53 protein-coding genes, 1 tRNA gene, 1 pseudogene and 1 riboswitch (1 of these 56 running past the window's edge) are annotated in these 48554 nt (G+C 69.8%); of the genes and pseudogenes, 29 read left to right on the top strand and 26 right to left on the bottom strand.

Annotated features, from left to right (window positions below; translation table 11 throughout):
- Positions 1-190, bottom strand: a pseudogene (locus ACGFX9_RS37060) (dihydrofolate reductase); the annotation flags it as partial.
- 69 nt (positions 191-259) lie between these two features.
- Between ACGFX9_RS37060 and ACGFX9_RS37055 the strand changes: the two are divergent.
- A complete protein-coding gene (locus ACGFX9_RS37055; protein WP_393483857.1) occupies positions 260-856 on the top strand; it encodes a TetR/AcrR family transcriptional regulator in 597 nt (198 codons plus the stop codon).
- 130 nt (positions 857-986) lie between these two features.
- On the opposite strand, the gene ACGFX9_RS37050 is transcribed toward ACGFX9_RS37055, so the two are convergent.
- The gene (locus ACGFX9_RS37050; protein WP_393483854.1) at positions 987-1667 is read right to left on the bottom strand and encodes a hypothetical protein; all 681 of its coding nucleotides are present in this window, start codon (positions 1665-1667) and stop codon (positions 987-989) included.
- Positions 1668-1951: 284 nt separating this feature from the next.
- Between ACGFX9_RS37050 and ACGFX9_RS37045 the strand changes: the two genes are divergently transcribed.
- On the top strand, positions 1952-2713 hold the full coding sequence (locus ACGFX9_RS37045; RefSeq protein ID WP_393483851.1) for a polysaccharide deacetylase family protein: 762 nt from the start codon (positions 1952-1954) through the stop codon (positions 2711-2713).
- A 24-nt stretch (positions 2714-2737) separates the two neighbouring features.
- Here the strand turns inward: ACGFX9_RS37045 and ACGFX9_RS37040 are convergent, their stop codons facing one another.
- The 4 genes from ACGFX9_RS37040 to ACGFX9_RS37025 form a co-directional block, all read right to left on the bottom strand.
- Entirely contained in the window at positions 2738-3160 is a 423-nt protein-coding gene (locus ACGFX9_RS37040) for a PIN domain-containing protein (RefSeq protein ID WP_393483847.1), read from the bottom strand.
- The gene (locus tag ACGFX9_RS37035) at positions 3157-3381 is read right to left on the bottom strand and encodes a type II toxin-antitoxin system VapB family antitoxin (RefSeq protein ID WP_393483844.1); all 225 of its coding nucleotides are present in this window, start codon (positions 3379-3381) and stop codon (positions 3157-3159) included. Before ACGFX9_RS37035 ends, ACGFX9_RS37040 begins: the two co-directional genes overlap by 4 nt.
- An 86-nt stretch (positions 3382-3467) precedes the next feature.
- Positions 3468-3692: a hypothetical protein gene (locus ACGFX9_RS37030; RefSeq protein WP_393483841.1), complete on the bottom strand. Its 225-nt coding sequence runs from the start codon at positions 3690-3692 to the stop codon at positions 3468-3470.
- A complete protein-coding gene (locus ACGFX9_RS37025) occupies positions 3689-3901 on the bottom strand; it encodes a hypothetical protein (protein ID WP_393483838.1) in 213 nt (70 codons plus the stop codon). The genes ACGFX9_RS37030 and ACGFX9_RS37025 overlap by 4 nt, the downstream gene beginning before the upstream one ends.
- Before the next feature lie 115 nt (positions 3902-4016).
- On the opposite strand from ACGFX9_RS37025, the gene ACGFX9_RS37020 reads away from it, so the two are divergent.
- The 5 genes from ACGFX9_RS37020 (at position 4017) to ACGFX9_RS37000 (ending at position 6839) form a co-directional block, all read left to right on the top strand.
- Positions 4017-4856, top strand: coding sequence for a helix-turn-helix domain-containing protein (locus ACGFX9_RS37020; protein WP_393483835.1), 840 nt, complete (start codon positions 4017-4019; stop codon positions 4854-4856).
- Positions 4840-5124, top strand: coding sequence for a DUF397 domain-containing protein (locus tag ACGFX9_RS37015; protein WP_393483832.1), 285 nt, complete (start codon positions 4840-4842; stop codon positions 5122-5124). Before ACGFX9_RS37020 ends, ACGFX9_RS37015 begins: the two co-directional genes overlap by 17 nt.
- 281 nt (positions 5125-5405) lie before the next feature.
- On the top strand, positions 5406-6218 hold the full coding sequence (locus tag ACGFX9_RS37010) for a hypothetical protein (RefSeq protein WP_393483829.1): 813 nt from the start codon (positions 5406-5408) through the stop codon (positions 6216-6218).
- Positions 6219-6285: 67 nt separating this feature from the next.
- On the top strand, positions 6286-6573 hold the full coding sequence (locus ACGFX9_RS37005) for a type II toxin-antitoxin system Phd/YefM family antitoxin (protein WP_393483826.1): 288 nt from the start codon (positions 6286-6288) through the stop codon (positions 6571-6573).
- Complete coding sequence (locus tag ACGFX9_RS37000; protein WP_393483823.1) at positions 6570-6839, top strand: type II toxin-antitoxin system RelE/ParE family toxin; 270 nt, start codon at positions 6570-6572, stop codon at positions 6837-6839. Before ACGFX9_RS37005 ends, ACGFX9_RS37000 begins: the two co-directional genes overlap by 4 nt.
- A 119-nt stretch (positions 6840-6958) precedes the next feature.
- Here the strand turns inward: ACGFX9_RS37000 and ACGFX9_RS36995 are convergent, their stop codons facing one another.
- A complete protein-coding gene (locus tag ACGFX9_RS36995) occupies positions 6959-7159 on the bottom strand; it encodes a hypothetical protein (RefSeq protein WP_393483820.1) in 201 nt (66 codons plus the stop codon).
- A 315-nt stretch (positions 7160-7474) separates the two neighbouring features.
- On the opposite strand from ACGFX9_RS36995, the gene ACGFX9_RS36990 reads away from it, so the two are divergent.
- Positions 7475-8713, top strand: a complete 1239-nt coding sequence (locus tag ACGFX9_RS36990) for an esterase/lipase family protein (RefSeq protein WP_393483817.1) — start codon at positions 7475-7477, stop codon at positions 8711-8713.
- A gap of 119 nt (positions 8714-8832) precedes the next feature.
- Here ACGFX9_RS36990 and groL read toward each other — a convergent pair whose 3' ends face one another.
- From groL to thrC, 4 genes are all read right to left on the bottom strand, one after another.
- Positions 8833-10458, bottom strand: coding sequence for a chaperonin GroEL (gene groL / locus ACGFX9_RS36985; protein WP_160505762.1), 1626 nt, complete (start codon positions 10456-10458; stop codon positions 8833-8835).
- A 342-nt stretch (positions 10459-10800) separates the two neighbouring features.
- Complete coding sequence (locus tag ACGFX9_RS36980) at positions 10801-11004, bottom strand: cold-shock protein (protein WP_005315736.1); 204 nt, start codon at positions 11002-11004, stop codon at positions 10801-10803.
- Positions 11005-11428: 424 nt separating this feature from the next.
- A complete protein-coding gene (locus tag ACGFX9_RS36975; protein ID WP_393483814.1) occupies positions 11429-11704 on the bottom strand; it encodes a MoaD/ThiS family protein in 276 nt (91 codons plus the stop codon).
- A gap of 96 nt (positions 11705-11800) precedes the next feature.
- Entirely contained in the window at positions 11801-13111 is a 1311-nt protein-coding gene (thrC, locus tag ACGFX9_RS36970; protein WP_393483811.1) for a threonine synthase, read from the bottom strand.
- 17 nt (positions 13112-13128) lie between these two features.
- Positions 13129-13263, bottom strand: a riboswitch (SAM riboswitch).
- A gap of 163 nt (positions 13264-13426) precedes the next feature.
- Here thrC and ACGFX9_RS36965 point away from each other — a divergent pair.
- Together ACGFX9_RS36965 and ACGFX9_RS36960 are read left to right on the top strand one after the other, a co-directional pair.
- Entirely contained in the window at positions 13427-14371 is a 945-nt protein-coding gene (locus tag ACGFX9_RS36965; RefSeq protein WP_393483808.1) for a glucosyl-3-phosphoglycerate synthase, read from the top strand.
- A gap of 78 nt (positions 14372-14449) precedes the next feature.
- Positions 14450-15844: a trehalose-6-phosphate synthase gene (locus tag ACGFX9_RS36960; RefSeq protein ID WP_393483805.1), complete on the top strand. Its 1395-nt coding sequence runs from the start codon at positions 14450-14452 to the stop codon at positions 15842-15844.
- A gap of 31 nt (positions 15845-15875) precedes the next feature.
- Here ACGFX9_RS36960 and otsB read toward each other — a convergent pair whose 3' ends face one another.
- From otsB to ACGFX9_RS36945, 3 genes are read right to left on the bottom strand one after another with little or no spacing between them, the layout of a single operon-like run.
- Positions 15876-16727, bottom strand: a complete 852-nt coding sequence (gene otsB, locus ACGFX9_RS36955; protein WP_393483801.1) for a trehalose-phosphatase — start codon at positions 16725-16727, stop codon at positions 15876-15878.
- Between the two features lie 16 nt (positions 16728-16743).
- Positions 16744-17028, bottom strand: coding sequence for a DUF3263 domain-containing protein (locus tag ACGFX9_RS36950; protein WP_393483799.1), 285 nt, complete (start codon positions 17026-17028; stop codon positions 16744-16746).
- A gap of 10 nt (positions 17029-17038) precedes the next feature.
- Positions 17039-18256: an ABC transporter substrate-binding protein gene (locus ACGFX9_RS36945; RefSeq protein WP_393483883.1), complete on the bottom strand. Its 1218-nt coding sequence runs from the start codon at positions 18254-18256 to the stop codon at positions 17039-17041.
- 180 nt (positions 18257-18436) lie between these two features.
- Here ACGFX9_RS36945 and ACGFX9_RS36940 point away from each other — a divergent pair, with 180 nt between their 5' ends.
- The 6 genes from ACGFX9_RS36940 to ACGFX9_RS36915 all read left to right on the top strand — a co-directional run bounded on the left by ACGFX9_RS36940 (position 18437) and on the right by ACGFX9_RS36915 (position 23974).
- The gene (locus tag ACGFX9_RS36940) at positions 18437-19330 is read left to right on the top strand and encodes an SIS domain-containing protein (RefSeq protein WP_393483796.1); all 894 of its coding nucleotides are present in this window, start codon (positions 18437-18439) and stop codon (positions 19328-19330) included.
- A gap of 142 nt (positions 19331-19472) precedes the next feature.
- Positions 19473-20447: an ROK family protein gene (locus tag ACGFX9_RS36935; RefSeq protein ID WP_393483793.1), complete on the top strand. Its 975-nt coding sequence runs from the start codon at positions 19473-19475 to the stop codon at positions 20445-20447.
- Entirely contained in the window at positions 20447-21595 is a 1149-nt protein-coding gene (gene nagA / locus ACGFX9_RS36930) for an N-acetylglucosamine-6-phosphate deacetylase (RefSeq protein WP_393483791.1), read from the top strand. The genes ACGFX9_RS36935 and nagA overlap by 1 nt, the downstream gene beginning before the upstream one ends.
- Positions 21596-21715: 120 nt before the next feature.
- Complete coding sequence (locus ACGFX9_RS36925) at positions 21716-22648, top strand: 1-phosphofructokinase family hexose kinase (RefSeq protein WP_393483788.1); 933 nt, start codon at positions 21716-21718, stop codon at positions 22646-22648.
- Between the two features lie 65 nt (positions 22649-22713).
- Positions 22714-23562 carry a ketose-bisphosphate aldolase gene (locus tag ACGFX9_RS36920; protein ID WP_393483785.1) on the top strand — a complete coding sequence of 283 codons (849 nt, stop codon included), beginning with the start codon at positions 22714-22716 and terminating at the stop codon, positions 23560-23562.
- Between the two features lie 79 nt (positions 23563-23641).
- Positions 23642-23974, top strand: a complete 333-nt coding sequence (locus ACGFX9_RS36915) for a peptidase inhibitor family I36 protein (protein ID WP_393483782.1) — start codon at positions 23642-23644, stop codon at positions 23972-23974.
- A 178-nt stretch (positions 23975-24152) separates the two neighbouring features.
- Here ACGFX9_RS36915 and ACGFX9_RS36910 read toward each other — a convergent pair whose 3' ends face one another.
- Positions 24153-25130, bottom strand: coding sequence for a carbohydrate-binding protein (locus ACGFX9_RS36910; protein ID WP_393483779.1), 978 nt, complete (start codon positions 25128-25130; stop codon positions 24153-24155).
- Between the two features lie 75 nt (positions 25131-25205).
- Complete coding sequence (gene cdgB, locus ACGFX9_RS36905; RefSeq protein WP_393483776.1) at positions 25206-26879, bottom strand: diguanylate cyclase CdgB; 1674 nt, start codon at positions 26877-26879, stop codon at positions 25206-25208.
- 419 nt (positions 26880-27298) lie between these two features.
- Between cdgB and ACGFX9_RS36900 the strand changes: the two genes are divergently transcribed.
- The gene (locus ACGFX9_RS36900; protein WP_393483880.1) at positions 27299-27847 is read left to right on the top strand and encodes a flavin reductase family protein; all 549 of its coding nucleotides are present in this window, start codon (positions 27299-27301) and stop codon (positions 27845-27847) included.
- Between the two features lie 136 nt (positions 27848-27983).
- Here ACGFX9_RS36900 and arfB read toward each other — a convergent pair whose 3' ends face one another.
- The gene (gene arfB, locus ACGFX9_RS36895; RefSeq protein ID WP_393483877.1) at positions 27984-28421 is read right to left on the bottom strand and encodes an alternative ribosome rescue aminoacyl-tRNA hydrolase ArfB; all 438 of its coding nucleotides are present in this window, start codon (positions 28419-28421) and stop codon (positions 27984-27986) included.
- 208 nt (positions 28422-28629) lie between these two features.
- On the opposite strand from arfB, the gene ACGFX9_RS36890 reads away from it, so the two are divergent.
- Complete coding sequence (locus ACGFX9_RS36890; RefSeq protein WP_393483773.1) at positions 28630-29205, top strand: TerD family protein; 576 nt, start codon at positions 28630-28632, stop codon at positions 29203-29205.
- 111 nt (positions 29206-29316) lie between these two features.
- Here the strand turns inward: ACGFX9_RS36890 and ACGFX9_RS36885 are convergent, their stop codons facing one another.
- Positions 29317-30420 carry a hypothetical protein gene (locus tag ACGFX9_RS36885; RefSeq protein ID WP_393483770.1) on the bottom strand — a complete coding sequence of 368 codons (1104 nt, stop codon included), beginning with the start codon at positions 30418-30420 and terminating at the stop codon, positions 29317-29319.
- Positions 30417-30767, bottom strand: a complete 351-nt coding sequence (locus ACGFX9_RS36880) for a PadR family transcriptional regulator (protein ID WP_393483766.1) — start codon at positions 30765-30767, stop codon at positions 30417-30419. The genes ACGFX9_RS36885 and ACGFX9_RS36880 overlap by 4 nt, the downstream gene beginning before the upstream one ends.
- 137 nt (positions 30768-30904) lie before the next feature.
- Here ACGFX9_RS36880 and ACGFX9_RS36875 point away from each other — a divergent pair, with 137 nt between their 5' ends.
- Genes ACGFX9_RS36875 through ACGFX9_RS36865 form a run of 3 tightly spaced genes read left to right on the top strand, consistent with a single transcriptional unit; the run spans position 30905 to position 33608 of the window.
- Positions 30905-32161: a Tm-1-like ATP-binding domain-containing protein gene (locus ACGFX9_RS36875; RefSeq protein ID WP_393483761.1), complete on the top strand. Its 1257-nt coding sequence runs from the start codon at positions 30905-30907 to the stop codon at positions 32159-32161.
- A gap of 40 nt (positions 32162-32201) precedes the next feature.
- Positions 32202-33041: a phosphoenolpyruvate hydrolase family protein gene (locus ACGFX9_RS36870; protein ID WP_393483758.1), complete on the top strand. Its 840-nt coding sequence runs from the start codon at positions 32202-32204 to the stop codon at positions 33039-33041.
- Positions 33042-33092: 51 nt separating this feature from the next.
- Positions 33093-33608: a GNAT family N-acetyltransferase gene (locus ACGFX9_RS36865; RefSeq protein ID WP_393483755.1), complete on the top strand. Its 516-nt coding sequence runs from the start codon at positions 33093-33095 to the stop codon at positions 33606-33608.
- Positions 33609-33630: 22 nt separating this feature from the next.
- Here ACGFX9_RS36865 and ACGFX9_RS36860 read toward each other — a convergent pair whose 3' ends face one another.
- Both ACGFX9_RS36860 and ACGFX9_RS36855 read right to left on the bottom strand, forming a co-directional pair.
- Positions 33631-35088, bottom strand: a complete 1458-nt coding sequence (locus ACGFX9_RS36860; protein ID WP_393483752.1) for a M1 family metallopeptidase — start codon at positions 35086-35088, stop codon at positions 33631-33633.
- A 132-nt stretch (positions 35089-35220) separates the two neighbouring features.
- Positions 35221-35778: a heme-binding protein gene (locus ACGFX9_RS36855; RefSeq protein WP_393483749.1), complete on the bottom strand. Its 558-nt coding sequence runs from the start codon at positions 35776-35778 to the stop codon at positions 35221-35223.
- Positions 35779-36200: 422 nt separating this feature from the next.
- On the opposite strand from ACGFX9_RS36855, the gene ACGFX9_RS36850 reads away from it, so the two are divergent.
- From ACGFX9_RS36850 to ACGFX9_RS36840, 3 genes are all read left to right on the top strand, one after another.
- Positions 36201-37373, top strand: a complete 1173-nt coding sequence (locus tag ACGFX9_RS36850) for a sensor histidine kinase (RefSeq protein ID WP_393483873.1) — start codon at positions 36201-36203, stop codon at positions 37371-37373.
- Complete coding sequence (locus tag ACGFX9_RS36845; RefSeq protein ID WP_393483746.1) at positions 37370-38029, top strand: response regulator; 660 nt, start codon at positions 37370-37372, stop codon at positions 38027-38029. The genes ACGFX9_RS36850 and ACGFX9_RS36845 overlap by 4 nt, the downstream gene beginning before the upstream one ends.
- A gap of 83 nt (positions 38030-38112) precedes the next feature.
- Positions 38113-38610 carry a hypothetical protein gene (locus ACGFX9_RS36840; RefSeq protein WP_393483869.1) on the top strand — a complete coding sequence of 166 codons (498 nt, stop codon included), beginning with the start codon at positions 38113-38115 and terminating at the stop codon, positions 38608-38610.
- Between the two features lie 566 nt (positions 38611-39176).
- Here ACGFX9_RS36840 and ACGFX9_RS36835 read toward each other — a convergent pair.
- On the bottom strand, positions 39177-39881 hold the full coding sequence (locus tag ACGFX9_RS36835; protein ID WP_393483743.1) for a pentapeptide repeat-containing protein: 705 nt from the start codon (positions 39879-39881) through the stop codon (positions 39177-39179).
- A 118-nt stretch (positions 39882-39999) separates the two neighbouring features.
- On the opposite strand from ACGFX9_RS36835, the gene ACGFX9_RS36830 reads away from it, so the two are divergent.
- On the top strand, positions 40000-41211 hold the full coding sequence (locus tag ACGFX9_RS36830; RefSeq protein ID WP_393483740.1) for an NAD(P)-binding protein: 1212 nt from the start codon (positions 40000-40002) through the stop codon (positions 41209-41211).
- 68 nt (positions 41212-41279) lie between these two features.
- On the top strand, positions 41280-42329 hold the full coding sequence (locus ACGFX9_RS36825; RefSeq protein ID WP_393483737.1) for a zinc-binding dehydrogenase: 1050 nt from the start codon (positions 41280-41282) through the stop codon (positions 42327-42329).
- Positions 42330-42355: 26 nt separating this feature from the next.
- Here ACGFX9_RS36825 and ACGFX9_RS36820 read toward each other — a convergent pair whose 3' ends face one another.
- The 3 genes from ACGFX9_RS36820 to ACGFX9_RS36810 form a co-directional block, all read right to left on the bottom strand.
- On the bottom strand, positions 42356-42829 hold the full coding sequence (locus ACGFX9_RS36820) for a GNAT family N-acetyltransferase (protein ID WP_393483734.1): 474 nt from the start codon (positions 42827-42829) through the stop codon (positions 42356-42358).
- A gap of 62 nt (positions 42830-42891) precedes the next feature.
- A complete protein-coding gene (locus ACGFX9_RS36815) occupies positions 42892-43779 on the bottom strand; it encodes an aminoglycoside phosphotransferase family protein (RefSeq protein WP_393483732.1) in 888 nt (295 codons plus the stop codon).
- 51 nt (positions 43780-43830) lie between these two features.
- Entirely contained in the window at positions 43831-44604 is a 774-nt protein-coding gene (locus tag ACGFX9_RS36810; RefSeq protein WP_393483729.1) for a DsbA family protein, read from the bottom strand.
- Positions 44605-44762: 158 nt separating this feature from the next.
- On the opposite strand from ACGFX9_RS36810, the gene ACGFX9_RS36805 reads away from it, so the two are divergent.
- On the top strand, positions 44763-46157 hold the full coding sequence (locus ACGFX9_RS36805) for an NAD(P)/FAD-dependent oxidoreductase (RefSeq protein ID WP_393483726.1): 1395 nt from the start codon (positions 44763-44765) through the stop codon (positions 46155-46157).
- Between the two features lie 55 nt (positions 46158-46212).
- Here the strand turns inward: ACGFX9_RS36805 and ACGFX9_RS36800 are convergent.
- Positions 46213-46286, bottom strand: a tRNA-Thr gene (locus tag ACGFX9_RS36800).
- A gap of 181 nt (positions 46287-46467) precedes the next feature.
- On the opposite strand from ACGFX9_RS36800, the gene ACGFX9_RS36795 reads away from it, so the two are divergent.
- Together ACGFX9_RS36795 and ACGFX9_RS36790 are read left to right on the top strand one after the other, a co-directional pair.
- Positions 46468-47874 (top strand): RNA-guided endonuclease InsQ/TnpB family protein, encoded by a 1407-nt coding sequence (locus ACGFX9_RS36795; RefSeq protein ID WP_393483723.1) that lies wholly within the window; start codon positions 46468-46470, stop codon positions 47872-47874.
- 352 nt (positions 47875-48226) lie between these two features.
- Positions 48227-48554, top strand: partial view of an ABC transporter ATP-binding protein gene (locus ACGFX9_RS36790; protein WP_393483720.1) — the beginning only. 809 nt of this gene lie beyond the right edge of the window; 328 of the gene's 1137 nt are visible here — the first part of the coding sequence; it begins with the start codon at positions 48227-48229; its stop codon lies beyond the right edge, outside the window.

Here is a 48554-nt window from a genome sequence, read left to right as displayed (position 1 = left end):
TGGGCGCGTCGGCGACGCCGGCGGCCGCGCGATATGCGGTCGGGATGGTCTCCGGGTACAGCGCGTTCATCCAAGTCGAATAGGCGGCGGCCTGCCGCTCGTCCCCCTGCGGAAAGAAGTCGAACTCGCCGCCGGGACCGGCGATGCGGCCGTCGAGGGAGACGCCGATGTAGTACACGAGCTTCCGCAAAAGATTCCCCCACACGTAGTACTCTATTTGAAGTGGCTTGAACGTAGTACTACATATGGAGTTGTGTCAATGGTGAGACGGAATGACCGGCGGCGTGCGGACCTTGTCGACGCGGCGATCGAGGTGCTGGCCCGGGAAGGCGCACGCGGTCTGACGTTCCGGGCCGTGGATGCCGAGGCTGCCGTTCCCGCCGGTACGGCGTCCAACTACTTCTCCAGTCGCGACGACCTGTTCACTCAGGTCGGCGCCGGGGTCTACGAGCGACTCCAGCCCGACGAGGCCACGATTGCCCGCCAGCGGGCGGCCGGCCGCGACCGGGACACCTACGTAGAGCTGATGCGCGAACTCGTCGGCCGCGTCGCCTCCTTCCGCACCGGTTACCTCGCACTGCTGGAACTCCGCCTCGAAGCCACTCGCCGCCCCGAACTGCGCAAGGTCCTCACGGAGCGAGTCCGGGCCGACGTGGATGCCAACGTCGCCTATCACGAGACTTCCGGTCTCCCCGGCGACACCACGGCGGTCAAGCTGCTCATGCTGACGCTGAACTGGCTGATCGTTGAACAGCTCACCCTGCCGGACGTCTTCACGGAGACAGAGCGTGAACAACTGGTAACGGCCGCAGTGGAGCGCATCGTGGCGGCGGGGCAACTGCCCGGCCCAGGATGACTCCAGTCTGCTGCGCTGGAAGTGAGCTGGGCCGGACCGGCCTCGGCAGTCACCCGCTCTTGATTCCGTCTGCTGATCCGAACGAAACGGCCTAGCCCGCACGGTCCGTCCCACCGTCCGTCCAGCGCTGTCAGCTGGGCACGAGGTCAGGCGGTGTCAGTTGCCGGTCCGGGGCCGCGTAGTGGTCGGTGGGGCGGTAAGCGCGCTCTTGCGACCGGTCGGGGAAGCGGGCGCAGGGACTGCTGCCAAGGCCGGTGACCTCCTTGAAATCCGCGTCCCAGTGGATCGACAGCCGGTAGCCGTCTTTATCGGCGACCACGCCGAAGTTCCGCTTGTCGATGGATTCGCTCCAGTCGACGTCCCAGCCCTCTGCCGTGAGATGGCGCTCCAGACGACCGAAGGCGCCCCGCACCCCGGAGCCGTCTTTCCTGACGGCGGTCCAGCTGTGCTGGATGTTGTAGATCCCGTCGAGGGGCTCGTCCTTCATCGCTTCCAGCCCATCGGGGTAACACTCGCCCGTCGAAGCCGAGTTGGAGGAGTGGTGTTCCGCGGGGTCCTCCGGCCTTGACTGCGGCTTCAGCACGGGCCCGACATCCAGTACGCGGTAGGCGTCCTGATTGTCGGCCGCGATACGCCGCAGCATTTCCGGCGGCGCCTCTCTCTCGTACTGCTCCGGCCAGCCGTACATCACGAACCAGGCGCCGCCGAACAGCGCCACCACCGGTGTGACCAGAAGGCCGATGATCCAGTGCCGTCTGCGGCTGGACGCGGAGGCGGAGACGGACGCGGAGGCGGAATCGGGTGCGGGCATGTACGTCACCGTAGGCAGCCCCTCACCGATACGAATCCGTACGGATACTCACATCGGCCCTGAGCCCCTGGGAAGCCCTACTTGAGCGGTCAGGGGGCGCCCGCCCGCGCCCGCCCGCGTTCGCCCCGTTTCCCCCCGCGGCGAGTTGTCCGCGAACTCCCCCGGAATTGTCCTTGATCGGTAACGGACACGGTCCCGGTGCATCCTCTGACCCCTGTTCCTCGTCCTGCCAGGTGCCGCAAGCGATCGGGGCGCGGCGAGGGACGGGACGCGAAGGGGCGGACATGGCGCGGCACAGCGGCGGGCGGGGCTGGTACGGCAAGCTGATCGGGGCGGCACTCGGGGTGACGTTGCTTGCCACCGGTGCGGGGGTGTGGAGCGCACAGGCCGGCACCGCGGGCGATTCGTCACCGGCGGCGAAAAAGCCCAGCGCCGTCAAGCCGGTCGCCGCGTCCATCGCGCACGCCTCGGAGGACGGGGAGCGCGGCATCAACCTCACCATCGACGACGGCCCCGACCCCAAGTGGACCCCTCAAGTACTCGACGTACTGCGGGAGTACGACGTGAAGGCCACGTTCTGCATGGTGGGGACCCAGGCCAAGGCCCACCCGGACATGGTCAAGAAGGTGGTCGCGGCCGGACACCGCCTGTGCGACCACACGGTGTCCCACAACACCGGCATGGACAAGAACTCCCACGCCTACCAGTCCCAGCAGATACTCGACGCCGAACGCATGATCACCAAGGCGTCCGGGGGCGTACGGCCGATGTACTACCGGGCCCCCGGCGGGGCCTTCACCCCGTACAGCCGCAAGCTCGCCGCCGACCGGGGCATGCGCCCGCTGGGCTGGAACGTGGACACCAAGGACTTCGAGCGTCCGGGCACGGACGCGATCGTCGCCACGGTCCAGCGGGAGCTGCCCAACGGGCCCACGCTCCTCTTCCACGACGCGGGCGGCGACCGCACCCAGACCGTCGAGGCCCTGCGCACGCTCCTCCCCCAACTCAAGCAGCAGGGCTACACCTTCGGCTTCCCGGTCCGCTGAGGCCCGGCCCCGGCCCCGGCCGGATCAGATCCCCAAGGGGCCCTCACGCACATTGCGCTGCCGCAACTCCACGGCGAACTTCCCAGCCGTCACGAAGTCGTTGTCATCATGCAGAACGATGAGGTCATGATGGGCCGCAGTGGCGCAGACCTGGAGGTCGACGGCGGACAGTGACTTATGCGCGCCCCGCTCTGCCGCGCGCAGTTGCACGGCGCCGACCCACTTGGCCGCGCCCTTGGGGACGGGGACGTCTTCGTAGAGATCCCCCAGCAGGGCGCTGCACGTCTCGTACTCCTTGAGGGTCCTCGCTGATTTCAGGAACTCCGCACGCTGCGGGTAACACGAGCGGATCTCACCGTCCGCCGCCGCCTCCCGCCACGCGGCGGCAAGGGGGGCGTCCCGCAGAATCCGCCAGAGCGCCGAGCTGTCCACCAGATATCGGCTCACTTGCCCGATGCCTCCTTCTCGGCACGATGCGCCGCTTCAGCTCCCTCGACGTCCCAGTCCCGGCCGAGCTCGATGAACCTGTCGTAGGCAGCGGCCCGCTGAAGCCGCTTGTTGTACTCCTCCAGCGCGTGCGCCACCGCCGCCGTCTTCGTCCGGTGGCCCCCAAGACGCTTGGCGGTCTCCAGTGCCTCGTCGTCGATTTCGATGTGTGTCAGCGACATCTCGATCTCCCGCCTTGTACATAGAGAGCCCACTTCTGCCTCTCTGAGTGTACATAGCACGGCCCCGCCTTGCCTGCGTGATCCGATCACGGCAACCGCCCCTCGCTGTTGATCTCCCGCACCCGCGCCCGCAGCACGACTCCCGCCGGCGCCTCCCCGAGGGACTCCGGCGGGCATTCCCACTCCCGCCCCCCACCGAGCGGCCTGAGATGTACGAGCCCGCCCTCGCACCCCATGACCCGCCCGACGCTGCCGTCCCGGAAGTCGACGGCGTACGTCCCTGCCTCCGGCACACTCGGGTCGCCGTTCATCGCGCGCCCTCCAGCACGGCGGCCAGCCGCAGCGCCGTGTCGAGGTTGCAGCGCCCCAACTCCACCAACGGCAGCGCCCCTTCGGCCGCCGCCGTCAGCGGGTCCATCCGCAGGGACGGCAGCGTGACGCCGACCTCTTCGAGCCCCGCCCTCAACTGCCGCACAGCCTCCTCCGCCGCCCGTACCCGTTCCTCCGCCGTCAGCGCCATACCCTCCGCCTTTCACACTGGGTGTTGCCGTTTCATCACCCAGCGTGTCCGGCTCTGCGTAGCCTGAGAAGCAGCCACGTCCCAACAAACCGCCTTGTTGGATGAGGAGTTGCCCATGACACGCCGCAAGGACCTGGACCCCTCGTCGAACCCCCGCGCCCTCCTAGGCTGCGAACTCCGCCACGCGCGGGAGCGGAAGGGGGTCAGCCAGGAGGCGCTGGGTGCGCACTTGTTCGTCAGCGGCTCGTTCATCGGCCAGTTGGAGGCCGGTACGAGGCGGATGCATCTGGAGTACGCCCACCACTTCGACGAGGTCCTTGCCACGGGGGGCTTCTTCGCCCGGAATTGCAAGGCTGTGGCCAAGTCGAAGTATCCGGATCACTTCGCGGAGGCAGCGGAGGCGGAGGCGGTTGCGACAGCCATCCGGGAGTACGCACCGCAGTTGATCCCGGGGTTGTTCCAGACCCCGGAGTACGCGCGGGTGGTGTTCCGCGCATATCAGCCGACCGCCACAGAAGACACGATCGAGGACTTGGTGGCCGCCAGGCTTGAGCGAGCGCAGCTCCTGCGTGACCCAACAACCCCCTTGTTGTGGTCGATCCTTGACGAGGCCGTACTGCACCGGCGGGTGGGTAACGCAGCTGTCATGGCGGATGCGCTGCAGCACGTCGCTGACCTCGCGCGGAGCCACCGACTAATCCTGCAAGTGTTGCCCTTTAAGGCTGGGGCCCACCCGTCGATGGGCGGCGCAGTCAAGCTGATGGCCTTCGAAGGCGCGCCTCCGCTCGTCTACTTCGAGGGCCCCGGCACAGGCAGACTGGAAGACGATCCGCCCACTGTCGCCCGTCACGAACTGGCATACGATTTGCTCGGGGCCAACGCGGCGTCACCGTCAGAATCCCTGGCCTTGATCGAATCAGTGGCGGAGGATTACGCCCATGAGGACCAGCCCTGAGCATGACCTGAGTGCAGCGACCTGGCATAAGTCCACGTACAGCGATGGCAGCGGCGGCAACTGCCTAGAGGTGGCCCGCGACTTCCCCGGCGCCGCCCGCTGGCGCAAGTCCACGTACAGCGGCGGCCAAGGCGGCGACTGCCTCGAAGTGGCCGACGGGCAACCGGACATCGTCCCCGTCCGCGACTCCAAGAACCCCACCGGCCCGAAGCTCGTGTTCCGGGCCGAAAGCTGGTCCGCGTTCGTCACGGATCTCAAGGCCAACTGACCCCGGGGCTCAAGCCACCAGCGCCAAGCCCTCTTTTCAAGGAACGGGAGGCGGGCCTCAACCCACCCTCCCTCCCTTGGAGTTGGCACAGTCGATCACTTTCGGAGTTCGACTTGCCACGCAACGTGACAACGCTCTAGCGTGCCCGAATAACGAACAACCCCCGCCCGGTGCTGCGAACACCTGCGGGGGTTTAACCATCGACCGAAAGCAGAGTTCGATCCATGGCTGATGCCAAGCTTAGTGCCGACTTCCGCCCCGCGCACGCAGACCCTCACCCGATGGCCAGTCCGGGCTACGGAAAGCGTTCGGCACCCGAACAACTCCCCCGCACGAACCACGACTTCCGCCACCTCCCGCCGCGCGAGGCAGCCATCGCAGCCGTCCTCGACCGGCTCCCGGACGGCGCGGACATCTCCGTAAAGACCCTGGCCAAGCACCTCCCGTACGGCCAGTGCGCCCTCCGTACCGCCCTCAACAGGCTCCAGGCAGCAGGCCACTTGCGGCGCGGCAAGGAACACGTGCACGGATCAGGCACCGCCCGCTGGGTCACCCGAACGTGGTTCTCGCGGACGGCGCGGGACGATGCCTGGTGGGCGGCGTTCACGCGCGGTGACGTAACGGAGGACGAGCCGGACAGACCCCGGCATCCGACCCGCAGCCGCGCGTTCATCCTCCTCGCGGCCCTCGGCCGGACGGCCCCCGCGCTGTCCCTCTCGTACGCGGACTGCGTCGCCCTCGAACCACAGGTCACCCAGTGGTTCACACGCGGCGCCACCGAGCCGGACATTCTCCGCGCCCTCACCTCGGGGCTGCCCACCCCCGTACACAGCCCCGCGGCCCTGGTCCGCAGCCGTCTCACCAGCAAGCTGCCCCCTGAACCGGTCACCCGCCCCGCCCTCCGCGTACTGGAGTGCGGGAGATGCGGAGCCCCCGGCCGCCCCGAATCCCTGCCCGGCGGCACATGCGGCCCGTGCCGTGGCGAACCCGGCCCAGCGCAGCGCGCGAGGCCCCTGTCTCCCGCAGCGGTCCGCGCCCATGCGTCGGCAGCCCGCGCCGCAACCAGCAGTCCACACGAAAGGACCCACGCATGACCGCTCAAACGGCCCGCCCGCACAGCTCCGGGGCACGTGTGTACACACCGACGCGTACACTTACGTCATGAGCGAGAACGTCACCATCCGCGAAGCCCGTGCCCACCTCGCCGAGGTCGTCGACAAGGCGGAGGCCGGCGAGGTGACCGTGCTGACCCGCAAGGGGAAGCGTGTGGCTGCCCTGGTGCCCATAGAGGTCCTGGATGCGCTCGACGAAGCGGCCGACGAACTGGCGGCTCGCGAGGCCGAGAGGCACCGCGATGACCCCACCGTCAGCATGTCCGAGCTCTTGGCGGACCTCTTCGAAGGGGACGGCAAGGGCGGCAGCGGTGGGGCCAAGGGCGACGCCGCGTGAAGTACGCCTTCCGCTTCACCACGCACGCCCAGCGCCAACTCCGCTCCATCGACCGGCAACAGGCCCTGCGCATCCTCACGGCCCTGGCCTCACTCGGCGACGACCCACACCGCGACGACGCCGACACCAAGAAGCTCACCGGGCACGACGGGCTGTACCGGCTGCGCGTCGGGAGCTTCCGCGTGGTCTACGAGATCCAGAACGACGTGCTGGTCATCCTCGTCGTCCACGTCGGCAACCGCCGCGAGGTGTACCGCGGCGGTTAGTCCGGGCGGAAGCGCTACACCGGATCGAGCGGGAATTGCAGAAAAATTCCGGTGTCGCGCCGCTTTTGCGGCAAGCCACCGGAATTTTTCTGCACTAGGTCAGAAGACGCTGCAACGCCTCAGGAACCGATCGGGGGAGCGAGCTCGCCCTGGGTGATGGTCTGTAGGCCGGTTTGCTGGGCCGTGCCGAGGACACCGGTTGCCGCCGACTTCAGCTTCTGTGTCGGGTCCGGTTCCGCCGCCTGCGCCCCGGGAGCCACGGCTCCCGCCACCGCCACTGCCGCCGCGCCCGTCACCAGTGCCCGTACCGTCCTGCTCATTCTCATCTGCATGACAGGACCAACGATCAAGAGCCCGACCGGTCACCTCGGAGGCGGTCGGCCGCCGTCGTCTTCGCGACATACTTCGCCGGCTCCGGTGGGCGGGAGATGACCGAGTTGGGCGGCGGCAGGGGCCACGCTTCACCCGCGGTCGGGGATCTGCCAGGTCGGCACCGGCAAAAGCGGACAGGGCCGGGCTGTCCGAAAGGGTCGTGCTCCCCGCGTGGAAGAACGGGTCCGGCTTCACGCGGCTACCGGTGGTGCCCAAGATGACACCGAACGTCATCGAAGCGGCCCGACCCGAGGGGACTATTCATGACCGAGCCCAGCGCGACCGAGCCCGACGAACAGCAGATCTCCGAAGCCCTGGGAGCCGCCGCCCACATCACCCTGGCCCCGGGCCCGAGGGAGGTCTCCGCCGCGGCGCCCGCCCCGGACCAGGAGTGGGCGCTGCCCGGCGGCAAGGCCTGGGTGTACCTCGCCGACGCCAAGGACGGGCTCTCGCGGCCCGTGCTCCTCGCCGATGGGTTCAACACCGGGCCCAGCGAGCTCGACTACTCCTGGGAGGTTCTGGAGCGGGGTCCCTACCCGTTCATCAGCGAGCTGCGGCGGCGCGGGCACGACGTCGTCCTGCTCGGCTTCGACGAGCGCAGCGCCTCGGTCCTGGACAACGCCAGGGTCGTACGGTCCGCCGTACAGGAGACGATCGCGCGGCGTAACGGCGATCATCCGCTGGCCATCGGCGGGTTCAGCATGGGCGGCCTCGTCGCGCGGTACGCGCTCGCCGCGATGGAGCACGAGGACATCGATCACGAGACCAAGCTCTACTTCTCGTACGACAGTCCGCACCGGGGCGCCTGGATCCCCATCGCGCTGCAGTCGTTCGCGCACTACATCCGGCGGCTCAACGCCGCCTTCTCGAACCAGATGAACAGCCCCGCCTCGCGTCAGCTGCTCTGGCAGCACATCGCGGAGTGGGGTGACACTCCGGAGACGGACAAGGAGCGCACCGAGTTCCTCGCCGAGCTGGAGCGCGTCGGCGGCTGGCCGCGCAAGCCGCGGACGATCGGCGTCGCCAACGGCGTACGGACCGGCGAGAGCAACCGCATCCGCCCCGGACAGCGGGCGTTCAGGGGCAAGGGCCTGGCCATCACGGGCACCCACCTCTACACCCAGCAGGAAGGCAAGGAGGAACTCGTCGCCCAGCTGCGGGTGGTGACCCTGCGCAAGCCGCGCATCTCCACCTCGGGCCTGCCCGAGGTCGACGGCGCCCCCGGCGGCACCCTGGAGGGCTTCGGCATCCTGGCCGACGAGCTCAACAAGATCCCCGCGTTCATCGGCCTGGGCTCCGAGGCCGAGATCCGCGAGCACTGCTTCGTCCCGGCGGCCAGCGCGGTCGCCCTGCGCGACATCGACACCCGGGAGAAGCTCTACGAGCCGTTCACGGACTCCGAGGAGAGCGAGCTGGACGAGTACCTCTGCGCCTCACAGAACGAGGGACACACGCTGGTCACCGAGGAACTCTGCTCCTGGATCATGGACCGGCTTCCGTAGCCCCGGCCCGTGAACGCCCGAGGGCGGCACCCCTTCGTGAGAAGGAGTGCCGCCCTCGGTTCGCGTAAAGCGATGTGAAGCGTTGTGAAGCGATGAACAGCCGATCAGCCAGAGGCAGATCAGAAGTCCATGTCACCGCCCGGCATGCCGCCGCCGGCCGGGGCAGCGCCCGCCTTCTCCGGCTTGTCGGCGATGACGGCCTCGGTGGTGAGGAACAGCGCGGCGATGGACGCGGCGTTCTGCAGGGCAGAGCGCGTGACCTTCGCCGGGTCGAGGATGCCCTCGGCGATCATGTCGACGTACTCACCGGTCGCGGCGTTCAGGCCGTGACCGATGGGCAGGTTGCGCACCTTCTCGACGATGACGCCACCCTCAAGGCCGGCGTTGACCGCGATCTGCTTCAGCGGGGCCTCAAGGGCCAGCTTCACAGCGGCGGCACCGGTGGCCTCGTCGCCCTCGAGCTCAAGCTTCTCGAAGACAGCGGCGGCCTGGATGAGCGCCACGCCACCACCGGCGACGATGCCCTCTTCGACGGCGGCCTTCGCGTTGCGAACGGCGTCCTCGATGCGGTGCTTGCGCTCCTTGAGCTCGACCTCGGTCGCGGCACCGGCCTTGATGACCGCAACACCGCCGGCGAGCTTCGCCAGGCGCTCCTGCAGCTTCTCGCGGTCGTAGTCGCTGTCCGAGTTCTCGATCTCGGCGCGGATCTGGTTGACGCGACCCTGGACCTGGTCGCTCTCACCGGAGCCGTCGACGATCGTGGTCTCGTCCTTGGTGATGACGACCTTGCGGGCACGGCCGAGCAGGTCGAGACCGGCGTTCTCCAGCTTGAGGCCGACCTCCTCGGAGATGACGGTGCCACCGGTGAGGATGGCGATGTCGCCGAGCATGGCCTTGCGGCGGTCACCGAAGCCCGGAGCCTTGACGGCGACGGACTTGAAGGTGCCACGGATCTTGTTGACGACCAGGGTCGACAGGGCCTCGCCCTCGACGTCCTCGGCGATGATCAGCAGCGGCTTGCCGGACTGCATGACCTTCTCGAGGAGCGGAAGGAGGTCCTTCACGTTCGAGATCTTCGAGTTGACGATCAGGATGTACGGGTCGTCGAGCGACGCCTCCATACGCTCCATGTCGGTGGCGAAGTACGCCGAGATGTAGCCCTTGTCGAAGCGCATGCCCTCGGTGAGCTCAAGCTCGAGCCCGAAGGTCTGCGACTCCTCGACGGTGATGACGCCTTCCTTGCCGACCTTGTCCATCGCCTCGGCGATGAGCTCGCCGATCTGGGTGTCGGCGGCGGAGATGGAGGCCGTAGAAGCGATCTGCTCCTTGGTCTCCACGTCCTTGGCCTGCTCGAGCAGGGCGCCCGAGACGGCCTCGACGGCCTTCTCGATGCCACGCTTGAGGGCCATCGGGTTGGCACCGGCGGCTACGTTGCGAAGGCCCTCGCGGACCAGCGCCTGCGCCAGGACGGTCGCGGTCGTCGTGCCGTCACCGGCGACGTCGTCCGTCTTCTTCGCGACCTCCTTGACCAGCTCGGCGCCGATCTTCTCGTACGGGTCCTCGAGCTCGATCTCCTTGGCGATGGAAACACCATCGTTGGTGATCGTGGGGGCGCCCCACTTCTTCTCGAGGACGACGTTGCGACCCTTGGGGCCCAGGGTCACCTTGACGGCGTCGGCGAGCTGGTTCATGCCGCGCTCGAGGCCGCGCCGTGCCTCCTCGTCGAACGCGATGATCTTGGCCATGTGAAGTGGTCCTCCCGGACGGGGTGGAAACGCAAACGGATCGTGCTGGCGCCCGCGACGGACGGCCTGCAAACCTTGTGGTTCCTTGCCCCACCCGGCCTGCGGGCCTCACCGACCCGATCCAAGTTCTGTCACTCTCACTGGGAGAGTGCTAACGCCAATGATTAGCACTCGACCCCTGCGAGTGCAAGCGCCTCTCACGGATCCCAGACATACGAGGGGTGCGCGGGCCGCGGGATCCACGACAGCGCGCGGGGGACGCGGGGCACGCACGAGGGGCCCGTACCCCTCTCGGGATACGAGCCCCTCGTCTCGCTAAGTCGCTGGCCGATCGCGCCGAGATCAGACGGCGAGCTTGACCATGTCCGCCTGCGGACCCTTCTGGCCCTGCGAGATCTCGAACTCCACTCGCTGACCTTCTTCAAGGGTGCGGTAGCCGTCCATCTGAATCGCGCTGTAGTGGACGAATACATCCGCACCACCGTCGACCGCGATGAAGCCGTACCCCTTCTCCGCGTTGAACCATTTGACGGTGCCCTGAGCCATGCCTAACTCCCCTATTACTGGCCCTTGCACGGGCCCGCACTTCGCGGACCCGGGTCAGACCTCACCCCCCCAATGGGTTGTGGAGGCGTGCGCCGGAACGCGTCGACCGCGGCTGAATGTATCTGTCCAACTGCCCTCTGCAACAGGTCAATCGGACGAGAATTCTGGGCACGCGCGATCGGTAATATGCGGAGAATTCGCCGGACTTCAGGGCAAGTCGGGCCATGCAAAAGCCACGAAAGGCGTATATAGGCAGGGCACTTTGGCTGCTTCTTGTCGACTCCGGGGCGACTTCGTATATGCGCCGGGCACAAACGGGGAAGCGCGTTTCCCAACTGTACCGCGCTCAACCACATGGAATTGCCCCCTCCACTTCTCTCGCGGAGGGGGCAATCAGGATTACGCAGGGTGTTTGTGCAAAGGGTCAGCCGCCGGCGACGGCGGGAATGATCGAGACGCCGGCGCCGTCCGGCGTCGCCGTCTCAAGGCCCTGTTCAAAGCGGACGTCGTCGTCGTTCACGTAGACGTTCACGAAGCGCCGCAGCTTGCCCTGGTCGTCCAGGACACGGGCCGCGATGCCCGCGTGCTTGGCCTCCAGATCGGCGATGACCTCGGAGAGGGTGCCCCCCTCGGCGGCGACCTCGGCCTTACCGCCGGTGTAGGTGCGAAGAATGGTGGGGATACGGACGTTGACGCTCATGGGGTTCACCTCTTGATGCGGGGAGGAAGCGCCCCTGCAAGGGGCGCGGGGAACTGCGCGACCAGCCACGACGGCCCCGCAGTCAAGCGAACAAGCTCAGCCTGCGAGCCCGGCGGCGCGGAACGCGTCAAGGCTAGGGCGAATCGTGGCGGTGGCCTGCGAAGTCTCAGCGACAGCGTCAAGCGTCTTGAGGCCGTCACCCGTGTTCAGCACCACCGTGGTGAGGGAGGGGTCGATGAGCCCCGCCTCAAGCAGCTTCTTCGTGACGCCGACCGTCACACCACCGGCGGTCTCCGCGAAGATCCCCTCGGTCCGGGCGAGCAGCTTGATCGCGTCGACGACCTGCTCGTCGTTCACGTCCTCCACGGCCCCGCCCGTACGGCGCGCGATGTCCAGGACGTACGGCCCGTCGGCGGGGTTGCCGATGGCCAGCGACTTGGCGATGGTGTTGGGCTTCTGGGGGCGTACGACGTCGTGCCCGGCCTTGAAGGCGGTCGACACCGGGGAGCAGCCCTCGGCCTGCGCACCGAAGATCTTGTAGGGCTTGTCCTCGACGAGGCCGAGCGCGATGAGCTCCTTCAAGCCCTTGTCGATCTTCGTGAGCTGCGAGCCCGAGGCGATCGGGATGACCAGCTGGTCGGGAAGGACCCACCCCAGCTGCTCGCAGATCTCGTACGCGAGGGTCTTGGAACCCTCGCCGTAGTAGGGCCGCAGGTTCACGTTGACGAAGCCCCAGCCCTCGCCCAGCGGGTCGCCGATGAGCTCGGAGCAGAAGCGGTTCACGTCGTCGTAGTTGCCCTCGATGCCGACGAGTTCGCCGCCGTAGACCGCGGCCATGACGACCTTGCCCTGCTCCAGGTCGTGCGGGATGAACACACAGGAGCGGAAGCCGGCGCGGGCCGCGGCGGCGCCGACGGCGCCGGCGAGGTTGCCGGTGGAGGAGCAGGACAGGGTGGTGAAGCCGAAGGCGCGCGCGGCCTCGATGGCCTGCGCGACGACGCGGTCCTTGAAGGAGTGCGTCGGGTTGCCGGAGTCGTCCTTGACGAACAACTTGCCCTGCTCGACGCCGAGTTCACGCGCGAGGTTGTCGGCCTTGACGAGCTTGGTCCAGCCGGGGTTGATGTTCGGCTTGGACGCCACGTCCGCCGGGACGGGCAGCAGCGGCGCGTAACGCCAGATGTTGTCGGGGCCCGACTCGATCTGCTTGCGGAGTGCCTCGGGGTCACCGGTCGGCAGGTTGTACGCGACTTCGAGCGGGCCGAAACAGGCCTGGCAGGCGAAGATCGGGCCGAGGGCGTAAAGCTCGCCGCACTCACGGCACGAGAGGCCGGACGCGGGGCCGAGGTCCACGGAGTCCGTGGTGGTGGAGGGGGTGGTGTTGTTCGTTTCTACAGTCTGCGCAGCCATGGAGGCGAGGCCCTTTCTCCTCATCTTCCCCGCGGCGCATTTCGCCGCGAGACGGAATTGGCACCTTCCCCGTCGAGACCTCGCGTGCGCGGTCGACGGGATGGTTGCCGGGGCTTCAACGGGCCGTATCCCTCTGCCCCTCTGGATGAGCGGTATGGCGCCGGGTCTGGACCCGGGCATTTGTTACGCGATGACCCCCGACATGCGATGGTCATCCGCGTTGTTCAAGACTGTAACCGACGGCCTGGACCCTTGAGATAGTCGTCCGAACCGCGAGATGGATCACATGCAGGCCACACACAGGAGGAGCCACCCGTGCTGGAAGAGGCCGAGCGCTGGCTGACCAGGCGTTCCTGGTCCGTTGCCGACCGTCCGCTCAGCGCACTCGTCGCAGCCAAACGAGCGTCCGGAGCCTCGGTGAGTGTCGTACTGCCCGCGCTCGACGAGGAGGAGACGGTCGGCGGGATAGTCGCCGAGATCCGCCGTGAGCTGGTCGAGAAGGCCGCCCTCGTCGACGAGCTCGTGGTGATCGACTCCGGCTCGAAGGACCGTACGGCCGAGGTCGCCCGTGAGGCGGGCGCGCGGGTCGTGCACCGGGACGAGATCCTGCCGCGCATCCCGGCCGTGCCCGGCAAGGGCGAGGTGCTGTGGCGCTCACTCCTGGTGACCGGCGGTGACATAGTCGCGTTCGTCGACGCGGACCTGAGGGAGTTCTCGGCGGACTTCGTCACGGGCATCGTGGGCCCCCTCCTGACCGAGCCCGACGTGCAGTTCGTGAAGGCGATGTACGACCGCCCCCTGGCCGGAACAGCAGGTCAGGGCGGCCGGGTCACCGAGCTGATGGCGCGCCCGCTGCTCAACATGCACTGGCCCCAGCTGGCGGGCTTCGTCCAGCCCCTCGGCGGTGAGTACGCGGCACGCAGGTCCCTCCTGGAGCGGCTGCCGTTCCCCGTCGGTTACGGGGTGGAGCTGGGTCTGCTCGTCGACGCGCTGCACACGGTGGGCCTGGACGCGCTGGCGCAGGTCGATGTCGGTGTGCGCAAGCACCGGCATCAGGACGGGCAGGCGCTCGGCAGGATGGCGGCGGCGATCTACCGGACGGCGCAGCTGCGGCTGGCGCGCGGCCATCTCGTACGCCCCGAGTTGACCCAGTTCGAACGGGGCGAGCGGGGGTTCGAGCCGCGGACCCATCCGGTGGACACGGAGGAGAGGCCGCCGATGGCCGACATCGCGGAGTACGCGGCCCGCCGCGTGGCGTGACAGTCCCCTGCGGGGCCGCCTTCCGGCGGGCTGCGGCCATACGTTTGAGGGCTTCCGGTACGGGCTAAGTTTCGGCATATGGTCTCCGAGCACGCTGCCAAGGTTCTCGTCGCGTCCAACCGCGGCCCCGTCACGTACGCCCTTGAGGAGAACGGGGAGCTGACGGCGAAACGGGGAGGCGGCGGGCTCGTATCGGGCCTGAGCGCGATCGGCGGCTCCGACGGGGACGACGCGGCCCTGTGGGTCTGCGCGGCCCTGGGGGACGGTGACCGCGAGGCGGTGCGGCGGGGCGTCGGTGAACCCGGCGTACGGATGCTCGACATCGACCCGCGGGTGCACGCGGACGCGTACAACGGGATCGCGAACTCGGTGCTGTGGTTCGTCCACCACATGCTCTACCAGACGCCGCTCGAACCGGCCTTCGATGCGGAGTTCCGCGCACAGTGGGCGTCGTACGAGACCTACAACCGGGCCTTCGCCGAGGCGCTCGCGGAGAGCGCGGCGGGCGGCGCGGCGGTCCTGGTGCAGGACTATCACCTGGCGCTGGTGCCGGGCATGCTGCGGGAGCTCCGCCCCGACCTGCGCATCGGCCATTTCTCGCACACGCCGTGGGCGCCGGTGGACTACTTCCGGATGCTGCCGGACGACATCGCGGAGCAGCTGCTGCGGGGCATCCTCGGGGCCGACCGCGCGGCGTTCCTGACGGGCCGGTGGGCGGACGCGTTCACGGACTGCTGCGTCGCCGTCCTCGGTGGTACGTCGGGGACGCGGATCGGGGTGCACGGGCTCGGGGCTGACGCGGATTTCCTGCGGGAGCGGTCGCGGCGGGACGACGTGGAGGACCGGCTCGTCGCGCTGCGGGAGCAGGTGGGTGTCGGCCGGAAGGTGATTGTCCGGGTGGACCGGACGGAGCTCTCGAAGAACATCGTGCGCGGACTCCTGTCCTACCGGCAGCTCCTTGAGGACCACCCCGAGTGGCACGAGCGGGTGGTGCACGTGGCGTTCGCCTATCCGTCACGGCAGGACCTCGCGGTGTACCGGGACTACACGGCTGAGGTGCAGAGGGTCGCCGACGAGATCAACTCCCGCTTCGGCGTTGAGGGGTGGACGCCGGTGGTACTGCACGTGAAGGACGACTTCGCCCGCTCCCTCGCGGCGTACCGCCTGGCGGACGTGGCTCTGGTGAACCCGATCCGGGACGGCATGAACCTCGTCGCGAAGGAGGTGCCGGTCGTCTCGGACGAGGGGTGCGTGCTGGTGCTTTCCCGGGAGGCGGGGGCGTACGAGGAGTTGGGCGAGGACTCGCTTGTCGTGAACCCGTATGACGTGACGGGCACGACGGCGGCGTTGCACGCGGCTTTGACGATGCCGACCGGGGAGCGTTCCGAACGCACGAAACGCCTCGCGGCGGCGGCTACTGCTCTCCCCCCGGCCCAGTGGTTCCTGGACCAGCTGCGGGCGCTGGGGGACTGATCACCGGCTGCACCGAAGCCTTGCGAATCCCTCACCCAAGCCGCGCAGCGATCGCTCCCAGGAGTTCCACCACGCCCTGCGGCCCGTCCACCACCAGGTCGGCCCTCTCGGCCAACTCCACGACCTCCGCGCTGCCGCTGCACACGAGGAGGCCCCGCACCTGGTCCGAGCGGAGCTTCTCGACTGCGGCGAAGGCGGGCAGGTCGCCCAGGTCGTCGCCGGCGTACAGGACGGTTTCGGCGCCCACTTCGCGTACGTAGTCGGCGAGGGCCACGCCCTTGTCCATGCCGGGCGGGCGCAACTCAAGGACCAGGCGGCCCGGTTCGACGATCAGGCCGTGGCGGGATGCCAGCTCGGCGAGGGGTTCGCGCAGTGCGTCGAAGGCGGCCTGCGGGTCGCGCGCGCGGCGGGTGTGGACCGCGACCGCGCGGCCCTTCTCCTCGATCCACGTGCCGCGCCAGGCGCCGATCGCGTCCAGGAAGCCGGGCAGTTCGGCGCGCACGGCCGCCACGCCCGGGTGCGGCTCGGCCGCGTGCACGGTGGAGGAGACGGCGTCCCAGCGCTCGGCGCCGTAGTGACCGAGGACGACGAGGTGTTCGAGGCCGGGAACGCCGGCGAGGCCGCCGTAGCGCACCGCGACACCCGCCGGGCGGCCGGTGACCACGGCGACGGAGCACACCTTCGGCGCGAGCGCGGCGAGGGCGGGGACGGCGTCGGGGTGGGCGCGGGCCTGCTCGGGGTCGGGGACGATCACGGCTAGCGTGCCGTCGAAGTCGAGCGCGATCACGGTCTTCTCGGGCCGCGCGAGGAGCGCGGCCAGGCCTTCGCGCCCCGCGGGAGTCACGGGTTCGGGCAGCTCGGGAGAGTACACAGGGTCACCCATGGGCCCGACCCTACGCTCAACGCTCCCCGCGCCGGGACTCCCTGACACGCCGAAGCCGGTTGACGGTGACCGGATCGTGCGCAAGGGCGCGGGGGTCGTCGAGCAGGGCGTTCAGGAGCTGGTAGTAGCGCACCGGAACCAGGCCGAGCTGCTCGCGGACCGCACGCTCCTTGGACCCCGGCCCGGCCACCCAGTCGCGGCGCTCCATGGCGAGGATGGCGCGGTCGCGCTCGGAGAGGCCGGTGTCGGGGAACCCGTCGTCCGGGGCACCGTCCGGGGAATCGTCCGTGGCATCCGTCATGCCCGTCACGCTATTCCGAGTTCTCCTCGGTCGCCGCCTTGGCCTGGATCTGGCTGAGGATCGACGCCGGGTTGCCGTTCGGGTCGACGGCCTTGCCGATGTACTTCTTGACCTCGACGGAGATCTGCGCCCAGGACGTCTTGCCCACGGGGTACAGCTGCGAGGTGGGCAGCTCGTCCAGGAACTCGGCGAGCGCCTTGTCGTTCTTGTTGCCGGTCATCTCCTCGGCGGCGGAGGTGGTGACGGGCAGCAGGTCGTACTCGCGTGAGAAGTCCAGGACGTTCTTCGTGCTGTAGGCGAAGTCGAGGAACTTGCCGATCTCCTCGCCGTGGCCGCGCTGCTTGAAGGCCATCATCCAGTCGGCGACGCCCATCGTGGCCTGGGTGTGGCCGTTCACGCCGGGCATCGGCACCATGCCGTACTTCACGCCCTTCTTGGCGGCCATCTGCATCAGCGTGGGATGGCCGTTGAGCATGCCCACGTCGCCGCGGGTGAAGGCGGCGAAGGCCTCGGCGCGGTCGAGCTTGGCGGGCGGCGTGGGGCCGGTGAGGCCCTTGCCGACGAGCTCGTCCTTGAGCCAGTTGAACGTCTTCACGTTCTGCGTGGAGTCGATGTCGTACGTGCCGACGTTGTCGGTGTAGCCGCCGCCACCGCTGAGCAGCCACTGCATCGTCTCGGCCTGCGCCTCTTCCTTGCCGAGCGGCAGGGCGTAGGGGATCTTCACGCCGCGCGCCTTGAGCGCCTTGGCGTCGGCCGCGAGGTCGGTCCAGCTCTGCGGCGGGGTGAGGCCGGCGTCCTTGAAGATCTTCTCGTTGTAGAAGAGCAGACGCGTGGAGGAGGCGAACGGCATGCCGTACTGGACGCGCTTGACCTCACCCGCCTCCGAGAGGGGGGCCATGAAGTCGGCCTGGGTGGAGATCGAGACCAGGTCCTCGGTGCGGTACAGCTTGTCCGCCGCGGCATAGTCGGCGTACGCGCCGATCTGGGCCATGTCGGGGGCGTCGCCCGCCTTGACCATGTCCTTGACCTTGCGGTCGACGTCGGTCCAGGAGTAGACGCTGACGTCGACCTTGATGCCGGGGTTCTTCGCCTCGAACTTCTTGCTGAGCTTGTCCCAGTACTTCTGGGAGCTGTTGGCCTTGGAGTCGCCGTAGTCGGCGGCCACCAGCTTGAGGGTGACGTCGCCGGAGTCGCCCGGGCCGCCGCAGCCGGCGAGGACCGCCGCCATGCCCAGTGCGGCTATCGCCGCGGTCAGTCCTGTCGCGCGCCGCTGCACAGCTGTTCCCACCCTCGATGATCTACGTGAACTGCGATTTTCCCTCGCGTATGGACACGAGGTCTACACCACCTCAGTATCGCTTGTGCAACGGCGTACCAATGACGTCCCACCGGCAAGGAGCCTTGACGCATGTCGCGTACCGCAGCAGAGATAGCAACTCAGCCCGCCTGCTGGCACCGGGCGGCCGATGCCGCTCTCGCCTTCGACGGACTGCCGGAGCCGGGCGAGCGGGTCGCCGTCACCGGGTGCGGGACGTCGTGGTTCATGGCCATCGCGTACGCGGCTCTGCGCGAGGCCGCCGGGCAGGGCGAGACGGACGCGTTCGCTTCGTCGGAGTTCCCCGTCGGGCGGAAGTACGACCGCGTGGTGGCCATCACCCGGTCCGGTACGACGACGGAGGTCCTTGAGCTCCTCGGCGAGCTGAAGGGTGTCGTCCCGACCACGGCCCTCACCGCCGATCCGAAGACGCCGGTCATGGACGCGGCGGACTCCGTGGCGGTCCTTGACTGGGCGGACGAGAGGTCGGTCGTCCAGACCCGCTTCGCGACGACGGCCCTGGCCTTCCTGCGCGCCGGGCTCGGGGACATCCCCGGGGTGAAGTCGGTCGCGGAGGCCGCGGTGGACGCCGAGCTCGCGGTGACGGAGCCGCTGCCCGCGGCGGTTCTGGCCGCCGAGCAGTGGACGTTCCTCGGGCGGGGCTGGACGTACGGTCTCGCGCTCGAAGCGGCGCTGAAGATGCGGGAGGCGGCGGGGGCGTGGACGGAGTCGTACCCGGCGATGGAGTACCGCCACGGGCCGATCTCCATCACCGGGCCCGGACGGGTGGCGTGGATGTTCGGCGTGCTGCCGGAGGGTCTCGCCGGTGATGTGGCCCGGGTGGGCGGGGAGCTGGTGGCCCGCGAGGAGTTGGATCCGCTGGCGGACCTGATCCGGGCCCAGCGGCTCGCGGTGGCCCTCGCGGAGTCGCGCGGCTACGACCCGGACCGCCCGCGAAACCTGACGCGAAGCGTGATTCTGGGCTAGCGGGTAACTGCGGGGCAAACGGGTGGGTGGGCGGGAGACATCCGCCGCGAAGCGGCGGTTTTGGGGTCCCGCCCGACGGGGACCGGCGATTGACGGCGAAGTGGACTAGACCTCTCGCGGCCGACGCGCGAGACTGTCCCCCGTGAGACACGTCATCGCCCTCGATGTGGGCGGCACCGGAATGAAGGCCGCCCTGGTCGGGGCGGACGGCACGCTCCTTTACGAGGCGCGCCGCCCGACGGGACGCGAACGCGGGCCCGACGCGGTCGTCGAGTCCATCCTCGACTTCGCCGCCGACCTGCGCACCCACGGGATCGAGGCCTTCGGGGAACCCGCCGCCGCGGCCGGTGTCGCGATCCCCGGGATCGTCGACACCGAGCGCGGCATCGCGGTGTACGCCTCGAACCTCGGCTGGCGCGACGTCCCGATGCGCGAGCTGCTGAGCCGCAGGCTGGAAGCCGTACCCGTGGCCCTGGGCCACGACGTGCGCACCGGCGGCCTCGCCGAGGGCCGGATCGGCGCGGGCAAGGGCGCCGACCGGTTCCTCTTCGTACCCCTCGGCACGGGCATCGCCGGCGCCATCGGCATCGGCGGCGTCATCGAGCCCGGCGCGCACGGCTCCGCGGGCGAGATCGGCCATGTCGTCGTGCGTCCCGGCGGGCCGCTCTGCGGCTGCGGCCAGCGCGGCTGCCTGGAGCGGCTCGCATCCGCCTCCGCGGTGAGCGAGGCCTGGGCGGCGGCGAGCGGTGACCCGCGGGCGGACGCCGCTGACTGCGCCAAGGCCGTGGAGTCGGGCGATCCGCGGGCCCAGGCGGTCTGGCAGAACGCCATCGACGCCCTCGCGGACGGCCTCATCACCGCCCTCACTCTGCTGGACCCGCACACGCTGATCATCGGTGGCGGTCTGGCCGAGGCCGGGGAAACCTTGTTCACACCCCTGCGGGCGGCCGTCGCGGCGCGCGTCGTCCAGTTCCAGACGCTGCCCGACATCGTCCCCGCGGCCCTCGGCGACACAGCCGGGTGCCTGGGGGCGGGCCTGCTCGCCTGGGACCTCGTAAGGCCGGAGTCCGACCCCACGCCCGATCCCACGTCCGACCCCACGGAGGAAACCGCCTGATGGCCACTAGCAAAGTCCTCGCCGGTGCCCAGGTGGTCCTGCCCACCGGGACCCTCTCCAACGGCCGCGTGATCGTGGACGGCACGCGCATCTCCGGGAGCGCTCCCGCGGACGCGGAGGTGATCGACCTCGCGGGCCACTGGGTGGTCCCCGGCTTCGTCGACATCCACAACCACGGCGGTGGCGGCGCCTCCTTCACCTCCGGCACCGTCGAGGACGTACTCAAGGGTGTCCACACCCACCGCCTGCACGGCACCACCACCGTCGTCGCCTCCACCGTCACCGGCGAGATGGACTTCCTCGCCCAGCGGGCGGGCCTGCTCAGTGAGCTCGCCGAGCAGGGTGACATCGCCGGTATCCACTTCGAGGGGCCTTTCATCTCGCCGTGCCGCAAGGGCGCGCACAGCGAGGTGCTCCTTCGCGACCCGGACCCCGCCGAGGTCCGCAAGCTGATCGACGCGGCCCGCGGCCGGGCGAAGATGCTCACGCTCGCCACCGAGCTGCCGGGCGGCATCGACTCCGTACGCCTCCTCGCCGAGCACGGCGTGATCGCGGCCATCGGCCACACGGACGCGACGTACGAGCAGACGCAGGAGGCCATCGACGCGGGCGCCACCGTCGCGACGCACCTCTACAACGCGATGCCGGGCCTCGGCCACCGCACGCCAGGACCGATCGCGGCCCTCCTTGAGGACGAGCGGATCACGGTCGAGCTGATCAACGACGGCACGCATCTGCACCCCGCCTCGTTCGAGCTGGCCTTCCACCACGCGGGCGCGGCCCGCACCGCCCTCATCACGGACGCGATGGACGCGGCGGGCTTCGGCGACGGCCGGTACATGCTCGGCCCGCTGGAGGTCGAGGTGTCGGACAGCGTCGCGCGCCTCGTCGAGGGCGGCTCGATCGCGGGCTCGACCCTCACCCTTGACCGCGCGTTCAAACGCTCGGTGACCGTGGACAAGCTGCCGGTCGAGGACGTCGTCCAGGCGATCTCCGCCAACCCGGCCAAGCTCCTCGGGATGTACGACAGGGTCGGCTCCCTGGAGCCCGGCAAGGACGCCGACCTGGTGGTCCTCGACGCGGACTTCGACCTGAAGGGCGTCCTGCGCAAGGGCGAGTGGGTGGTTGCGCCCAGCCCGTTGAAGTGACGACAAAGAGAAGGCGGTTGGCCCTGGCCTCTGGGCCAACCGCCTTCTCTTTGGCATGATCAGCCCCGAAAGAGGGCGTCAGTAAGCGCGTTCTCCAGCGATCTCGGGGGTGGGTGACGAGTGATCCTCACGGTCACGCTGAACGCCGCCCTGGACATCACCTACCGCGTCCCCGCCCTCACCCCGCACACCTCGCACCGCGTCACCGAGGTCACCGAACGCCCCGGTGGCAAGGGCCTGAACGTCGCCCGCGTCCTGGCGGCCATCGGCCACGACGTGACGGTGACGGGCTTCGCGGGCGGCGACACGGGCCGCGTCCTGCACGACCGCCTCACGCGCGAGCCCCGCGTCACGGACGCGCTCGTTCCCGTCGAGGGCGCCACCCGCCGCACGCTCGCCATAGTCGACGCGGCGAGCGGCGACACCACGCAGCTCAACGAGCCGGGGCCGACGATCTCGCCCGCCGAGTGGGCCGCGTTCCTGGAGTCGTACGAGGAGTCGCTGCGCGGGGGCGTCGCGGCGGTCGCGCTCTGCGGGAGCCTGCCGCCGGGGGTGCCGGTCGGCGCGTACGCGACGCTCGTACGGGCCGCGCGCGCCGCCAAGGTCCCCGTGCTCCTGGACACCAGCGGGGAGGCGCTGCGCCGTGGCGTCGCCGCCCGCCCCGACATCGTCAAGCCGAACGCCGACGAACTGGCGGAGCTGACCGGCTCCCACGAGCCCGCCCAGGCGACCCGTGACGCCCGCCGCAGGGGCGCGCACGCGGTCGTGGCCTCGCTGGGCGCACGCGGCCTCCTTGCCGTCACCCCCGCCGGCACCTGGCAGGCGGCTCCGCCCACCCGCGTCCACGGCAACCCGACCGGCGCCGGTGACTCGGCGGTCGCGGGGCTGCTCTCCGCCCTGGTGGAGGAACTTCCGTGGCCCCAGCGCCTCGCACGGGCCGTGGCGCTCTCCGCGGCGACGGTCGAGTCCCCCGTGGCAGGCGAGTTCGCGCGCTCGACGTACGAAGATCTGCTCGCGCGGGTCGCGGTGACCGGGGAGGCCACCGCGGCGTGAGACCACGCGTCACCGCGTGGGCGACGCACAACGGGCCGGGACGGTCCGAGAATTGGGGATTCATCATGCCACTCGTATCCACCGGCGAACTGGTCGCCGACGCGCGCGCAGCGGGGCGCGGGGTCGCCGCCTTCAACGTCATCACGCTGGAGCACGCGGAGGCGATCGCCGCGGGCGCGGAGCAGGCGGGCGCCCCCGCGATCCTCCAGATCTCCGAGAACGCCGTGAAGTTCCACGGCGGCAGCCTGTCCGCCATCGCGGCGGCGGCAGCAGCGGTGGCCCGCACCTCGTCGGCCCCGCTCTCCCTGCACCTGGACCACGTCACGGACGTGGAACTCATGCGGGCCGCGCACCCCGAGGGCTTCAGCTCGGTGATGTTCGACGCGTCGAAGCTGTCGTACGACGAGAACGTCAAGGCGACGGCGGAGGCGGTGCGCTGGGGCCACGAGCGGGGCATCTGGATCGAGGCCGAGCTCGGCAAGGTGGGCGGCAAGGAGGGCGAGACCCCACTGGACGCGCACGCACCGGGCGTACGGACGGATCCCGCCGAAGCCGCGGCCTACGTCGCCGACACAGGCGTCGACGCCCTCGCGGTGGCGGTCGGCTCCTCGCACGCGATGACGTCGCGCACTGCTTCTCTGGACCACGAGTTGATCGCGGCACTGAAGACGGCCGTCCCGGTACCGCTGGTGCTGCACGGCTCAAGTGGCGTACCGGACAACGAGATTCGGCAGGCCATCGCATCCGGCATGGTGAAGATCAACGTGGGCACGGCGCTGAACACGGCGTTCACGGGGGCGGTGCGGGAGTACCTCGCGGAGAACGGGACCGGGGTGGACCCGCGCAAATACCTTGGCCCTGCGCGGGAGGCGATGGCGGGGACGGTGGCTCATTTTCAGCGGATCTTCGCTTGAGCAGGTTGTCGGTCGGAAATAGCGTGAAAGTATAGGACCAAAATCCAGGTGCCCATTACACTGAGAATGGATGTAACTCGTGAGGAAGCGCTCGCTCCTGCTGGCTGGTGTGGCCTTGATCGCTGCCATCCCGTTCACCGCACAACCAGCTTCTGCTGCCTCAAGATGCGATAGAGGCTGGGTTTGCGTGTGGTCAAAACCGAACTTCGGCGGGGGCGAACGTGACCGCAAGCTCACGCCGGGCTGCTACGGCACCCTCAGCGGAGGCGCGCGCTCGGTGTCGAACCAGTCCGGCAAGCGCATCACGCTCTACAGCGACACCGGATGCTATGGAAGCAAAATCAACCTGAAGACGGGCCACTACTCCAGCTCCCTTCCCTGGAAAGCCCGGAGCGTTGCCGTTTGGGGATAGCCCTGATCCACATGGGTCTGGCACCCACGTTCCGCGCTAGGTAGCAGATGCGCGTCGCAGCCCAACTAGCGCGGCGCGCATTCTGTGTGCGAGGCCACTCCGCGATAGAACGGTCCGCCGATACCCACCGGCGGACCGTTCAACATCGCACTCTCAAGCTGCCCGAGGAAAACAGCGATCAGTGGTTGACGTGTCCGGCCTTCAGCCAGACCTGGTCCAGGTTGGCGTCACACTGATCACCCTCCTGACAGGAGACCACCAGCGTGTTGGTGCCCTTGTTCAGGTGGACGTACGCATACGTCTTGGTCCACCCCTTCGCCCAGTCACCCTCTTCAGCCTTGGCGAAGTTGTCCATATTGAGCTTGCGGTCGGACGGCGTTCCGTTGACCAGAAGGGTTGTCTCGGCAGCCTTGCCGGGGACGCCGTAGCCCACGAAGAGGGTGTAGTCACCGCTCTTGGGGATGCCGTTCACGCTCCAAGTCGCCTGAGCTCCGACCTTGTTGAGCCCCGCCACATAGACCCCGCCCGCGGACTTCGCCCCGTCGATGTCGGAAGCCGTGGTCGTGCCGCCCTCAAGCTTCAGCGCCTTCGCGTCCGTCTTCGGGAGCTTGGCCGGCTTCGCCGGGTCCTTCGTCGGCTTCTCGCTGGGCTTGACCGTCTCGGCCTGCGTGGAGCCGGCGCCCGCTTCCTTCTTGTCGCCCTCGTCACCGCCGCCGAACATCATCGCGGCGCCGATCCCGATGGCGACGACCGCGACGACCGCTATCGCGGCGATCAGCAGGCCCTTGGTGTTGGGGCCGCCGCCACGACCGCCGGAGCCTCGGGACGCCGGGGTGTACTGCGGTGCCGTGGGGGCCCCGCCGGACTGTGTCTCCGGAGCGGCGTAGTGCGCGTTCGGCTGGCCGTAGGACTGCTGCTGCGGCGGCACCTGCTGGCCGTATGTGGGCGCGGCCTGCGTGCCGTAGGTGCTGGGGCGGCGGTCTCCGACCGCGCGCACCTGGTTGTACGAGGGCCGGGTACCCGGGTATCCGTAGCCGCCCCCGCCGCTGGGCGGGGTGGCGCCGGCGGCCTGTCCGTCCTCGTACAGATAGCCGAACGGATCGTCGTCGCCCTCTGGCGCGCTCGGCGTGTGCTCGCCGTTATTGCCGGGCGTCATTCCCAGGTCACTCCCTCATATCGCTGACCGGGGGAGCCTACCCGCTCCGGGTGATGTCACGGGGTGGCGTTGACCTCATCCGGCCCGCCTGTGCTGTTTGGCACGGGAGCGTTTCTCCACGTACATCCGCTGGTCAGCGGAGTGCAAGACCTCGTCTGCCGACATCCCGCAGTGGGCCCACCCGATGCCGAAACTGGCCCCTACCCGCACCGCTCGGCCATCCACGCGGATCGGCGGGATGATCGCGTTCCGCAGCCGCACCGCGAGGTCCTGCGCGTCGGCGCGGCCGAGCCCGTCGGCGAGGACGACGAACTCGTCACCGCCGAGCCGGGCGACCGTGTCACCGTCGCGCACACCGCTGGTGAGGCGCCTGGCCACCTCGATGAGGACCGCGTCACCCGTGTGATGCCCGAAGCGGTCGTTGATCGACTTGAAGCCGTCGAGGTCGCAGAAGAGCACGGCGAGACCCTTGGTGCCGTCGTCCGTGTCCCCGTGCCCCTCGGGCGGCGCGACCGTGTGCACGTGGTGGTCGAAGCCGTCGGCGGCCTGCTGCAGGGCGTGCGCGCCGTGCGAGCCGTAGTCGAAGCTGTGCTGCCCGTCGGCGTCGTACACACCGTCGTACGCCGCGTCGAGCGAGTCCACCGCGCTGGGCTGGCCCGCGTGGGGCCTGCGACAGAGCCGGGAGCTGAGGCGGGAGCGCAGCTCGGCGGAGTTCGGCAGGCCGGTGAGGGAGTCGTGCGACGCGCGGTGCGCGAGCTGGAGCTCGCGGCGCTTGCGGTCCTCTATGTCCTCGACGTGGGTGAGGAGGAAGCGCGGGCCGTCGGCGGCGTCCGCGACGACCGAGTTGCGCAGGGAGACCCAGACGTACGTCCCGTCGCGCCGGGCAAGCCGCAGCTCGGCACGGCCGCCCTCTGCGGAGGTCCGCAGGAGCGTGCCGATGTCCTCGGGGTGGACCAGGTCGGAGAACGAATAGCGGCGCATCGCGGACGCGGGGCGGCCGAGCAGGCGGCACAGCGCGTCGTTCGTGCGCAGGATGCGGCCGTGCTGGTCGCCGCCCATCTCGGCGATGGCCATGCCGGACGGCGCGTACTCGAAGGCCTGGCGGAAGGACTCCTCGCTGGCCCGCAGCGCCTGCTGCTCGCGCTCCAGGCGGACCAGGGCGCGCTGCATGTTGGCGCGAAGGCGGGCGTTGCTGATCGCGATGGCGGCCTGGAAGGCGTACATCTGCAGGGCCTCGCGGCCCCAGGCGCCGGGCCTGCGGCCGTTGCGGGGGCGGTCCACGGAGATCACGCCGAGCAGTTCGCCGCCGGCCGCGCCCGTGGCGTACATCGGGGCGAAGAGGCGGTCCGCCGGGTGCCACTCGTCCTCGAAGCGGGGCTCGGGGCCGTCGGTGTACCACTGCGGGACGTCGTCCTCGTCGAGGACCCAGCCCTCGGTGTACGAGATGAAGCGCAGGGCGCCCCAGGCCTCACCCATGGCCAGGCGCTTCTCCCAGGCGTCGCGTGATCCGACGCGGCCGGTGATGAGCGCTTCGGCGGCGGTGTTGCCCGCGAAGGCGGCGACGACCAGGTCGCCGTCAGGGCGTACGAGATTGACGCACGCCAGTTCGTAGCCAAGGCCGTTGACCACGCCGTCGGCGACGGTCTGCAGCGTGTCCGCCAGGCTTCGGGCCGTGTTGAGGTCCGCCACCACTTGATGCAGCTGCCGCAGGGTCGCAAGACGGACGTACGGCTCCGACTCGGTCTCCATTGCTCGCTCTCCCCGAGACCTCGACAGCAACTCCAGGATTCGCAGCGCCCTTACTGTTCTTTACTGTTCTCTCAGTACCTGAGTTCTCTCAGTGTCTGATTGCCACCGTCACTGAATCACAGCGAGCAGCTCACTCGGTACACAGGGTCAACAAAATATGGGTCCTGTGACTCAAGTCACAGGTGGGAAGCCTTCGTTGGTCCAGTCCACTTGGCCGATCGAGGGCCGCAAGGGCGGTCGGCCCCCGCCTGGTGAGGGCCTGCGCGAACCCCCTCGGCCATCGGACCTAGGCCTGGTCTCGGACCAGGGCCCGATGTGGTGGCGGGGGCGGCGGGACTAGCGTCGCTGCCGTGGTTCCCGTACTGAAGACATCGCCCAAGAGCGCGCCCGCGACTCCCCAAGAGCCGCCCTCCCCACGTATCCCGTCGCCCGGCGGGCATTCTGTGGGGGTGAGCAACGAAGATTTCCGCGCCGCCATGTCCCGGCTCGCCGCGGGTGTGGTCCTGGTGACCGCCCGCGAGCCGTCGCTGGACGCGGACGATCCGCGGGCCCCGGTCGGCGAGGACGTCGGCATGACCGCGACGGCCTTCCTCTCCGTCTCCCTCGACCCGCCTCTCGTGCTGGTCAGCCTGCGCGAGGGCTCCCGGATGGACGACCTGCTCGCGGAGCAGCCGCTGTGGGGCGTATCGGTGCTCTCCGAGAGCCAGCGCCACATCGCGGGCCGGTTCGCGATGAAGGGCAGGATCAGCGACCGGCTACTCTTCGAGGACATTCCCTACGTACGCGGAGAGGCGTCCGGGGCCCCGCTCATCGGCGGTGCGCTCGCGACGCTGGAGTGCCGGACGGAACAGACGGTGACGGCGGGCGATCACACGCTGGTCATCGGGCGGGTTCTTTCGGCCGCGCTGCCGAGCGTGGACGGTGGGCCGCTGGCCTATTTCAAGGGGAAGTACCGGCAGCTGGGGTGAGGGCCGCGGGCCCGCTCCGGGCTTCGGGCGGCCGGGCGGGATTTGCCGGCGGGACTGTTTGCTGCTGGGGGCAGGGATTTAGGGGGTGGCGAGGGGGCCGGGGGTCAGGGGGCCCGGGGGCCCGGGGGGCAGGGGATCAGCCCCAGCCCTCCCCCGAGCGGCCGCGCTTGGTCTGGCTGCGCTGCTTCTTCTCCCGCAGGCGCCGCTCGTTGATCCCGCGGGGGATCTTCGTGGCGCGGCGGGGCCGCGGCGGCGGCGCGGTGGCCTCCGCGAGGAGTGAGGCGAGGCGGGTGGCCGCCATCTCGCGGTTGCGCCACTGGGAGCGGTGCTCGGAGGCGCGAACGCTGACGACGCCGCCGACGAGGCGGCTCGCGAGGCGCTCCAGGGCGCGCTCCTTCCACACCGGAGGCAGAGCTTCGGTGTTGGCCAGGTCGAATCTCAGCTCCACCTGCGAATCGCTGGTGTTGACGTGCTGACCGCCCGGCCCGGACGACCTGGAGAATCGCCACATGAGCTCGGACTCCGGCAGGGAGACCGAGCCGCGGATGACATAGGGACCGGACATGCGTCCTATGGTCCCGCGTCTGTCCGGTCCACGTCACCCGTATTTACGACGCGCCCGCCGTGCGGTGCGGGAGATTCGGGTGGGACGCCAGAGATGAGTAAAGAAAGTAAAAGGAACTGGAACCTCTGGGACCCCGGTCGACGTTCATAGAGGTGACGGTAGCTTCGTCCCCAGTACGAAGCCCGTTCGTACGCAACGAGGGAAGGGACTCCCAACAATGGCAGTAAGCCTGTCCAAGGGTGGCAACGTCTCGCTCACCAAGGAGGCTCCGGGCCTGACCGCCGTCACCGTGGGCCTCGGCTGGGACGTCCGTACCACCACTGGCACCGACTTCGACCTCGACGCCTCGGCCATCGCGGTGAACCCGGAGGGCAAGGTCTACTCGGACGGCCACTTCGTCTTCTTCAACAACAAGGCGACGCCGGACCAGACCATCGTGCACACCGGTGACAACGTCACGGGCGCGGGCGAGGGCGACGACGAGCAGATCAACGTCAACCTGGCCGGCCTCCCGGCCGACGTCGACAAGATCGTCTTCCCGGTCTCGATCTACGACGCCGAGAACCGCTCGCAGAACTTCGGCCAGGTGCGGAACGCCTTCATCCGCATCCTCAACCAGGCCGGCGGCACGGAGATCGCCCGCTATGACCTGAGCGAGGACGCCGCCACCGAGACCGCCATGGTCTTCGGCGAGCTGTACCGCAGCGGCGCGGAGTGGAAGTTCCGCGCGGTGGGCCAGGGCTACGCGTCGGGCCTCACCGGCATCGCGCAGGACTTCGGCGTCAACGTCTGAGCCAGTAGGGCCAGTAGGGCCAGTTGCGCTGGTTGAGCTGGTTGAGCTAGCTGACGAAGGCCCCCGGCGGATCTTTCCGCCGGGGGCCTTCGCCGCGTGCGCGCGCTGCCCTCAGACGCTCTCTTGCGGTTCCTCCTGCTCACGCAGGGCGCGCCACTCGCTGACCGTGTTCCAGGCGAAGTAGGCGAGCGCGCCGCCTCCGCAGACGAGCCAGGCGAGGGACGGCTCCTGGGTGTCGAACACCTCGTCGACGACGAGGACCGCAAGGACCACTGTCGTGGCGAGGCTGCCGTACACCTTGCGCCGTGCGACCCGCTGCTCCCTGCGAGGCCCTTCCGAGAGGCGGAGGGCGTAGATCTCGACGTCACCGAAGACGTCCTCGGCGCGAACGCCGCGCTCGCCGTGCTCACCGCCGCCTTCCTCCACGGAGGCGAGATGCTGCCGGGCTTCGCGTACGTGACCACGCGCCTCGGCGGTCTTCATGGCGTGCCGCCCGCGCAACAGCCCTTGCAGGCGGGCCAGATACCGATCGTCGTCGACGCCGCCGGCCCGGCGGGCAGGAGTGAGCCAGCGGTCGAGCGTGGCGTCGGGAAACGCGTAGGCGCCGACGGCCCACGCCGCGCAGAGCAGCGCGAGCAGCGGCGCGGGCACGCGGAACAGCCGCTCCCCTGACGCGGCGACGGCGACGGCGGCCCCGCCGGCCACCACGGCGGCGGCTCCCGCGAGGAACCCCCACATGCCCCGGATCCGCCCCGCGGCGCGCACGGCGAAGGCGACGCAGCCGAGGGACACGGCCACGACGACGGTCGCGCAGACCGCGATCGAGGTCCAACTCCCCTCCACCCAGAGCCCGTCCTCGACCCAGCCGAGAACGCAGAACCCGACCCCGGCGAGCCCGAGCGTCCCGAGCGTGGCGCTGACCCGTTCGCCGGGCAGCATGCCGTGCGTGTCGACCCGGGCGCGACGCTCCTCGCCGATGCGCTCGGCGGCGACCGTACGGGCGTAGGCGTCGGCCTCCCCGAGGACCTCGCGGGCGGGAAGACCCGCGTCCCGTACGACCTCGTGCGCCTCCGCGAGGACTTCGTCGGCGAGGCCGCCGGGCGCATCGTGATCGAGGACGAGCCGCACCTCCACGCAGGCGGCCCACTCCTCGTCCTCCGCGCGCTCCCAACCGAGCGTCGACTTGGATGCCTTGCTCTTCCCCGCCTTGCTCATGCTTCCCCCTGCTGCTGCTCGTGTCCTGTGAGGAGGACGGCGACGGTCCGGGAGAACTCCCCCCAGGCGGCCTGGTCACGCCGCAGCCGCTTTCGCCCCTCCCCGGTGATCCGGTAGTACTTCCGCCCCGGCCCGCCCTCCCCGGCCCCCCACTCGACCTCGACGGCACCTTCCTCTTCGAGGCGCGTGAGGGCGGGATAGAGGGTCGCGGCCTTGACCCCGTCCATCCCCGCGTCGGCGAGACGGCTCAACAGGGCGTACCCGTAGCTCTTTTCCTCGCGGTCGAGGATGCCGAGCAGACAGAGGGGCAGCGCGGCGCGCGTCCATGAGGCGTGAGCGACGGGCACGGGCTCTCTCTTCTTTATTGCCGACTATTCCAGTATCCATAATAGTCCGCCTCGAAGCATGCCGCACAGACCGATCGGGCAGGGCAGTAGTGCTCGTTGACCACATCTCGTTGACCACATGAGGGAGTGTGAGGGCCATGGCGACCGTGGTGCTGGTCGGGACGCTGGACACCAAAGGGGCGGAGTACGCCTGGCTGCGTGAGCGGCTCAGGGAGTACGGCAGTGACGTGTTACTCGTCGACGCCGGTGTCCTGCCGCCGCCCCCGCACGCGCCCATCCCCGCCCCCGACGTATCCGCCGACGCCGTGGCCCGCGCGGCCGGGCATGAGCTGGCCCGGCTGCGGAGTAACGGCGAGCGGGGCGCGGCCGTGGCGGCGATGGCGGACGGCGTGACCGAGGTGGTGCTGGACCTGCATCGGCAGGGCAAGCTGCACGCGGTGCTCGCCGCCGGGGGCAGCGGCGGTTCGTCGATCGCCGCGCAGGCGATGCGGGCGCTGCCGATCGGGGTGCCGAAAGTGCTGGTGAGCACGATGGCGGGCGGTGACGTGGCCCCGTACGTGGGCAGCAGCGACCTCACCCTGATGTACAGCGTCGTCGACATCTCCGGCATCAACGCCGTCTCGCGGCAGGTCCTCGGCAACGCGGCGGCGGCAGCCGCGGGCATGGCACGGCGCTACGAACGCAACCACGACGATCTCGCGGGCCGTGGCCGCAGGGTGGTCGCGGCGACGATGTTCGGCGTGACGACACCCGCGATCGACGCGGCCCGCGCCCGCCTCCACGAGCTCGGCTACGAGGTCCTCGTCTTCCACGCCACGGGCGCCGGTGGCCGCGCGGTGGAGAAACTGGCGTCCGACGGGATGCTGGACGGCGTACTGGACCTGACGACCACCGAACTCGCCGACGAGCTGGTCGGCGGAGTCCTCTCCGCGGGCCCCGAGCGCCTCACCGCTGCGGGCCGCGCGGGCATCCCGCAGGTGGTCGCGCCCGGGGCCCTCGACATGGTCAACTTCGGCCCCGAGCGCACGGTCCCGCCCCGTTTCGCGGACCGCGACCTCCTCGTGCACAACCCCACGGTCACCCTGATGCGTACGACAGCCGATGAGATGGCCGCACTCGGCGCCGTCCTCGGCCACAAGCTGGCCGCCGCGCGCGGCCCCGCCGAACTCTTCTGGCCGCTGCGGGGCGTCTCGGCGGTGGACGCCGAAGGCGGCCCGTTCGCGGACCCGGCGGCGGACGAAGCGGGGCTGCGTGCGCTCCGGTCGACGGTGCGCGGCAGCAACGTACGACTCCACGAGGTGGACGCGCACATCAACGACGCGGTGTTCGCGGTGGCGATGGCGGACCGCCTGGACGAACTGATCCGTTCACGCGCGCTGAAGCCGGCGACGTGACGTCCGACAACTGGCTTAACTCGCTCAAGGAGCTTCTCCCATGACCGGCACCCTCACCCGCACACAAGCTCTCGCCCGCCTCAACTCCCAAGTAGCGCAAGGAAACCCGGTGATCGGCGCGGGCGCCGGCACCGGTCTCTCCGCCAAGTGCGCCGAGGAGGGCGGCGTGGACCTCCTGATCATCTACAACTCGGGCCGCTACCGCATGGCGGGCCGCGGCTCCCTCGCGGGCCTGCTTCCGTACGGCGACGCGAACGCGATCGTGGTGGACATGGCCAGGGAGGTGCTCCCGGTGGTGAAGGACACCCCGGTCCTCGCCGGGGTGTGCGGAACGGACCCGTTCCGGGACATGGGCCGCTTCCTGGACGAGCTGAAGCGGATGGGCTTCACGGGCGTCCAGAACTTCCCGACCGTCGGCCTGTACGACGGCACGTTCCGCACCAACCTCGAAGAGACCGGCATGGGATACGGCCTGGAGGTCGACATGATCCGCGAGGCCCACGCCCGCGACCTCCTGACGACCCCGTACGTCTTCGACCCCGGCCAAGCCGCCGACATGGCCCGCGCCGGCGCGGACGTCCTGGTCCCCCACGTGGGCCTGACGACGAAGGGCTCGATCGGCGCGGGCACGGCCCTGACACTCGACCAGGCGGCCACGAGGGTCCAGGAGATGCACGACGCGGCCAAGCGCGTGAACCCCGACATCCTGGTCCTGTGCCACGGCGGGCCCATCGCCGAACCGGAGGACGCGGCGTACGTCCTGTCCCGCACCACGGGAATCGCCGGGTTCTTCGGCGCCTCGTCGATCGAACGCCTCCCCACGGAGCGCGCGATCGTGGATCAGACCCGCGCCTTCAAGTCCCTGAAGGCACACGGATGAACACAGCTCTGACAGCTCTGGACGGACAGCGCCCGTACTAACCTGCGCCGCATGATCCTCGAACCGCTCACCCCCGCGGACAGCGGCGCGCTCCCCGGCGAGCTGCTCACCGAGCTCACCGCCCTGTACGCGTCGAACCGCACGTTCCACGCGCTCTCCGGGGACTTCCCCGACCCCGACGACATCCGCCCCGAACAGGTCGCCGCCGCGCTCGCGGACGAGCTGGCCGATCCGGAGGCGGAGGTGCTCGTCGCCCGGTCCGAGGGGCGGGTCGTCGGGATCGGCGTCACGCTGAGGCGGCACCCCGATCCCGCCGACCCCGACCCGTGGATCGGCCTGCTCATGGTGGATGCCCGGGAGCAACGCAGCGGCCATGGGCGGGAGTTCGCCACCAGGATCGAGCAGCGCTTCCGGGCCGACGGGCGCGAGGGGGTGCGGCTCGCGGTCCTTGACGGGAACGACGCCGGGCTCGCCTTCTGGAGCGCGCTCGGCTACGAGGTCATCGACCACCGCCGCGATCTCCGGGCGGACCGCCCGTGTGCGGTACTGCGTAAGCCGCTTCCGTAGCCCTACGGGCCCCTATGGGCTCTTATGGGCGGTCCGGCTTTCCCTCCCCGTACAGCCACGGCCCCCAGATCGCCCGCACCTTCTCGCGCGCCGCCTCGCCGCCCGCGTGCTTCTCCACGTACCGCGTGAAGTCCTCGGTGTCCGCGTTGCCGTGGCGGTGGGACTTGGTCCAGCCCTGCACGATGTCGTAGAACGTGTCGTCGCCCACGGCCTGGCGGATCTTGTGGATGACCATGCCGCCCCGCTCGTACACCGGACTGTCCGAGATCTTCGCGGCGGACGGCGGCTTCGCGGGCGGGAAGGCCCAGATGGCTTCGTTGTCCTTCGCGTCCTCGTAGTAGTCGTCCGCGTAGACCGAGTCGAAGGTCTCCTGCACGCTGTCGCCGTCGTGGTCCTCCTCCCAGAGCCACTCCGCGTACGTCGCAAAGCCCTCGTTGAGCCACATGTCCCGCCAGGACTTGGGCGTCACGGAGTTCCCGAACCACTGGTGTGCCAGCTCGTGGACGACCAGTTCGGTGTCGGGGGCGCCGGGGAAGGTGGGCCTGGTCTGGGTCTCCAGGGCGTAGCCCGCGGCCTCCTCCCGGTCGACGATCGCGCCGGTCGAGGAGAAGGGGTAGGGGCCGAAGTTCAGCTCCTGCCACTCGATGATCTCGGGGATGCGGCGGAGCGCCTTCGCGCTGTCCTTGGCCTCGTCGGGGTCGACGGCCGTGAGCACCGGCACGCCGGACTTCGTCGTCGACTTCTTCACGTCGTACGCGCCGATCGCCACCGTCGCCAGGTAGCTCGCCATCGGTTCCGCGCTGTGCCAGGCGAAGGTGGTGCGGCCGTTCTTGGTCGACTCGCGGGTCAACTCGCCGTTGGAGATGGCCTGCAGCCCTTCGGGGACCGTGACCCGTATGTCGTACGAGGCCTTGTCCGAAGGGTGGTTGTTCGCGGGGAACCAGGCCATCGAACCGGTCGGTTCGCCCAGCGCGAGGGCCCCGCCCTCCGTCCGCAGCCAGCCCTCCTCGGAGTCGTCCGGGTCGGTGATGGTCTCCGGGGTGCCGGAGTAGCGGACGGTCGTACGGAACGTCTCGCCCTTGTCGAGGTCGTCCGGCGGACGGATCGTCAGCTCCTGCCCGTCCCGGTGGAAAGTGGCGTCCTTCCCCTCGACGGTGACGCCCTTCACGTCCAGCCCCTTGAAGTCGAGGTTGAAGGCGCTGAGGTCCTGGGTGGCCCGCGCCGTGACCTCGGCCGTGCCGGTGAGGTGGCGGGCGTCGGGGTCGTAGCCGAGGGTCAGGTCGTAGTGCGCGACGTCGTAACCGCCGTTGCCCAGCTTCGGGAAGTACGGGTCACGCAGGCCGTCGGCTCCTGGCGTGCCATGCACCCCGGAGCCGCTGCAGGCGGTGAGGACGAGGGCGGTGAGGGCGGCGAGGGCGACCGCGGAGGTTCCGCGGGGCGCCGTGGGTCGTAGGAGCACGCCCGTGATCTTATGCGGCATATGTTCGGCCCGGGGCCGCCCGCCCCGAACTCCCGGCGCCGCCCTTCGGGGGGCTGGTGGGTGGCGGGTGGCGCCCGGTGGCTGGTGGGTGGCGGGTGGCGCCCGGTGGCTGGTGGCCGGTGGCTGGTGGCTTCAGCGACCGAGCGCCGCGACGCCCGCCTGCGCGAACTTCTCGTCCTGGTCGCCGGACGGGGCACCCGCGACACCGATGCCCGCTATCGGGGCGCCCTTGGCGGTCACCGGCGCACCGCCCGCGAGGAACAACGTGCCGGGGATGTCCTTGAGGGTGGGGGCCTTCGCCAGGCGCTCGCTCAGCTCGGAGGTCGGCGCGTTCCAGGCGACGGCCGTGTACGCCTTCTTCTCGGCGGACTCGTAGGACTGCGGGCCCGCGCCGTCGCCGCGCAGGGTGACGACGGTGTTGCCGTCACGGTCGACCACGGCGACCGTGACGCGCTGGTTCTCCTTCTCGGCGGCGTCGAGCGCGGCCTGGGCGGCCTTGGCCGCGGCGTCGATGTTCAGGTGCGTGGACCGCGTGAGGTTCTTGTCGCCCGCGTCGGCGGTGACGGCGGCCTTGGCAGCCGCGTCGGGAGTACCGGCACTGGCGGAGACGGCACCGAAGGTTCCGGCGCCGAGAACGGCGGCGGTCGCGGCGACGGTGAGGACACGGGTACGGCGGGAGAGCTTCTGCATCGGGGGCTCCTCAGAGGTGAAGACGGGGATCCAGGTAGGTCAGGTGGATCAAGGGGAGGTTGTTCTCCCTGTCACCAATCCTGTGGCCGTCCCCGCCCCGCACCCCTCGACGTACCGGCTGGGAGCCGCGCGCCGCCCGGCCGACACCAGGGTCAACCGATCGGTTGACCCCTCGCCGGCCCCACCGGGCCACAATGAGGGTGTTTGCCCAGTTCAGCACCCGCGCACCTACACGAGACGGCAGTACGAGAGGGGAGCCCCCAGTGGGACGACGCACGCCGGGCCCCGCCTTCGAAACGCCCGACCCCGAAACGCCCGGCCCTGAAACACTCGACCCGGAAACGTCCGACCCCGAAACACTCGGCCCCGAAACACTCGACCCGGAAACGCCTGACCCCGATGCCCGCTGGCTCGCCGCCGTCATGCACACGGCGTTCTTCCTGCTCCTGGGCTCGGCGCTGGCCCGCTTCCTGATGCGGCACCCCGGCGAACCGCGCACACCGTGGATCATCGCGCTCTCCATCTCCCTCGCGCTCCTCTACGTGCTCGGCCCCGTCATCGGCGCCCGCCCCACCGCACCGCGCCGCCTCATCTGGCTGACCCTCGTCGTGGCCGTCTGGGTCGTGCTCGTGCTGCTCGCGCCGAGCTTCGCCTGGTGCGCGGTGCCGCTCTTCTACACCGGCCTGCGTACGCTGCCGCCGCGCGCCGCCCTGCTCCTGGTGGCCGTCCTGACCGCCTTCGTGGTCGTCGCCCAGTTGCAGCTCGCGGGCCGCTTCGATCCGAACCTGCTGCTCGCGCCGACCGCATGGGCCGCGGTCGCGACCGCCGTCTTCCTGTACATGCAGCGCCAGGCGGCACGCCAGCGCACCCTCATCGACGACCTGATCCGCACCCGCCGCGAACTGGCCGCCACCGAGCGTCGCGAGGGCACCCTCGCCGAACGCCAGCGCATCTCCATGGAGATCCACGACACCCTCGCCCAGGGCCTGTCCAGCCAGCAGATGCTGCTCCAGGCCGCCGACCGCCTCTGGGACACGGACCCGGCCAAGGCCCGCACCCACATCCGTACCGCCGAGTCGATCACCGAACGCGGCCTGGCCGAGGCCCGCCGCTTCGTCCACGACCTGGCGCCCGCCGACCTCGCCGACGGCGGCAGCCTGGACGAGGCGCTGCGCACGCTGGCCGCACGCACCGCCCAGGACGCGGACCTCGCCGTCCGCTTCCACGCCGAGGGCACCCCCGCCCCGCTCCCGGACCGGACCCGCTCCGCGCTCCTGCGCATCGCCCAGGGCGCGCTGGCCAACGTCACCGAACACGCCCGGGCGACGACGGCGGCACTGACCCTCACACACCTCGACGACCAGGTGGTACTCGACGTCGCGGACGACGGCCGCGGCTTCACCCCCACCGAACAGCCACCCGCCTCCGGCCCCGGGCCCGGGCCCGGCTCCGGGCCCGCCCGGCGCGGCCATGGGCTGCCCGCGATCCGCGCGAGGGCACGGCAGCTCGGCGGCACGCTGACGATCGAGTCGGCACCGGGCGAGGGCACGGTCCTCTCCGTCTCCATCCCACTTTCCCCCCGGGAGACCCCATGACAAGCGCCGCTGCCACACCCCCGGTCCGCCTCCTGGTCTGCGACGACCACATCGTCGTACGCGCCGGTCTGCTGGCCCTGCTGGGCAGCGCGCCGGACATCGAGGTGGTCGGAGAGGCGGGCACCGGCGAGGAGGCGATCGCGCTCGCCGCGAAGCTGGCCCCGGACGTGGTCCTGATGGACCTGCAACTGGGCGAGGGGATGGACGGCGTGGAGGCAACGCGCACCATCACGTCCTCCCCCGGTGCCTCCGCCCCACCGCCACCCCACGTCCTGGTCCTGACGACGTACGACACGGACGCCGACATCACCCGCGCCATCGAGGCGGGCGCGACGGGCTACCTCCTGAAGGCCGAACGCCCCGAGGAACTCTTCGCCGCGATCCACGCCGCCGCGCAGGGCCGCACCACGCTCTCCCCGCCGGTCGCGTCCCGTGTGATGGCCCGCATGCGCAAGCCGCTGCCCACCCTCACCGACCGGGAACTCGACATCCTCGCGCAGCTCTCCCACGGCCTCGGCAACCGCGACATCGCCCGCGCGCTGTTCATCAGCGAGGCCACGGTCAAGACGCACCTCGGCCGGATCTACGACAAGCTCGGCGTGGACACGCGGGCCGGCGCGGTGGCGGTGGCGAAGGAGCAGCGGCTGCTGTCGTGACCTTCCGTGCCCCTGAGCAGCGGCGGCCGGTGCCCCGCGGCAACGGCGTTTTGTGCCCCACGGCCCATGACACCATCGACCACGTGCTCGACATCGGCTACGCCCTCTCCCACCGCTTCCCCGACCCCCCGCAGTTCGACTACCGCCACGCGGACGTCCACGCGCTGCGGCACGACCTGTTCTGCGGGGACGTGTACCTCGCGGACACCAAAGCGGACCGGGAGCTGTCCACAGCCTGGGGATGGGTTCCCGTCCTGGACTTCGCATGGGCGCTGTGCGACATCGTGGAGCAGCTGGACAAGGACCCGATGGGCAGCCGCGCCTCCCGCCCTCAGTACGCCGAACTCGACTTCACGGAGTCCACGGACCGCATGCTGTTCACCCGGCGCTTCGGGTGGGTGGACATCGAGGCGGACTGGATGCGGGTGGAGGAGGCGCCGCTGACGTTCTCCCACTCGGAGCTGCGGCGGGAGGCGCGGGACTTCCTCCAGGACCTCCTGGCCGACCTCACGGACCTCCACGAGTCCCTGGCCGAGAACCCCACGATCTGGACGCTCCAGTCCCGCTTTTCCCGGGCGTAGGCGCCCAGCACCCCGGCGCGCGCGTCCCGGGCCCCACCGCCGCCCCCGCCGTCGGCACCCCCACGCCCCCCGATCCCCGCAGCCCCGGTGCCCGAACAAGCCTTTCCCACCCACCCACCCGATTGCCCCGCAGCCCCCGCGGACGAACAAGCCTTTCCCGCCCACCCGCCCGTTTGCCCCGCCGCGTTCCAGCGGGGAGCGAGCCTTCCGGGTTCTCCGGGCGGCGAGTGCTCTCGCGAGCGCGGTCGCGCTTGGGTGTGGGCGCTCGGGACCCACGCACGGACGGGGCGCGACCGGCGGGAGGGGACGTGTCGGTATTTCCGCCCGGAGCACGGTTCGCGGCACTCCGGAGCCGAAGCACCACAGCGACCACCGGACGATAGCGAGGACGGACATACCGGCGCGGCCCCGCACCCACAGACGAACAGCGCCCCCGACCAACCACCCCGCACCCGGAAACGCACCGCGACCCGCGACCCGCACCCCAGCACTCCACGCCCCCGGCGCCCCGCACCCCCGCAGCACCCCACCACCCAGCCGCGCCAACCCCCCGCCCAAGCCGGACGCTAGTCCACCCGCACACCCACCTGCGCAGCGAACACCGGCGCCAGATCCATCAACTGCGCCGTACTGATCACCGCCCCCGCCAAGCACTCCACCCCCCGAAGAATGTCCACCTCCGCGGCCTCCCGCAGGTCGACATCCTTCATCCGGACCCCGCTGAAGTCCGCCCCCTTCAGCACACAGCCCACGAACTCCACCCGCTCCAGCACCGCCTGCCCGAAGTCCGGCTCCACCAGCACGCACCCCTCGAAGACGACGTCCTTCAACCGCGCCTTCCGGAGGTTCAGATAGTCGATCTTCCCGCCCCGGACGACGACCCTCTCCAGCACGCTCCCGTGCAACTGCACACCCCCCAGCCGAGCGTCCACCACCTCCACGTCCCGCAGCGAAGCCTCCACCAGCTCCGTGCCGACCCCCCGCAGCTCCGTCAGCACGGAGTCCACGAACCGCGCCCGGCTGAGCCGCGTCTCGCTCACCCCGCAGCCCGTCACCGCACAGTCCAAGAACAGCGCTCCCCCGCCGTCCTGCCCCGCAAGGTCGAGCTCCCGGAACTCGACCCCGTCGTAATCCCCGTCAGGCTCCAACTCCCCCTCCCCGAAGGCCCGCAGCCGAGGCAACCGCACCTCGGCCCGCCGAGCCTTCTTCACCACACCCGCACCCGCACTCGCACCCACACCCGCACCCGACGCCGCACTCCGCTGTCCCATGAGCCCATGGTGCACCCACCCACTGACAACGCCAGGGCACCGCGATGTCACACCCAGGCCACCCCCACCCGTCGTACCCAGCAGAGGAGCACACCCGTCCACAACAGGAGCCCACCCGATGCCCCACAGCAGCAAGAACCCCGCCCCCACCCCCCGCACCGTCACGATCATCGGCGGCGGCCTGGCAGGCCTCACCGCCGCCATCACCGCCGCCGAAGCCGGCGCCCGAGTCACCGTCCACGAGGCCCACCACACCCTCGGCGGCCGGGCCCGCACCGCCGAAGGCCCCTACCTCACGAACGAGGGCCCGCACGCCCTCTACAACGGAGGCCCCCACTGGGCCTGGCTCAAGCAGCGTGACCTCATCGGCCCCCTCGCCTCCCTCCCGCCCATCGAAGGCAGCCGCCTGCGCCTCCACCACCAGGGCAGCCTCCGCCGCACCCCGCCCCTCGCCATGCTGAAGCTGCTGCGCCGCAAGCCCGAACAGGCGCCGGTGGAGCTGGACTTCATGACCTGGGCCACCGGCGAGGTAGGGCAGGAAGGTGCCCGCGCCGCCGCGCACTACATCGCCGTGGCGACCTTCCACCACGACCCCGGCTCGCTCTCCGCCCGGTTCGTGCAGGAGCGCCTGCGCCGCGCCACCAAACTGCCCCCGGAGGCGCACTACCCGCGTGGCGGCTGGGCCTCGGTCATCGACCGCATGGCGACCCTCGCCTGGAACATGGGCGTACGCGTGGAAACGCTGTCCCGCATCGACTCCCTCGACACGCTCGGCTCCCTCGCCGCCCAAGGCCCCGTAGTCGTCGCCACCTCCCTCCCGGCGGCCCGCCACCTGCTCCAGGACGACACCCTCCAGTGGGAGAGCGCCCGCACGACCCTCATCGACCTGGCCCTGAACTCCCGCAAGGGCGACCTCTTCGTACTCTCCGACCTGGACAGGACCGGCTGGATCGAACGGTTCACCACCCAGGACCGCAGCCTCGCCCCGCACGGCCAGGAACTCATCCAGGCCCAGATCCCCATCGCCCCCGACGAGTCCAAGGCGGACGGCGTCGCCCGCGCCGACCACCTGCTCGATCTCGGCTACCCCGGCTGGCGCGACCGCCTGGTCTGGCGCCGCGACGCCGTGTCCAACGGCCGCACCGGCGCGGTGGATCTCCCCGGCACCACCTGGCGCGACCGCCCCGCGATCGACCGCGGCAACGGCGTCTACCTGGCCGGCGACCAGGTCGCGGCCCCCGGCCTGCTCTCCGAGGTCTCGTTCAACAGCGCGCTGGAGGCGGTGACGCTCGCACTCACCCACACGAGGCTTGACCTCAAGTCCGCTTGAGGTAAGAGGCTGGCGCGCACGCCCCCTTCACGACGAGGCCGACCGACCCCGACAAGGAGCCCGCCACCATGCAAGCCATCCGCCTGCACGCCTTCGGCCCGCCCGAGCACCTCACGTACGAGGAGACCAAGGACCCGGCCCCCGCCCCCGGCCAGGTCCGCATAGCGGTGACCGCGGCGGGCGTACACCTCCTGGACACCGCGATCCGCGCGGGAATCAAGGGCCCCCTCCCCGCACTCCCCGAGCTGCCCACCATCCCGGGCCGCGAGATCGCGGGCACCGTCGACTCCCTCGGCGAGGGAGTCGACGACCACTGGCTCGGCAAACGCGTGGTGGCCCACATCGGCCTCGCCCCGGGGGGCTACGCCGAACTCGTCGTCACCGAGGCGTCCCGTCTGCACGAACTCACGGGCGACCTGTCCGTCCTTGACGACGCGGAGGCCGTCGCCCTGATCGGCACGGGTCGTACGACGATGGGAATCCTCCAGTTCGCCGAGCTGACCCCCGAATCCGTGGCCCTCATACCGGCCGCGGCGGGTGGCATCGGCACACTCCTGGTCCAGTACGCCAAACACGCGGGCGCCACCGTGATCGGCCTGGCGGGCGGCCCCGAGAAGACCGCCCTCGTCGAGGCGAACGGAGCGGACCTCGCCGTCGACTACAAGAACCCGGACTGGCCGGACGAGGTGAGCAGATACCTGACAAAACTCGGCCCTCGCGGCACGACCCGCGCGGCAGGCACCCCGGGCGCCACCGTCGTCTTCGACGGCGTGGGCGGCGCCCCGGGCCGCGCCGCCGTGGACCTCCTCGCCCCCGGCGGACAGCACATCGTCTTCGGCTGGTCCGGCAAGGGCCCGCACGACGGCGACCCCCTGACCTTCACCGACGAGCAGCTCGCGGCCCGCGAGATCACCCAACACAACGTCCTGGGCCCGGCGATGACGCGCGAGGCGGGCGGCGACAACCCGATCCGCACCCTTGAGCTCGCGGCACTCTCCGAGGCGACGAAGGGCCACTTCACCCCGGCGGTCCAGCGCTACCCCCTGGCAGAGGCGGCGACCGCCCACCGCGACCTGGAGACGCGCCGCACGACAGGCAAGGTGGTCCTGATCCCCTGAACGCCCCCTCAGCCCTATCCGCCCCCTCAGGCCCCCAACGCGGCCAACGCCCCATCCGTCAACCGGTACACAGTCCACTCGTCCTGCGGCAACGCACCGAGGGACTTGTAGAAGTCGATCGACGGCTCGTTCCAGTTGAGTACGGACCATTCGAGCCGCTCATAACCCCGCTCGACACAGATCCTCGCGAGCTCGGTCAGCAGCGCCTTGCCATGCCCGCCGCCCCGCACCTCGGGCCGTACGTACAGGTCCTCCAGGTAGATCCCGTGCACCCCACGCCACGTGGAGAAGTTCAGAAACCACAGCGAGAACCCGACGACCTCCCCCGAGGCGTCATCCTGCGCGATGTGCGCGAACGCGGCGGGCCGCTCCCCGAAAAGCGCCTCACGCAGTTGCTCCTCGGTGGCCCTGGCCTCATCGAGGGCCTTCTCGTACTCGGCGAGGTCACGGACCATGGCGTGGATGACGGGTACGTCAGCGGGCGTGGCGTTACGAATCATGGCCGCACAGTACGACGCCCCGAGCGGCCCCTCAGCCACCCCCACCTCAGACGGCCACCCCCCTACACCCCCAACAACCGCCGCGCGATCTCCATGTCATGGGCAGCTAGCGGACGCCCGTCCTCGACGTCCCACAACGCGTTCTGCAGCACCCGCCCCAGCGTCCACGCACGCGCCCGCTCCCGATCGAGCCCGAGCACCTCGGTCATCGCGTCGAAGCGCCACAACACCTCATCCGGCTCAAGGCGGTTGTTGATCGCGGGCCAGAGGTCGAACCCCGGATCCCCGGCCAGCGGCTTGGGGTCGATGGCGAGCCACGGCTCACGCTCGGCGGCCAGTACGTTCTCGAAGTGCAGGTCCCAGTGCAGCAACCGGTCACCGGGCTCCCCCATGACCTCGCGCACCGCACCCCCGCACCGCTCCACGAGCGCGCGCTCAGCAGGATCACCGATCGCCTTCAGCGCACCCGGCAGTTCACCGACCATCTCCCCGGCGATGTCCCCGAGCCGCCGCATCCCCGCCGGCGCCTCCACCGACGTAAGCCGGGCGAGCAGCTCGGCGATGACGAGCACCGCCTCGCGCGAGTCCGCCATGGTCGACAACATCCGCCCGGAGTCGAGGCGTTCGAGCAGCATCGTGCCCGTTCCCTCGTCATGGTCGAGCAACCGCACGGCACCGTCGCCGCCCCACACCCGAAGCCCGACGGGCTCCCCCTCGGTCTCCTCGTCCAGAAGCTGGAACTTGACCGCGGCAGGCGTCCCGTCCGCCCGCACCACCGGCAGCACCAGCGCCGCCACCCCGTGCATCGAAGGCCCGTCGACCGTCAGGTCCCACCGCTCGACGAACTCCGCCACCCGCGCGGGCAGCGCCGCGATGAAGGCACGGCCCGCTTCCCCCGCGTACTCGTACTGCGACTCGATCAGCTTGTCCGGAATGCGAATGTCGATCACGCACGCGACGCTACCCGCGCGCGTGAACCACCGCACAGAGAATTCTCGGCGTCAGGAAATCCCGGAAGCCTTCAGCTCCTTGGCGAACGCCGCCTCGTCGAACAACGCGTCGCTGCCCGTCTTCTTGCCGTCGACGAACACGGTCGGCGTGCCCTGCATACCGTCATCGGTGAAGGCCTGCATGGCCTGCCCGACCCACTTCTTGTACGTCCCCTTGTTCACGGCCCGGTCGAACTCCGCGCCCCGCAGCCCCTCCACCTTGTCGGCGATCTTCAGCAGGAAGGCGGGGGTGTACGCGTCCTCGGTCTCCGTCGCGGCCTGGTTGGCGAAGACCGCGGCGTGGAACTGCGGGAACTTGCCCGCGTCGACCGAGGCACGCAGCGCGTTCGCCGCGTTCACCGAACCGCTGCCGCCGAGGTTCCTGTCGAGGAACGAGGCGATCGTGTACTCGACCTTCACCTTGCCCTCGGCCACCGGCTTCACCAGGGCCCGCGCACCGGTCTCCTCGAACTTCCTGCAGATCGGACAGCGCGCGTCCTCGTACAGCTTGACCGTGTGCCCGGCCTTCGGATCGCCGACCGTGATCACACCGCCCTTCACCGTGGCAGGCGTCCGCGCGAGCGCGTCCGTACCCTCCGGCGGCGCCTTCGCCTCGGGCCCACCCGCGGGCGCGGACTCCGAAGGCGAAACCGAAGCCGTCCCCTTGTCACCGCCCTTGTCGCCCCCGCCCGTGAGGTCCTCGGGCCCGCAGGCGGCAGCGCCCCCGGCGACGAATGCGGTGGCGGCCACCGCGGCGACGATGCGCCCGGCCTTGCGTACGGCCATCTGAACAGACCTCCAAGATCTCGCCACGTGACGCTCCGCCACGTGCCGGACAAACGTATCGGAACGCCCTCCCCCGAGCCCCTCCCCCGAGCCCCACCCCTGAACCCCGCCCCCGAACCCCTCCCCAAAGCCTCCACCAGCGCAGTAACGTCCCGCGCATGAGCAGCACGATCAACGGCGGCATCTCGTACTGGTACGCGGACAACGGCACCCCGAACCCCCGCGAACCCCTCCCCGGCGACGAGAGTGCCGATGTCTGCATAGTCGGCGGCGGCTACACGGGCCTGTGGACCGCGTACTACCTGAAGAAGGCCGCCCCCTTCCTCCGCATCACCGTCCTGGAACAGAAGTTCTGCGGCTACGGAGCCTCCGGCCGCAACGGCGGCTGGCTCTACAACGGCATCGCGGGCCGCGACCGCTACGCCCGCCGACACGGCCAGGACGCGGCGATCCGCCTCCAACAGGCCATGAACGACACCGTCGACGAGGTGATCCGCACCGCCGCCGAAGAGTCCATCGAAGCGGACATCCACCACGGCGGCGTACTCGAAGTCGCCTACACTCCAGCCCAGTTGGCGCGCCTCAAGGAATTCCACGCCACGGAACTCTCGTACGGCGAGAAGGACCGCACACTGCACGGCGCCCGCGAGACAGCCGACCGCATCCGCGTCGCCGGCGCCGTCGGCTCCACCTGGACCCCGCACGGCGCACGCCTGCACCCCGTGAAGCTGGTCAAAGGCCTGGCGGCAGCCGTCGAGGCACTGGGCGTCACGATCCACGAATCAACACCGGTCACCGAGATCAAACCCAAGCACGCCATCACCCCCTACGGCACCGTCCGCGCCCCGTACATCCTGCGCTGCACCGAAGGCTTCACGGCCTCCCTCAAGGGCCAGCGCCGCACCTGGCTCCCCATGAACTCCTCAATGATCGCGACGGAGCCGCTGTCGGCGGCCCAATGGGAATCCATCGGCTGGGAGGGCCGCGAAACCCTCGGCGACATGGCACACGCGTACATGTACGCCCAACGCACCGCCGACGACCGCATCGCACTCGGCGGCCGAGGCGTCCCCTACCGCTACGGCTCCAAGACCGACAACGACGGCCGCACCCAACCGGCCACCATCGAGGCCCTGCGCTCCATCCTCACCCGCTTCTTCCCCCAACTGGCCGGAGTCGAGGTGGCCCACGCCTGGTCCGGCGTACTCGGCGTCCCCCGCGACTGGTGCGCCACGGTCACCCTGGACCGCGCCACAGGCCTCGGCTGGGCAGGCGGCTACGTCGGCTCAGGCGTCGCCACCGCCAACCTCGCAGCCCGCACCCTGCGCGACCTGATCCAACAGGACTCGGGCCAGGCAGGCCCCACGGACCTGACCACGCTCCCCTGGGTCAACCACAAGGTCCGCAAATGGGAACCGGAACCCCTGCGCTGGCTAGCCGTCCAGACCATGTACGCGACCTACCGCAACGCAGACCACCAAGAACTCACCACCCCCACGACCACCGCCCCCCGCCTGGCCCGCCTCGCGGACCGCTTGTCGGGACGGCACTGACGTACTTCGGGACATGAAGAAGCCCAGGTCAGGAACGCCCTGACCTGGGCTTTTGAGCCTCCTGTCGGAGTCGAACCGACGGCCTCGAGATTACAAATCACGCGCTCTGACCAACTGAGCTAAGGAGGCACCGCGCACCATAACCCTGTACGCGAGGCTGCTCCACCTTACACAGAGCCTGTTTCCCCAAGCCACGGAGTTGCCCGGCAACCCACCGTCCAGATCCATGCGTAACCACCCGAGCAGCCGTTCGTTGAACGGACAGACGCACTGTTCCGACTATCGGACTGTGAGACCCGGGGAGGGGTGCATGGGGGACGCGACGGAAGCGGAAAAGCCCAACAGGGTGACCGGCTCGGAGGCCAAGCGCATCAAGCGCGAGGCGCTGGGTATCGCCGACAGCCGCAAGCACCACGCCCGTCCGGCGTCTCCCATGAAGAGCCGCACCAAGGAGCCCAGCACCCAGCAGCGCGTCTACCGGTTCCGCTGTTATCCGACCAAGGACCAGGCCAAGCAGTTGGAGAAGACGTTCGGTGCCTGCCGTTGGGTCTACAACGAGGGTCTTGCCCTGCGTTCCGGGGCCTGGGAGCGGCACCGGGTGAGTGTGGGTTTCGCCGAGACGTGCCGGGCGCTGACGGGCTGGCGGAGCGCTGAGGGGACGTCGTGGTTGCAGGAGGTGTCGTCGACGGTGCTGCAGCAGTCGTTGCGGCATCTGGATCATGCGTTCACGCGGTTCTTCAAGGGTGGGGCGAAGTATCCGAGGCGGAAGAGGAAGCACCGCGCGCAGGATGCGGCGACGTACGTCCGGACGGGGTTTCGCTGGGTGGAGGATGCTGAGCGGCCCGGTACGGGCTCGGTCACGCTGGCCAAGCAGTCGACTCCGCTGGATGTGCGGTGGTCCCGTGCGCTGCCTGCGCAGACGCTTCCGGTGCGGTTGTCGGTGACGCAGGACCGGGCGGGGCGGTACTTCCTCTCCTTGCTGGTGGAAGAGAAGATCGCGCCGCTGCCCTCCGCGTTTCTTCCGGGTTCGCGGGATCCGAGGGCCGTGGGTCTGGATCTCGGGCTTGCGTCGCTCGTCACGCTCGACGACGGGACGAGGCTGGAGCATCCGCGGCTGCTGCGGCGGTATGCGGAGAGGTTGGCGCGGTTGCAGCGTGAGTTGCACCGGAAGGTGAGGGGTTCGAAGAACCGGGAGAAGGCCAGGCGGCAGATCGCCCGCCTTTACGCGCTCATCGGCGACGTGCGCAGAGACATTCTGGATCAGTGCACCACCCGCCTCGTGCGCGAGAACCAAGTGCTCGTGGTGGAGGATCTGTCCATCGTGACCCTGTTGCGTCCGGCGCGCGGCAAGGGCAGGCGGCGGAAGGCGAAGCTGAATCAGGCGATCATCGATGCCGGGTGGGGTGAGCTGTTGCGGCAGCTGCGTTACAAGTGCGAGTGGTATGGCCGGACGCTGGTGGTCGTGGACCGCTTCTTCCCTTCTACGCGCCGCTGTTCGGTGTGTCATGTGAAGGGGCCGAAGCAGGATCTCTCGGTCCGGCATTTGACGTGTGCCGAGTGCGGTGTGGTTCATGACCGGGATGTGAACGCGGCGGTGAACCTCCGGGACGAGGGGATGCGGTTGTATTGGCTGGTGGCTGCCGCCCTGCCGCCGGGCCGGAAGGCGCCGACGCTGATCAAGGCGTCGGAGCTGGAGGAGTGTCTGCTGGCCGCGTAGGTGTGGCTGGCGCGGTACGGACCGACGGGCCGTCGGCCGGAATGCCTGTGGAGTTCGTGTAAGACCGTGCGTGGTGGCGGGGTAGCCCGTTGTCCGTCGGCGGTGGGCCGTGAAGCAGGAAGCCTTGAGGCGAGGTCAAAAGTGCGTTGCTCTGCCTCGCTCGAGTCGCGGACCAAAAGGTTGTTGCTCTGCCGAGTTCGAAAATTTCCTCGAAGCCCGCAGCTCCCGGACTACTGACAGACCCACGACCCCCAGGGTACGGTCACGAGCAGTTCACTCAGGTGGACTACACCACTCCTCTCTTTACAACGGATCGTCCGGCACGTTCCTGCCGGTGAAGGGGGCCCTCACCATGGCCACTGTTTCGTTCGACAAGGCGACCCGCATCTATCCGGGTGGCGACAAGCCCGCCGTCGATGAGCTTGAGCTCGATGTCGCGGACGGCGAATTCCTCGTACTCGTCGGTCCCTCCGGCTGCGGAAAGTCCACCTCCCTGCGCATGCTCGCGGGCCTGGAAGATGTGAACGCGGGTGCGATCCGCATCGGTGAGCGTGACGTCACGCACCTGCCGCCCAAGGACCGGGACATCGCCATGGTGTTCCAGAACTACGCGCTCTACCCGCACATGACGGTCGCGGACAACATGGGCTTCGCCCTGAAGATCGCCGGCGTCAACAAGG

Source organism: Streptomyces sp. NPDC048436 (assembly GCF_043200355.1).
Classification (GTDB): Bacteria; Actinomycetota; Actinomycetes; order Streptomycetales; family Streptomycetaceae; genus Streptomyces.
This window is presented reverse-complemented; position numbering and strand designations above follow the sequence as displayed.

Coding starts and splice junctions, on each gene's coding strand:
- ACGFX9_RS37055 (WP_393483857.1), top strand. CDS start 260: ATGGTGAGACGGAATGACCGGCGGCGTGCGGACCTTGTCGACGCGGCG.
- ACGFX9_RS37050 (WP_393483854.1), bottom strand. CDS start 1,667: ATGCCCGCACCCGATTCCGCCTCCGCGTCCGTCTCCGCCTCCGCGTCC.
- ACGFX9_RS37045 (WP_393483851.1), top strand. CDS start 1,952: ATGGCGCGGCACAGCGGCGGGCGGGGCTGGTACGGCAAGCTGATCGGG.
- ACGFX9_RS37035 (WP_393483844.1), bottom strand. CDS start 3,381: ATGTCGCTGACACACATCGAAATCGACGACGAGGCACTGGAGACCGCC.
- ACGFX9_RS37030 (WP_393483841.1), bottom strand. CDS start 3,692: ATGAACGGCGACCCGAGTGTGCCGGAGGCAGGGACGTACGCCGTCGAC.
- ACGFX9_RS37025 (WP_393483838.1), bottom strand. CDS start 3,901: ATGGCGCTGACGGCGGAGGAACGGGTACGGGCGGCGGAGGAGGCTGTG.
- ACGFX9_RS37020 (WP_393483835.1), top strand. CDS start 4,017: ATGACACGCCGCAAGGACCTGGACCCCTCGTCGAACCCCCGCGCCCTC.
- ACGFX9_RS37015 (WP_393483832.1), top strand. CDS start 4,840: ATGAGGACCAGCCCTGAGCATGACCTGAGTGCAGCGACCTGGCATAAG.
- ACGFX9_RS37010 (WP_393483829.1), top strand. CDS start 5,406: ATGGCCAGTCCGGGCTACGGAAAGCGTTCGGCACCCGAACAACTCCCC.
- ACGFX9_RS37005 (WP_393483826.1), top strand. CDS start 6,286: ATGAGCGAGAACGTCACCATCCGCGAAGCCCGTGCCCACCTCGCCGAG.
- ACGFX9_RS36995 (WP_393483820.1), bottom strand. CDS start 7,159: ATGAGCAGGACGGTACGGGCACTGGTGACGGGCGCGGCGGCAGTGGCG.
- ACGFX9_RS36990 (WP_393483817.1), top strand. CDS start 7,475: ATGACCGAGCCCAGCGCGACCGAGCCCGACGAACAGCAGATCTCCGAA.
- groL (WP_160505762.1), bottom strand. CDS start 10,458: ATGGCCAAGATCATCGCGTTCGACGAGGAGGCACGGCGCGGCCTCGAG.
- ACGFX9_RS36980 (WP_005315736.1), bottom strand. CDS start 11,004: ATGGCTCAGGGCACCGTCAAATGGTTCAACGCGGAGAAGGGGTACGGC.
- ACGFX9_RS36975 (WP_393483814.1), bottom strand. CDS start 11,704: ATGAGCGTCAACGTCCGTATCCCCACCATTCTTCGCACCTACACCGGC.
- thrC (WP_393483811.1), bottom strand. CDS start 13,111: ATGGCTGCGCAGACTGTAGAAACGAACAACACCACCCCCTCCACCACC.
- ACGFX9_RS36960 (WP_393483805.1), top strand. CDS start 14,450: ATGGTCTCCGAGCACGCTGCCAAGGTTCTCGTCGCGTCCAACCGCGGC.
- otsB (WP_393483801.1), bottom strand. CDS start 16,727: ATGGGTGACCCTGTGTACTCTCCCGAGCTGCCCGAACCCGTGACTCCC.
- ACGFX9_RS36950 (WP_393483799.1), bottom strand. CDS start 17,028: ATGACGGATGCCACGGACGATTCCCCGGACGGTGCCCCGGACGACGGG.
- ACGFX9_RS36945 (WP_393483883.1), bottom strand. CDS start 18,256: ATGGCGGCGGTCCTCGCCGGCTGCGGCGGCCCGGGCGACTCCGGCGAC.
- ACGFX9_RS36940 (WP_393483796.1), top strand. CDS start 18,437: ATGTCGCGTACCGCAGCAGAGATAGCAACTCAGCCCGCCTGCTGGCAC.
- nagA (WP_393483791.1), top strand. CDS start 20,447: ATGGCCACTAGCAAAGTCCTCGCCGGTGCCCAGGTGGTCCTGCCCACC.
- ACGFX9_RS36920 (WP_393483785.1), top strand. CDS start 22,714: ATGCCACTCGTATCCACCGGCGAACTGGTCGCCGACGCGCGCGCAGCG.
- ACGFX9_RS36910 (WP_393483779.1), bottom strand. CDS start 25,130: ATGACGCCCGGCAATAACGGCGAGCACACGCCGAGCGCGCCAGAGGGC.
- cdgB (WP_393483776.1), bottom strand. CDS start 26,879: ATGGAGACCGAGTCGGAGCCGTACGTCCGTCTTGCGACCCTGCGGCAG.
- ACGFX9_RS36890 (WP_393483773.1), top strand. CDS start 28,630: ATGGCAGTAAGCCTGTCCAAGGGTGGCAACGTCTCGCTCACCAAGGAG.
- ACGFX9_RS36885 (WP_393483770.1), bottom strand. CDS start 30,420: ATGAGCAAGGCGGGGAAGAGCAAGGCATCCAAGTCGACGCTCGGTTGG.
- ACGFX9_RS36875 (WP_393483761.1), top strand. CDS start 30,905: ATGGCGACCGTGGTGCTGGTCGGGACGCTGGACACCAAAGGGGCGGAG.
- ACGFX9_RS36870 (WP_393483758.1), top strand. CDS start 32,202: ATGACCGGCACCCTCACCCGCACACAAGCTCTCGCCCGCCTCAACTCC.
- ACGFX9_RS36865 (WP_393483755.1), top strand. CDS start 33,093: ATGATCCTCGAACCGCTCACCCCCGCGGACAGCGGCGCGCTCCCCGGC.
- ACGFX9_RS36860 (WP_393483752.1), bottom strand. CDS start 35,088: ATGCCGCATAAGATCACGGGCGTGCTCCTACGACCCACGGCGCCCCGC.
- ACGFX9_RS36855 (WP_393483749.1), bottom strand. CDS start 35,778: ATGCAGAAGCTCTCCCGCCGTACCCGTGTCCTCACCGTCGCCGCGACC.
- ACGFX9_RS36850 (WP_393483873.1), top strand. CDS start 36,201: ATGCACACGGCGTTCTTCCTGCTCCTGGGCTCGGCGCTGGCCCGCTTC.
- ACGFX9_RS36845 (WP_393483746.1), top strand. CDS start 37,370: ATGACAAGCGCCGCTGCCACACCCCCGGTCCGCCTCCTGGTCTGCGAC.
- ACGFX9_RS36835 (WP_393483743.1), bottom strand. CDS start 39,881: ATGGGACAGCGGAGTGCGGCGTCGGGTGCGGGTGTGGGTGCGAGTGCG.
- ACGFX9_RS36830 (WP_393483740.1), top strand. CDS start 40,000: ATGCCCCACAGCAGCAAGAACCCCGCCCCCACCCCCCGCACCGTCACG.
- ACGFX9_RS36825 (WP_393483737.1), top strand. CDS start 41,280: ATGCAAGCCATCCGCCTGCACGCCTTCGGCCCGCCCGAGCACCTCACG.
- ACGFX9_RS36820 (WP_393483734.1), bottom strand. CDS start 42,829: ATGATTCGTAACGCCACGCCCGCTGACGTACCCGTCATCCACGCCATG.
- ACGFX9_RS36810 (WP_393483729.1), bottom strand. CDS start 44,604: ATGGCCGTACGCAAGGCCGGGCGCATCGTCGCCGCGGTGGCCGCCACC.
- ACGFX9_RS36805 (WP_393483726.1), top strand. CDS start 44,763: ATGAGCAGCACGATCAACGGCGGCATCTCGTACTGGTACGCGGACAAC.
- ACGFX9_RS36795 (WP_393483723.1), top strand. CDS start 46,468: ATGGGGGACGCGACGGAAGCGGAAAAGCCCAACAGGGTGACCGGCTCG.